Source organism: Pseudomonas sp. GM30 (assembly GCF_000282275.2).
Taxonomy (GTDB): domain Bacteria; phylum Pseudomonadota; class Gammaproteobacteria; order Pseudomonadales; family Pseudomonadaceae; genus Aquipseudomonas.
Genome location: NZ_AKJP02000022.1, coordinates 397783 through 455453, shown reverse-complemented (window position 1 = coordinate 455453; position 57671 = coordinate 397783). Strand labels below are relative to the sequence as shown.

The following is a 57671-nucleotide window of genomic DNA, read 5'->3' as shown; positions in this document are numbered from 1 at the left end:
CAAGCCTATCGGATTTGGATCGAACGAATGACTGACACCCGCAACGGCGAGGACAACGGCAAGCTGCTCTATTGCTCCTTCTGTGGCAAAAGCCAGCATGAAGTGCGCAAATTGATTGCCGGCCCCTCGGTCTTTATCTGCGACGAGTGCGTCGACCTGTGCAATGACATCATCCGCGAGGAGGTGCAGGAAGCACAGGCCGAAAGCAGCGCGCATAAATTGCCTTCGCCTAAAGAAATCAGCGGCATCCTTGACCAGTATGTAATCGGTCAGGAGCGTGCGAAAAAGGTTCTGGCCGTAGCGGTGTACAACCACTACAAGCGCCTGAATCAGCGTGACAAGAAGGCTGACGACGTCGAACTCGGCAAGAGCAACATCCTGCTGATCGGCCCGACAGGCTCCGGTAAAACCCTGCTGGCCGAAACACTGGCCCGCTTGCTGAACGTTCCGTTCACCATCGCCGACGCCACCACCCTCACCGAGGCTGGTTACGTGGGTGAAGATGTCGAGAACATCATTCAGAAGCTGCTGCAAAAGTGCGATTACGACGTGGAAAAGGCCCAGATGGGCATTGTCTACATCGACGAAATCGACAAGATTTCCCGCAAGTCCGACAACCCGTCGATCACCCGCGATGTTTCCGGTGAAGGCGTGCAGCAGGCCTTGCTCAAGTTGATCGAAGGCACGGTCGCTTCCGTTCCGCCGCAAGGTGGCCGCAAGCATCCGCAGCAGGAATTCCTGCAGGTCGACACCCGTAACATCCTGTTCATCTGCGGTGGTGCGTTCTCCGGTCTGGAAAAGGTTATTCAAAACCGTTCCACCAAGGGCGGCATCGGTTTCAACGCAGAAGTGCGCAGCAAGGAAGAAGGCAAGAAAGTCGGTGAATCCCTGCGTGAAGTCGAGCCTGACGATCTGGTCAAGTTCGGTCTGATCCCGGAATTCGTTGGTCGTCTGCCGGTCCTGGCGACGCTGGACGAGCTCGACGAGGCTGCGCTGATGCAGATCCTCACCGAGCCGAAAAATGCTCTGACCAAACAGTATGCCAAGCTGTTCGAGATGGAAGGCGTGGATCTGGAGTTCCGGACCGACGCACTGAAATCGGTCGCCAAGCGTGCCCTGGAACGTAAAACCGGTGCCCGTGGCCTGCGCTCGATTCTCGAAGGTGTGCTGCTCGACACGATGTACGAAATTCCCTCGCAGTCCGAGGTGAGCAAAGTCGTCATCGATGAAAGTGTGATCGAAGGCAAGTCCAAGCCACTGTATATCTACGAAAACAGTGAGCCGACGGCCAAGGCAGCGCCGGACGCGTAAGCGTCCACACTGCCGGAACAAAGAAGGGGCCTTCGGGCCTCTTTTTTTTATGTCGTTTTTTACATCCGCTTTGCGCTTGTTTTTTTTCAAGGCAGCCCCCATCTTGGCTTCAAGCTTAATTCCATCTGATTACGGCCATATGGCCGCCGTAGAGGCGAAATCATGAAGACAACCATCGAATTGCCTCTCCTGCCATTGCGTGATGTCGTGGTTTATCCGCACATGGTTATCCCGCTGTTCGTGGGGCGCGAGAAATCCATCGAAGCCCTCGAGGCAGCGATGACGGGCGACAAGCAGATCCTGCTGCTGGCCCAGAGAAACCCGGCTGACGATGATCCCGGTGAAGACGCTCTCTATCGCGTAGGTACGATTGCGACTGTGCTGCAGCTGCTGAAGCTGCCGGACGGCACCGTCAAGGTTCTGGTCGAAGGCGAGCAGCGTGGCGCTGTAGAGCGCTTCAGCGAAGTCGACGGGCACTGCCGCGCCGAGGTCTCGCTGATCGACGAAGTCGACGCCGCCGAGCGCGAATCCGAAGTGTTCGTGCGCAGCCTGCTGTCGCAGTTCGAACAATATGTGCAGTTGGGCAAGAAAGTCCCGGCTGAAGTCCTGTCGTCGCTCAACAGCATCGATGAGCCGGGTCGTCTGGTCGACACCATGGCCGCGCACATGGCGCTGAAGATCGAGCAGAAGCAGGAAATCCTCGAAATCATCGATCTGTCGGCCCGGGTCGAGCACGTGCTCGCCTTGCTGGATGCCGAAATCGATCTGCTGCAAGTCGAAAAACGCATTCGCGGCCGCGTCAAAAAGCAAATGGAGCGCAGCCAGCGCGAGTACTACCTGAATGAGCAGATGAAGGCCATTCAGAAAGAGCTGGGCGACGGTGACGAAGGTCACAACGAAATCGAAGAGCTGAAAAAGCGCATCGATGCTGCCGGCCTGCCGAAAGATGCCCTGGCCAAAGCGACCGCCGAGCTGAACAAGCTCAAGCAAATGTCGCCGATGTCCGCTGAAGCCACCGTGGTGCGTTCCTACATCGACTGGCTGGTGCAGGTGCCGTGGAAGGCACAAAGCAAGGTACGTCTCGACCTGGCGCGTGCTGAAGACATTCTCGATGCCGATCACTACGGCCTCGAAGAGGTCAAGGAACGTATCCTTGAATACCTCGCCGTGCAGAAGCGCGTGAAAAAGATTCGTGGCCCGGTGTTGTGCCTGGTCGGTCCTCCTGGCGTGGGTAAAACTTCGCTGGCGGAGTCGATTGCCCATGCGACCAACCGCAAATTCGTGCGTATGGCCCTCGGCGGCGTGCGTGATGAAGCGGAAATTCGTGGTCACCGTCGGACTTACATCGGTTCGATGCCAGGAAGATTGATTCAAAAGATGACAAAAGTGGGCGTACGCAACCCGCTGTTCCTGCTCGATGAAATCGACAAAATGGGCAGCGACATGCGTGGCGACCCGGCGTCGGCGTTGCTGGAAGTGCTCGATCCGGAGCAGAACCACAACTTCAATGATCACTATCTGGAAGTCGATTACGACCTGTCCGATGTGATGTTCCTGTGCACCTCGAACTCGATGAACATCCCGCCGGCACTGCTGGACCGGATGGAAGTCATTCGTCTGCCGGGCTACACCGAAGACGAAAAGATCAACATCGCCGTCAAGTACCTGTCGCCCAAGCAGATCGCCGCCAACGGTCTGAAGAAAGGCGAACTGGAATTCGACGAGGAAGCGATCCGCGACATCATCCGTTACTACACCCGCGAAGCCGGTGTGCGTGGCCTTGAACGGCAGATCGCCAAGGTCTGCCGCAAGGCCGTCAAAGAGCACGCGCTGGAAAAACGTTTCTCGGTGAAAGTGACAGCTGACCTGCTGGAGCACTTCCTCGGTGTGCGCAAATTCCGCTACGGTCTGGCAGAGCAACAGGATCAGATCGGTCAGGTGACTGGCCTGGCGTGGACGCAGGTGGGCGGCGAATTGCTGACCATCGAAGCCGCTGTGGTACCGGGTAAAGGTCAGTTGATCAAGACCGGTTCGCTGGGCGATGTAATGGTCGAATCGATCACTGCCGCGCTGACGGTTGTCCGCAGCCGTGCCAAGAGCCTGGGCATTCCTCTGGACTTCCACGAGAAGCGCGATACCCACATTCACATGCCGGAAGGGGCGACCCCGAAGGACGGTCCTAGCGCGGGTGTGGGCATGTGCACGGCTCTGGTGTCGGCCTTGACCGGGATCCCGGTGCGCGCCGATGTCGCCATGACGGGTGAAATCACTCTGCGGGGTCAGGTGCTGGCAATTGGCGGTCTGAAGGAAAAACTGCTCGCGGCTCATCGCGGCGGAATCAAGATTGTGATTATTCCGGAAGAAAACGTGCGCGATCTGAAGGAGATTCCTGACAATATCAAGCAGGATCTGCAGATTAAACCGGTTAAATGGATTGACGAGGTCCTGCAAATTGCGCTGCAATACGCGCCGGAGCCCTTGCCGGATGTGGCTCCGGAGATAGTTTCCAAGGACGAAAAACGTGAGTCTGATTCAAAGGAAAGAATTAGCACGCATTAATACGTTTTTGCCTGGGGGGCTTCCTTGACAGCTTTTTAGAGCCCTTGTTATAAAGCGGCTCTTAAGTGTCTGTAGGCCATTCAGCACTGTTTTTGCTTTCACCAAAAAACTTAGAATCATCTCAAAATAGATATAAGGGGACTTAGAGTGAACAAGTCGGAACTGATTGATGCTATCGCTGCATCCGCTGATATCCCGAAAGCTGCTGCTGGCCGTGCGCTGGACGCTGTAATCGAATCCGTCACTGGCGCTCTCAAGGCTGGCGACTCCGTTGTTCTGGTAGGTTTCGGCACGTTCTCCGTGACTGATCGTCCAGCTCGTATCGGTCGTAACCCACAGACTGGCAAGACGCTGGAAATCGCTGCTGCTAAAAAGCCAGGTTTCAAAGCCGGTAAAGCACTGAAAGAAGCTGTCAACTAAGCAAGTTTGTTTCAGGTTTTTACCCATCCGGGTCGGGGTCATGCCTGACTTGGCAGCGGAGCGGTAGAGCAGGTCGCTGGAACAGCCGCCTGTAACGCCGGGATCGAGGGTTCGAGCCCTGTCCGCTCCGCCAGTTACGAGAAGGCGCATCCTCGGATGCGCCTTTCTTCTATCCGGATTCTACCCACGCTCCACGGTTGCCTAATTTTGAAGTTCAACCGTTTCTGGGGGACGCATGCTGCAGAATATCAGGGACAATTCACAAGGCTGGATTGCCAAGACCATTATCGGGGTCATCGTTGCACTGATGGCTCTGACCGGTTTCGATGCCATTTTCAAGGCCACCACGCACACCAACGATGCGGCCAAGGTCAATGGTGAAGAAATCAGCCAGAACGAGCTGAGCCAGGCCGTTGACATGCAACGCCGTCAGCTGATGCAACAGCTGGGCAAGGACTTCGATGCTTCCTTGCTTGACGAAAAAATGCTCCGCGAATCGGCCCTCAAGGGTCTGATCGATCGCAAGCTGCTGCTGCAAGGCGCAGAACAATCGAAATTCGCTTTCTCCGAAGGTGCACTGGATCAGGTGATCCTGCAGACCCCTGAATTCCAGGTGGACGGCAAGTTCAGCTCCGAGCGTTTCGACCAGGTGATTCGTCAACTGGGCTACACCCGCATGCAATTCCGCCAGATGCTGGCTCAGGAAATGCTGATCGGTCAGTTGCGCGCCGGTGTTGCCGGTAGCGGCTTCGTCACCGACGCCGAAGTGCTGGCATTCGCCCGTCTGGAAAAACAGACCCGCGACTTCGCTTCGCTGAACGTCAAGGCCGACCCGGCCGCGGTCAAGCTGACCGACGATGAGGTCAAGGCTTACTACGACGAGCACGCCAAAGAGTTCATGACCCCTGAGCAGGTGGTTGTCGATTACGTCGAGCTGAAGAAGTCCTCGTTCTTCGACCAGGTTGCGGTCAAGGACGAAGATCTGCAGGCGGCGTATCAGAAAGAGATCGCCAACCTGTCGGAACAGCGCCGTGCCGCGCATATCCTGATCGAAGTCAACGACAAGACCACCGACGCTCAGGCCAAGGCGAAGATCGAAGAAGTCCAGGCGCGTCTGGCCAAGGGCGAGAAATTCGAAGTGCTGGCCAAGGAGTTCTCGCAGGATCCGGGTTCTGCCAACAATGGCGGTGACCTGGGTTTCGCCGGTCCTGGCGTCTATGACCCGGCCTTCGAGAAAGCCCTGTACTCGCTGAACAAGGACCAGGTGTCCGAGCCGGTGCGTACCGATTTCGGCTATCACCTGATCAAGCTGCTGGGTGTTGAAGCACCGGAAGTTCCGACCCTGGCCAGCCTGAAAGACAAGCTGACCCGCGAGCTGAAGACTCAACAGGTTGAGCAGCGTTTTGTCGAGGCGACCAAGCAACTGGAAGATTCGGCGTTCGAAGCGTCTGACCTGGCCCAGCCTGCAGCAGATCTGAAACTGACTGTGCACACCTCCAAGCCATTCGGCCGTGAAGGTGGCGAAGGCATCGCCGCCAACCGCGCGGTGGTGACGGCTGCGTTCAGCCAGGAAGTGCTGGAAGAAAACGCCAACAGCACCGGCATCGAGCTGGATCCGGAAACCGTGGTGGTGCTGCGCGCCAAGGAGCATCTGAAGCCTGAGCAATTGCCGCTGGAAGCCGTCAACACGGCGATTCGTGCGCAGTTGACCAAAGAGCATGCCAGCGCTGCGGCCAAGACCAAGGCTGACCAGTTGATCGCCAGTCTGCGCGATGGCAAGACTGCGCTGGACAAGGCGGTTGATGGCCAGAACTGGAAGGTTGTGACGGCGGCAACCCGCGCTCAGGAAGGGGTTGACCCGACTGTGCTGCAGGCGTTGTTCCGCATGCCTAAACCGGCGGCCAAGGGCAAGCCGACGTTCAGCAGCGTGACCTTGCAGGACGGCAGTCTGATGATTGTGCGTCTGGACGGTGTGAATGAAGCAGTAGCGCCGACTGATGAAGAGAAGGCGCAGTACCGTCGTTTCCTGGCTTCGCGTGAAGGCCAGCAGGATTTTGCGGCGTTCCGTAAACAGTTGGAGAGTCAGGCGGACATCAAGCGGTATTGATGGTTGACTGAGTGGTAACTGGAAAGCCCCGATCTTATGGTCGGGGTTTTTTTTGGGGCTTGGGTTTTGAGCTTGGCGGCCTTCGGGTCGACCATGCTCTTGTGGATTGGGTGAATATCCGTTGCTTCGGGTGCTGCGGCTGGCGGTTTCACCCTTACGGCGAGTCACTTTTGCAGACGCCCAAAAGTAACCAAAACGCTGGGCCCCGGCGTACGGCCCTCGCTTAGGCTCGGGTTCCTTCGTTACGGTATTCATCCGGGGGCATCGCCTACGGTTTGCTTCGCTGCACCTCCTCTCGATGTGTTCGACTTCGTCGAACGGTCGCTGCGCTCCCACCCCCGGATAAACCCCTCCACTCAGCCTGCCGAAGGGGCCGGCACGGCAAGATCAAGAGCTGCAGCCGAGCTAACGCTCATCCTGTGTAGGAGCTGCCGAAGGCTCGGGCCGCGTTCGGACGATCTTTTGATCTTGATCTTGATCTTGTGGGAGCTGGCCTGCCGGCGATGGCGGCCTGCGGGCCGACCTGTCTCTGACTGACTACCCGCAAATCAATTGTTGGAGCTGGCTTGCCAGCGAAGACGGCCGACCAGCCACCCGGCCCCGCAGAGACAAACATCCCATCCTCCCAATCACACAAACCCATAGCCCCGAGCCCTGAGCGCCGCATATAAAGTCAAAACCAGCAACCCCACAACAATCCACGGAAAGGCCCCAACTCCCGGATTCCCCAGCAGCAAACCACCCGCCAAGCCGCCCCCGGCAATCCCGACATTCCACAGGGTTACCAGCATCGACTGCGCCGTATCGGCAGCTTCTGCGGCGGTTTTCGCTGAGGCGGTTTGCAGCAGTGAGGGCATTGCGCCGAACGCCAGACCCCACACGGCGACAGCGGTGTACACCACGGCCGGCGATTCTCGCCACAGGCCCAGGGCGACGGCCGCAAGCATGAACAGCAGCGTGCTGATCAGCACCAGCTCGCGCAGCCAGCGGTCGATCAGGCTGCCGACGATCCACAGGCTCAGCACCGAGGCCAGGCCGAACACCAGCAGCACTCGGTCGATATCGCCGCCAAGTCCAGACGGTTGCAGGAACGGGGCGATGTAGGTGTACAGCAGATTGTGGGCGACCACGTAGGACAGGGTCACGAACAGCACCGATCGCACCCCGGGCAGGGTAAAGACCTGACGCAGGGGCAGGCGTTTTCCTACGTGTTCTCCGGCAAAGTCCGGTACTTGCCAGCGCACCCAGATCACCAGCAGCAGCGTCAGTGCGGTCATGACCGCGAAGCTCAGGCGCCAGCCCACCAAGGTGCCGAGTAGCGTGCCGGCCGGGATGCCCAGCGACAGGGCGAGCGGTGCGCCGAGCATGGCGACGGTGATCGCGCGGCCTTGCAGGTGTGGCGCGACCATGCGGCTGGCATAGCCTGCCAGCAACGCCCACAGCAGCCCGGCAAATACTCCGGCGAGCAAGCGTGCGATCAATGTCAGCCAGTACCACTCCGACAGGGCGGTGATGCTGTTGGCGATGGCGAAGCCGCCGATGGCTGACAGCAGCAATGGCCGGCGACGCCAGCTGCGGGTGACGATGGTCAGCGGGATGGCGGCGAGCATCGAGCCAATCGCGTACAGGGTGACCAGTTGCCCGATCAGTGCCTGGAAGACATTCAGCCCCGCGCTCATTTGTGGCAGCAGGCCGGCGGGCATGGCTTCGGTCAGCACCGTGATGAAGCCAGCGGTAGCCAGGGCCAGCAGGGCGCCGAGGGGTAATCGGTGGTGGGTTTCGACTGGCCGGGTGAGGGCCGAAGTCAGTTGTGCATCGTTCATGAGTCAGCGTCCATGTGCCGAAGTGAGTGAAGGCCATAGGCTAGGGCGCTGCGCATTGGGGAAAAATGGTTTACGGTTCCGAACATATCGGACACGGATGTCGTAAGTCGGAGAGGTGAAATGGACAGTCTGGGCAGTATTTCGGTGTTTGTTCAGGTCGCCGAGACTCGCAGTTTTACCGAGGCGGGGCGGCTGCAGGGCGTTTCGTCATCGGCGGTGGGCAAAAGCATTGCCCGGCTGGAGGCGCGACTCGGCGTGCGGCTGTTTCATCGCACCACCCGCAGCATCACCCTGACCAGCGAGGGTGCGCTGTTCCTCGCGCGCTGTCGCAAGATTCTTGCCGAGGTGGAAGCCGCCGAGTTCGAACTCTGCGATTCCGCCTCGCAGCCCCATGGCAAACTGCGCATCAGCCTGCCGCAAGTACATGGCCTGGTGATGCCGGTGATGAATGAGTTCATGGCGCGGTATCCGCAGATCGAGCTGGATCTGGACCTGACCGATCGCATGGTCGACGTGGTGGAGGAGGGCTTCGATGCGGTGATTCGTACCGGTCAACCACGAGATTCACGGCTGATGGCGCGGCCCTTGGGCGAGTTTCACATGGTGCTGGTGGCGAGCCCGTTGTATCTGCAGCAGCGCGGCGTACCGCAGATCCCCGCCGATCTGGCGAAGCACGCCTGCTTGCGGCACACCTTTCATGCCACCGGCAAGCTGGAGCCGTGGCCATTGATTGGCGAGGAGGGCGCGCCGGAGCCGAGCTTGCCGACGCGGCTCGTCACCACTTCCATCGAAGCCGTCCATCATGCGGCCCTGGCGGGGATGGGTATCGCCTGCCTGCCGGATTTCATGACCCACGAGGACGTAGCGCACGGGCGCTTGCAGCGTGTGCTGGATGCGCATATGAAACACACCGGTCAGTTCTGGGTGTTGTGGCCCTCCAGCCGCCATGCCACCGCCAAATTGCGCGTCTTCATCGATCACTTGTCGCTGCGACTTTTTCCGGCAAACAATGGTCAATAGGGTTGTAACGGCTTTAAGACACAATCCACGCGCCGCAGGGCCAAGTTCTGTTGCACAATACGCCCCGGACTGTTTTCCCTCAGGATGTTCAATGTTGATTTCAACTCCCATGCGTGTCGTTGGGTTGGCGCTGTTGTTGACCGCTGTTGCTGGCTGTTCGAAGGACAAGCCGATCTATGAGCATGAGAACTTCGATGATTCCGGCACGTTCTCGCGCAATTATCCGGTGGCTGACACCGCGAGTTGCGAGGCGGCCCGTCGTGCGTTGCTCAGCCAGGGCTACATCATCACCAGCAGTGACCCGAAACTCATCAGTGGCCACAAAAGCTTCCAGCAAACCGGTGAAACCCACATGGAGATCAGCTTCAATGTGGTGTGTACCGAAGACGGCAGCTCCAAGCACCATGCCACGGTGTTCGCCAACGCCTTGCAGGATCGCTATGCGCTGAAGAAGACCAACAACTCCGCCAGCCTCGGGGTCGGCGTATTGGGTTCGGTGTCGATGCCGATCGGCTCTTCCGACGATTCGATGGTCAAGGTCGCCAGCGAAACCGTGACCTCGCAGAAGTTCTACGAGCGTTTCTTCACCCTGGTTGAACTGTTTCTGCCAGCCGATGCGAAGAAAGCTGCGCACATCGAAGAAAAACCCAAGACCGATCTCGGGGTGCCGGAGCCCAAGCCTGCCGCTGTAGCGCCGGCAACTCCTGCGCCGGCGGTAGAGGCAACGCCTGCGCCGCCGCCAGCCGGGATTGTCGAGCCAGCTCAGACCACGACGCCGGCAGCCCCGGCAGCGACCCCGGCGCCGGCCCCGGTTGCGCCGACGTCAACGGGTTCCGAACCCGTGGTGCCGCCTGCGGAGTCTGCGCCGATCACCCCGGCACCAAGTGCTGAACCAGCACCGGCCAGCGAAACGATTACGCCGCCGGCCAACCCGAGCAATATCCCGCCACCGTCCGAGCCGATTCCGGCAATGCAGTAAGCCCGGTGCGAAACCCTGTGGGAGCAAATCTGCTCCCACAGGTGTTTCTGCGGCGCATGAAAGCTCGTTACATTCCCCTGACAAAAATCCCGCGATAAATTCCTGACCACCTGCTACGTTTTATTCATGAAGGCGCGATGTCACTTTTCCTTCATACGGGCACGCTAGGCTCGAGGCACTGGTCAGTTGATCGGGCTATTTTCAAACGGGCAGCAGGGGGACCACACGATGGATGACTATCAAGAAGAACTGCTCGAATACCAGGCGTATGAACTGGATCAGCCAGAGCCGGCCGAAGACGCCACCGAGCTTTAAGGCGTCAGGCGGTTTTGCGATGACTGCGGCGAAACTCGCCGGGGGTCTGGCCGCTCCAGCGCTTGAAGGCGCGTTGAAACGCCTCGGCTGAAGCAAAGCCCAGCAGGTAAGCGATCTCGCCGAACGCCAGTTCGGTGTCGCGGATGTAGGTCATCGCCAGATCACGGCGGGTGTCATTGAGGATCGCGCGAAACTGCGTGCCTTCCTCGGCCAGTTTGCGGCGCAAGGTCCAGGTCGGCAGCTTCAGGCGCGCCGCCACTTCTTCCAGGTCGGGTTCCCGGCCACCATTGAGCAACGGCCCCAATAGCTGAGTGATGCGTTCACGCAGGCTGCGGGTGCGGGTCAATTGCTCCAGTTCCCGTTCACACAATTGCAGCAGATGCCGCCAGGTACTCGGGCAGTGCTCGGGATTACGCTGTGCGAGGCTGTTCAGGTTCAGGCGCAATTGATTGCGCTCAGCGCCGAACTGGATCGGACAGTCGCCCAGCACGCTGTAGGCGTCGCGATAGTCCGGCGCGTCAAATTCGATTTCGATGCGTTCGGCCCGCAGTGGCTCGCGCCCGACGCTGGACAGCTGATGCAGCCAGCCGGCGATGATCGAATCGACCACAAAGCGGTTATAGGCGTTGTATGGGCTGATCGAATAAAAGCGCAGCCAAGCGCCATGGGCATCTTCGTGAAAGCTCGATTGGCCGCGATAGTTGGAGCCGTACAGCGGCTCGAAGCGGATCAGACAACGGGCGGCCTCACGCACGGTCGGCGCTTGTGCGGCGGTGACCCCGGCGAGCCCGGCCTGACTCAAGCGGCTGAGCTGGCCCATGCGCAGGCCCAGCGCCGGATCGCCGGTCAACTGAATCGCGCTGTGCCCCAGACGCATGTAGCGCGGGATCGACAGCCGCGCGCCGGCCTCGGCCAGTCGCGCGGCATCCAGACCATATTGTTCCAGCAGCGGTTGCGGATCGGCACCATGGCTGCGCACGGCATCAGCGAGGCTATGCACGAAACCTACCGACAGATCCCCCAGGCGCATCGGCAGCGGCTTCATGGCTTACAACCAGATGTTCAGCAAACGTGCGCCACGGGCTTCACCATCGGCGAATTGCTGGCCATTGCTGCTGAGAAAGCTTTGCCCCGAACCGGGCTTGTCCCAGAACTGGCCGCGCAGGAACACGCTCATGCCGGCGATCGCACGGCTGCTCGGCGGTTGCGCGGTCAGTGTCAGGCGATGCCAGGCCTGACCTTCACTGATTTCCCCAGGCTTGAGGCTGACCGACCCCGGTGTACTCGAACCCTTGTAGCCGGCCCACGGCTGATTCCAGGTGTCGTGACCGACGACGAAGGCCGGCACCGCCACCAGTTGCGCGCCTTGCTCGTCGAGTCGGCGATAGTTGTCCGGGTACCAGCTGTCGCTGCCGATCAGCACACCCAGACGCCCGGCCGGGGTCTCGACCACGTTGATCGCGTGCTCGTCTTCGCTTCCGATCACGTCACGTTGTTCGAAGATCGGGTGCATCTGCCGCTGGGGCTGGCCCAGCGGCACGCCATCACGACCGAATACCACGCTGCTGTTGAACAGCGCACCGCTGCCGGGCTTGAGCTGTCCATCACGAATACTCGGTTCGGGCAGCACGATGGAGCCGGCCACCAGGGTCACGTGAAATTCCTTGGCCAGACCACCGAATAACGCCTGGTAATCCTTGGCCATGGCTTTGGACTTCATGCGCAGGTGCGCGTCGTCGAGGCGATTTTCGCCCTTGGCAGTGAGCCAGGCGCGGGCAAACAGCAACGGATTGCTCGCCGCCAGCCAGTTCATCGCTTCGACGAGGGTCGGCGCCTGATACAGCTCGTCTTTCTCGCCGCTGATCATCAGCCAGGTGCCGACATGCTCGGGCAGTACCACCACGGTTTTTTCGTTCAGCAGCCCCTGATCCTGGGCCTGCTGCAGATAGGCCGCGAGTTTGCGGTGCAGGCGTTCCGGGCTTTGGTAGTCGGTGGGAAACAGTTCCGGCTGGATGCCCAGCAGATTGCCGCGGTCGGCGGGCGTGCCCTGATCGACCGCCAGTTTGATGCGCAAGTCCGACAGGTAATGCCCCGCCGGCCGGTCCGCCGCCCACATGGCGTAGGTGGTCAGGGCGGCAACGATGGCCATGGAGAAAAACAGGTACAGAAGTTTGCGCATGAAAACCAACAACAGCCGGGTACAGGGTGTGGCGACTAGGGTAGGGCGCATGCCGGCGCTTGCCAAGGGGCGCTGCGCATTTGGATCAATAAGTTGTCAGTTTCGGTCATTGAGTGACAGCAGTGCGACTCTTAGTCTGTCGAACATGACTGACGGGGGACGCAGAGCTCCCGCAATTTCCGTGATCGCTCGTTGTGGAGTTACCGATGACCGCCGCTCATTACCCGCACCTGTTGGCCCCGCTGGACTTGGGATTCACCACGTTGCGCAACCGCACCCTGATGGGCTCGATGCACACCGGCCTTGAAGAAAAACCGGGCGGCTTCGAACGTATGGCAGCGTACTTCGCCGAGCGCGCCCGTGGCGGTGTCGGCCTGATGGTCACCGGCGGCATTGGCCCGAACGACGAGGGCGGCGTGTACTCCGGCGCAGCCAAGCTGACTACCGAGGAAGAGGCGCTCAAGCACCGCATCGTCACCCGCGCGGTGCATGAGGCGGGCGGCAAGATCTGCATGCAGATCCTTCACGCCGGGCGGTATGCCTACAGCCCGAAACAGGTCGCGCCGAGTGCGATTCAGGCACCGATCAACCCGTTCAAGCCCAAGGAGCTGGACGAGGAAGGCATCGAGAAACAGATCAGCGATTTCGTCACCTGCTCGGTGCTGGCGCAGAGCGCCGAGTACGATGGCGTGGAGATCATGGGCTCGGAAGGCTATTTCATTAACCAGTTCCTCGCCGCGCACACCAACCACCGTACCGACCGCTGGGGCGGCAGCTACGAAAACCGCATGCGCCTGCCGGTGGAAATCGTCCGTCGAGTGCGTGAAGCGGTCGGCCCGAACTTCATCATCATTTTCCGTTTGTCGATGCTCGATTTGGTCGAGGGCGGCAGCAGTTGGGAAGAGATCGTGACCCTGGCCAAAGCCATCGAGCAGGCCGGCGCGACCATCATCAACACGGGCATCGGCTGGCACGAAGCGCGGATCCCGACCATCGCCACCAAGGTGCCGCGCGCGGCGTTCAGCAAGGTCACCGCCAAGCTGCGTGGTTCGGTGAACATTCCGCTGATCACCACCAACCGCATCAACACCCCGGAAATCGCCGAGCAGATCCTCGCCGAAGGCGATGCCGACATGGTCTCGATGGCGCGGCCGTTCCTCGCCGACCCGGACTTCGTCAACAAGGCCGCTGAAGGCCGTGCCGACGAAATCAACACCTGCATCGGTTGCAACCAGGCGTGCCTCGATCACACCTTCGGCGGCAAGCTCACCAGTTGCCTGGTCAACCCGCGTGCCTGCCATGAAACCGAGCTCAACTATTTGCCGGTGCAGCAGATCAAGAAAATCGCTGTGGTCGGTGCCGGACCTGCCGGTCTGTCCGCCGCGACCGTGGCCGCCGAGCGCGGTCATCAGGTGACCCTGTTCGATTCGGCCAGCGAAATCGGCGGCCAGTTCAACATTGCCAAGCGTGTGCCGGGCAAGGAAGAATTCTTCGAAACCCTGCGCTACTTCAAGCGCAAGTTGCAGACCACGAATGTCGAGGTGTGCCTGAACACTCGTGTCGATGTGGCGAAACTGGTTGAAGGCGGTTACGACGAAATCATCCTCGCCACCGGTATCGCGCCGCGTGTTCCGGCGATTCCGGGCGTGGACAACGCCAAGGTGCTGAGCTATCTGGACGTGATCCTCGAGCGCAAGCCGGTGGGCAAGCGCGTCGCGGTGATTGGCGCCGGCGGTATCGGTTTCGACGTCTCCGAGTTCCTTGTGCACCAAGGCGTGGCCACCAGTCTGGATCGCACGGCGTTCTGGAAGGAGTGGGGCATCGACACGAACCTGGAAGCACGTGGCGGTGTGGCCGGGATCAAAGCCGCGCCGCACGCGCCGGCTCGCGAAGTGTTCCTGTTGCAGCGCAAGAAAACCAAGGTCGGCGATGGTCTGGGCAAGACCACTGGCTGGATTCACCGCACCGGTCTGAAGAACAAGCAGGTGCAGATGCTCAACAGCGTCGAATACCTGAAAATCGACGATGAAGGCCTGCACATCCGCATCGGCGAGACCGGCGAGCCGCAAGTGCTGGCGGTGGACAACATCGTGATCTGCGCCGGACAGGATCCACTGCGCGAGCTGCAGGATGGTTTGATCGCGGCGGGGCAGAACGTGCACCTGATCGGTGGCGCCGATGTGGCGGCGGAGCTGGATGCCAAGCGCGCGATCAACCAGGGCTCGCGTCTCGCCGCTGAACTTTAAGCTACGCCGCTTAACCTGTGGGAGCGAGCTTGCTCGCGAAGGCGTGGTGTCAGTCGACATATGTATTGGCTGATACTCCGCTTTCGCGAGCAAGCTCGCTCCCACAGTGTTTGTGTTGTTCACTGATTCGGTGAGCACCATCAAGCCAATGCAGGAGTGAGCCGGCTCGCGATGGCTGCTTATGCGCGACTAGAATGTGGGCCTCTGCCCAGAATGATCAGTCGCCCATGCTTCTTCCTCCCCCCAACTGGCTACCCCAAGCCCCCCTCGAATGGCTGCAACTCGACTGGCTCACCATCGCCGGAATCGAGGTCGCCATCCTGCGTCTGGATCGGATCGACCCGCTGATCAGCGGCAACAAATGGTTCAAACTCATCGAGCATCTCAAGGCCGCCGACCGCGCCGGGGCGCAGGGCATCATCAGTCTTGGTGGTGCGCATTCCAATCATCTGCATGCACTGGCGGCGGCAGGCAAGCGTCTGGGTTTCGAAACGGTCGGGCTGTTGCGTGGCCATCCACAGCAAACGCCGACGGTTACCGATCTGCAGGCGTTCGGCATGCACCTGCACTGGCTCGGTTACGGCGGCTATCGGGCGCGACATGAGCCCGGGTTCTGGGAGCCTTGGCAGGCACAGTACCCGAATCTGCACGCAGTGCCGGAGGGCGGCGGCGGATTGGCCGGTGCGCTGGGCTGCAAGGTGCTAAAGCAACAGGTGAGTTCGCAACTGAGCACGCTGGGCTGGAGCGATTACCATGGCTGGTGGCTGGCGTGCGGCACCGGGACGACCCTGGCAGGGTTGGTGCTCGCCGAGGCGGGTGCGCATCCGGTGTATGGCGCGCTGGCGGTGCCGGAGGATCATGGCGTGGCGCCGCAGGTTGAGGCGATTATGCAAGAGGCCGGTGTCGCTGCTGCCGGCTACGAGCTGCTCGACGCCAGCCGCGGTGGCTTCGCCAAGGTTGATGAGCAGTTGCTTGAATTCATCGAGATTACTCAACGCAGGAGCGGCATACCGCTGGAGCCGTTGTATACCGGCAAGGCGTTGTTGGCGCTCAAGGAGCGGATCGAAGCGAGGGGATTCGAGTCAGGCACCCGGCTGATCTTTGTGCACACGGGCGGTTTGCAGGGGCGGCGAGGATTCATCTCCTGCAGTTGAGCTTCTGTGGCGAGGGAGCTTGCTCCCGCTCGGCGGCGCAGCCGTCGTTGATCCAGCAAATACGGTCTGCCTGACAGACCACATTTTCTGCATTCAGGTCTGCTGCGCAGCCCAGCGGGAGCAAGCTCCCTCGCCACAGGGGAATTGCACCGAGGTGTTGTTCAACCGCGCTTGGGCATCATCCGCAACAAGGTGTTATCGCCCACCACATAATGGTGATAAAGCCCCGCCAGCGCATGCAGGCCGATCAGCCAGTAGCCGGTATTGCCGATCAACACGTGCCAGTGCTCCACCTGCTTGGCGAAAGCCTTGTCTTCATGAACCAGCAGTGGCAGATCGAAACCGTAGAACATCACCTGATGCCCCTCGGCGCTGGTAATCAGCCAGCCAAGAATCGGCATGCTGATCATGAACAGGTACAACAGCCAGTGCATCACCCGCGCCAGCAGGGTTTGCCATTGCGGCGAGGCCGGGAAGATTTTCGGTGCCGGGCCGATGCTGCGCGCTACCAGGCGAAACCACACCAGCACGAACACGGTCAGGCCGAGCATGTAATGCACTTCGCGAATCAGCGTGCGGCCGCCACTGCCTTTGGGAAAGATCCCCCGAAGCTCCATGCTGGCGTACACCAGGATCAACAGAAGCAGCATCAGCCAGTGCAGCAGCACGGACACGGTGCTGTAGCGGGATTCGGAACTTGTCCACGGCATACGGTATTTCCTCACAGATCAGGGTCGCCACGTGCCGTTCTTGCGCGACGGCATGCTTTAACTGTAATCCGCTTTGGCGGATTTGCCTGAGGCTGATCGGAGTTTCACTGCGCTGAGTCAGGGCTTTAGCCAAAAAAAACGCCAGTGTCGCGAAGACCCTGGCGTTTTTTGTTGTGTTGACGAATAGACGCGATCAGCTCGATTGCGGCATCTCGCCGTTGGCCAGACGCTTGTTGATGTCGGCAATCACTTCCGGCAGGTCGCTGATGGTGTCGATCATGTAGTGCGGGCGCGAGTCGGCGAACAGCGCATGGATGCGTTTGCGTTCGCTGGCCAGCTCATCGCTGCCCAGCGCCCGGTAGCCGGCGTAGTCCAGGCCCAGCGCGTTGCCCGAGCAGATCAGCGCCACGGTCCACATCCCGGCGCGACGGCCTTCGAGAATGCCCGGCACGGTGTCGTCGATCTTCACGCAGGCCGCGACATCATCGATGCCCAACGCAATCACGTTGGCCAGGGCCTGAGCCGGCCATGGGCGACCGTTCGGCACTTCGTCGGTGGCGACCACGTGGTCGGCGACGTAGCCATTAGTGGCAGCGAGGGCCACGACCTTGTCCATCACTTGTTTCGGGTAGCCGGAGCAGGAACCGATCTTGATCCCTTGCTGACGCAGGTTGGCAATGGTTTCCAGCGCACCGGGAATCAGCGCCGAGTGCTCGGCGATCTTCTCGATCTGCAGCGGCATGAAGCGGTTGTAGATCGCGGTCACGTCGTCATCGGTCGGGGTGCGGCCGAAGGCTTTGCGATAACGCTCGGCGACCTGTGGCTGATCGCACAGCGTGCGGATGTGGTCCCACTTGCCCATGCCCATCGGGCCACGGGCTTCTTCGATGGACACCTGAACGTCGAATTCGGCGAAGGCTTCGACGAAAATCTGCGTCGGTGCGAACGAGCCGAAATCCACCACGGTGCCGGCCCAGTCGAGGATGGCGGCTTGCAGTTTGCTTGGGTTGGTGTAGTTCATGTTGGTCAGAATCCTGTATTGGAATGCGATTCAAACTGTAGGAGTGAGCCTGCTCGCGATAGCGGTGTGTCAGTCGCCATCGTCGGTGAATGCTGAAACGCAATCGCGAGCAGGCTCACTCCTACAAAGGGATTTTGGTGCGGCTTAGATCTCCAGGACTTCCATCTCGCGCAGCACTTCTCCCACGGCCGCCACGGCCTGGCGCATCTGGTCCGGGGTGACGTGGCCGATGCAGCCGACGCGGAAGGTTTCGACCTGGGTCAGTTTGCCGGGGTAGAGGATGTAACCCTTGGCCTTGACCCGTTCGTAGAAGTCCTTGAACTGGTAGCGTGGATCTTGCGGGGCATGGAAGGTGGCGATGATCGGCGCCTGGATCGCTGCCGGCAGGAAGCTGCGCAGGCCGAGTTTGCTCATCTCTTCCATCAGCGCCTGACAGTTGGCGGCGTAGCGCGCATGGCGAGCAGGCAGTCCACCTTCTTCGTTGTATTGCAGCAACGCTTCGTGCAGCGCCGCGACCACGTGGGTCGGCGGGGTGAAACGCCACTGGCCGGTCTTCTGCATGTAGCTGTGCTGGTCATGCAGATCCATCGCCAGCGAATGCGAGTTTCCTGCAGAAGCAGCCAGTGATTCCTTGCGAGCGAAAACAAAACCCATCCCCGGCACGCCTTCCAGACACTTGCCCGAAGCGGCGATCAGCGCATCGAATGGCACTTTTTGCGCGTCCACTGGCAGCGCACCGAACGAGCTCATGGCATCGATGATCAGGCGCTTGCCGTGTTGCTGCACGACGTCGGCGATTTCCGGCAACGGGTTGAGGATGCCGGTGCTGGTTTCGCAGTGGATCAGCGCGACATGGGTGATGTCGTGGTCGGCGCGCAGAAGACGGTCGACGTCAGCGGCGGTGGTCGGTTCGTCTTCAGCGGTTTCGAAGGTGCTGAACGAGCGGCCGAGCACTTCGCAGATCTTCGCCAGACGTTTGCCGTAGGCGCCGTTGATCAGCACCAGCACCTTGCCGTCACGCGGCACCAAAGTACCGATGGCCGCTTCGACGGCGAAGGTGCCGCTGCCCTGCAACGGTACGCAGTGATGCGTGGCGGCGCCGTTGAGGATCGCCAGCAATTGTTCGCAAAGGCTGGCGGTCAGTTGATTGAAGCGGTCATCCCATGACCCCCAGTCGACCATCATTGCCTGACGGGTGCGGGCCGAGGTGGTCAACGGGCCGGGAGTGAGCAGGATGGGTGCGGCAGTACTCATTCGTGTGTCCTCGCGAAAGCGCTGTGGGATGAAGCTACGGGGCATACGTTGCAATTCGGCGGTCTATCAATCAAATTGTTTGTTGTTATGCCAGCCATCAGTGAGGGTTATCCATGAATCTGTTCCAGCTGCGCGCCTTCGACGCCGTGGCCCGGGAAGGCAGCTTCACCCGCGCCGCCGCGCGCCTGTTCATCAGTCAGCCGGCGGTCACCGGACACATCAAGGCGCTGGAGGAGCACTACCAGATCACCTTGTTGCGTCGCACCGCACGCCGGGTGGAGCTGACCGAGGAGGGCACCAAACTGGCGGCGATCACCCGCGCCATGTTCGGTCTGGCCGAAGAAGCGCAGACCCTGCTCGAAGCCAACCGTCAGTTGCTGACCGGGCGTCTGGAGGTGGCGGCGGACGGCCCGCACATGGTCATGCCGATGCTCGCCAGCCTGCGTGCGCGCTATCCCGGAATCACGGTGAACCTGCGTCTGGGCAATGCGCAGGAAACCCTCGCCGCGCTGTTGTCCGAGCATGCCGACGTGGCGGTGCTGACCGAGGTCGAACCGCGCAAGGGCCTGCATCTGCAAGCGTTGAGCGAATCGCGGATCTGCGCGCTGGTACCGGCGGCGCATGCGTGGGCGCAGCGTGCCGGCGAAGTGAAGCTCAATGAGCTGGATCAGGTGATCATGGTGTTGCGCGAACCGAGTTCGATCACCCGGCGCACCTTTGATCAGGCGTGTGCGCAGGCGACGGTCAATCCGCGGGTTCTGCTGGAACTGGACAGCCGTGAGGCGGTGACCGAGGCGGTGGCAGCGGAATTGGGGGTGGGTGTGGTGTCGTCGGTAGAAGTCAGCCATGACCCGCGGGTGGTGGCGATTCCGATTGTCGGCGACGGGCTGGTCAATCGGCACATGATCGGCTGTATGGAGCGGCGGCGGGAATTGCGCCTGATTCAGGCGTTCTTCGGTCTGGCGCCAGTTTGACAATTCGCGTCGCCTCATTCGCGAGCAAGCTCGCTCCCACAGGTACTGTGGCGTGTACATAATGTGTGAACGACCGAGAACCCTGTGGGAGCGAGCTTGCTCGCGAAAGGGCCATACGGTTTACACAAGGCTTTCGCGCACCATCTCGAGAAACGTCGCCACCACCCGCCGCGAACTCTGTTCACGCAAGCACACCAGCGTCTCGGTCAACCGCCGCGTGCAATCGGTGATCGGCAACGCGCACACCCGTGAATCCGCGCCAAACTCCGCTGCCGATACCACCCCCACACCAATCCCCACCACCACCGCTTCACGCGCCGCTTCCCGGCCCTCGACCTGAATCGCGGGGCGAATACGAAACCCGGCCCGGGCCATTTCTTCTTCGAGGGTCTGACGGGTCACCGAGCCGTGTTCGCGCAGCACCAGCGGCGTGTCATCGAGATCAGCCAGACAGATCGACTCGCGCTCGGCCCACGGGTGATGGCGTGAGACGAACGCCACCATCGGGTCGTTGCGCAACGGCACGCACAGCAGGCGTTCATCAGTGACATCCCGCCCGAGCAGCGCCAGATCGGCCTGATAGTTGAACAGGCGAAACAGCGATTCATCGGTGTTGCCGGTCTCGATCTTCACGTTGATCCCCGGGTAGCGCTCGCAGAACCGCGCAATCTGCGGCAGCACGTGCACCGGGGCGTCCACAGCGAGGATCAAGCTGCCGGTCTGCAACGCCTGGGATTCCTGCAGCAGTTCCTGAGCTTCAGCCTCGATCACAAACAGCCGCTGGGTGATCGCCAGCAGGCGCTCGCCCAGATCGGTCAGGCGCACCGAACGCTTGTTGCGATGAAACAGCAACACACCGAAGCGTTCTTCGAGTTTGCGCACCTGGTCGGAAATCGCCGGTTGCGTGAGAAAAAGCCGTTCGGCGGCTTTGGTGAAGCTTCCATGCACGGCCACGGCGTGGAAGGCTTTGAGCTGGGCGTGGGACACCGACATGCAGCCTCCGGTAACAAGCTGAGCTTATGTGTGAAATACGATAAATCGATTTTATTTATTAAACAGTAATTGCTTTGATCCGCTCACGCCATCATTGACTGCCCGCTCGGGCCGCAAGGTTGGCGATGAGCCTGTGCGTGCAACAACAGGACTCATCTGACCGCTATCGCCATAGGGATGGGGCGCTGGCGCAGTGCTCAACAATAAAAAACACAGGCGTTTACTTAACGATTCTGCCGGCACACTCACATCCTGAGGTCAGAACCACAATGAACAAGCACATCGGCACCATTGCGCGTTGGCGCATGCAGATTTTCGCTGTCACCTGGCTCGCGTACGCCGCTTTCTACTTCACCCGCAAAGCGTTTTCGGTGGCCAAACTGGGCATCGCCGAAGACCCGACCTTCATGCTCGACAAGATGGCCATGGCCAACCTCGATGCGATCTATCTGGCGGCCTACGCCATCGGCCAATTCACTTGGGGCATGCTCGCCGACCGCTTCGGCCCACGGGTCGTGGTGCTCGGCGGCTTATTGATTTCCGCCGGCGCTGCGTTGGTGATGGGCAGCTTCGCCACGCTGCCGATCTTCGCCACGTGCATGCTGATCCAAGGGCTGGCGCAGTCCACCGGCTGGTCAGGATTGTGCAAGAACCTCGGCAGTTTCTTCCCCGCCGAACAGCGCGGGCGTGTGCTCGGTCTGTGGAGTTCCTGCTATGCGTTCGGTGGTCTGGTGGCCTCGCCGTTCGCCGGCTGGTGGGCGTACACGCTGATGGGCACCTGGCACGCGGCGTTCATTTCCAGCGCGGTGGTGGTTGCGGCTGTGGCGGTGTTGTTCTTCATCTTTCAGCGCAACAAACCGGAAGACGTCGGTTTGCCAGCGGTTGAACCGGAGCCGGAACTCAGTGCCGCAGAAACCGAAGCCAACAGCAAGCTCAGCGTCTGGGAGCCGTTGAAGGAAATCCTGCGCAACCGCACGGTGCTGGTGCTGGGCCTGGCGTATTTCATGTTGAAACCGGCGCGTTACGCGATTCTGTTGTGGGGGCCGGTGATCGTCTTTGAGCAGATGCCCAGTGTCGGCAAGGTCGGCGCGGCGATCATTCCCACTTCGTTCGAACTGGCCGGGTTGCTCGGGCCGATCATGATCGGTCTGGCCTCGGACAAACTGTTCGGTGCTCGGCGCATGCCGGCCTGCGTCCTCAGTCTGCTGGCACTGACCGTGACCCTGGCGCTGTTCATGGGCGCGTTGCACACCGGCAGCGTGATGCTGGTGGTGGCGCTGCTGTTTGTCATGGGCCTGACCCTGTACGGGCCGGACTCGATGATCAGCGGCGCGGCGGCCATCGATTTCGGCAAGGCCAAGGCCGGCGCCACGGCGGCGGGTTTCGTCAACGGCTGCGGCTCGGTGGGCGCGGTACTTGGCGGGCTGCTGCCGGGCTACTTCGACTCGGTGACGGTGTTCATCGTCTTTGCCGGCTGCGCGCTGTTCTCGGCGCTGGTGCTGATTCCGCACTGGAACAGCCGCCCGACCGGAGTGATGGAGCCGCGTGCGTCCATTCCCAATTGCCCGCTGACCATCAAACCCCTGCGTAACTGAAACCCTCGCCTCGCGGCCTGCTGCGGCGTTCGCGGCAGGCTGTGTCGTGGCCATCTGACTGGAGAATCCCATGCGACCGTTTTGGCTAGAGCAAGCCTTGCAGGCCGACCCATCCCCGACTTACCCGCCGCTGCAAGGCGAAGTGCGCACTGACGTGTGCATCGTCGGCGGCGGCTACACCGGGTTGTGGACAGCGATCATGCTCAAGCAGCAGAACCCGGAACTCGACGTGTTGCTGATCGAAGCCGACATCTGCGGTGCCGGTGCCAGTGGGCGCAACGGTGGTTGCGCGTTGTCGTGGTCTGCCAAGTATTTCACCCTTGAGCGGCTGTTCGGCGTCGAGGAAGCGGTGCGCCTGGTCAAGGAGTCCGAGCGCAGCATCCACGCCATCGGCGAGTTCTGCGAGCAGTTCGGCGTCGACGCCGATTACCGCCTCGACGGCACGCTGTACACCGCTACCAACAAGGCGCAGGTCGGTTCGACCGACGCAGTGATCGCGGCGCTGGATCGCAACGGCATCAACTCCTTCACCCAGCGCCCGGTGGCCGACGTGCAGCGCATGGCCGGTTCCGCCAAGCATCTGGAGGGCTGGTTCTCACCGGCGGCGGCCAGTGTGCAACCGGGCAAACTGGTGCGCGGCTTGCGTCGGGTGGCGTTGCAGCTTGGCGTGAAAATCCACGAAAACACGGCGATGACCGGCCTGGAGGAGGGCCGTCCGGCGCGCATTCACACGGCCAATGGCAGCGTGATCGCCGACCGCGTGGTGCTGGCGATGAACGCATGGATGGCCCGGGCGTTTCCGCAGTTCGAGCGCAGCGTGGCAATTGTTTCCAGCGACATGCTGATCACCGAACCGCGCCCGGATCTGTTGCAGGACATCGGTTTGACCAGCGGCGTCACGGTGCTCGATTCGCGGATTTTCGTGCACTACTACCACAACACCCCGGACGGGCGGATCATGCTCGGCAAGGGTGGCAACACGTTCGCGTTTGGTGGGCGGATGTTGCCGGTGTTCGATCAGCCATCGCCTTATGCGGATGTGCTCAAGCGCAGCCTTGGGGAGTTTTTTCCGGCGTTTGCCGGGGTCAAGGTGGATGCGACCTGGAATGGACCGTCGGATCGTTCGGTGACCGGGTTGCCGTTTTTTGGGCAGATGAGTGCCAGTGGCAATGTGTTTTATGGTTTTGGTTATTCCGGCAGTGGCGTGGGGCCTTGTCACATGGGCGGGCAGATTCTTGCCTCGTTGGTGCAGGGGCTCGATAACCCTTGGACCCGTTCGCCCTTGGTGAATGGGCCGTTGGGGTATTTTCCGCCGGAGCCGATTCGGTATCTGGGGTCGTTGATGGTGCGTAATGCGATTCGGCGCAAGGAGCGGGCTGAGGATCATGGGCGGCGGCCGCGGCATCTGGATGTGCGGTTGGCGAAGTTTGCGGCGGCGGCGGGGAAGGCTGACAAGGGGTGATTGGGGGCTGGCGAGAGCTGCGTTCTTTTGGGTTACTGAGTACATATCCGTTGCTGCGGTAACGGCTGCTTAGGGTTCCGCCCTTACGGCGGGTCACTTTTCCAGACGCCGAAAAGTAACCAAAAGGCTTGGCCCCGGCGTACGGCCCTCGCTTAGGCTCGGGTTCCTTCGTTACGGGGTTCATCCGGGGGCATCGCCTACGGTTGGCTTCGCTGCACCTCCTCTCGATGTGTTTGGCTGCGCCAAACGGTCGCTGCGCTCCCACCCCCGGATAAACCCCTCCACTCAGCCTGCCGAAGGGGCCGGCACGGCAAGATCAAGAGCTTTCGGCGAGCTGACACTCGGCCATTGAGTGGTGAAAAGCATGCGCTTGGCTTTAGCTCTTCTGTGGGAGTTGGCTCGACAGCCGGCCAATCTCATGCTGAATACACCCAATCCAATTGTGGGAGCTGGCTTGCCAGCGATGGTGGCCTGCGAGCCGACTAATCTCCAACTGCCCGCACCCAATCCACCTGTAGGAGTGAGCCTGCTCGCGATAGCGACCTCCGAGTCAACCAGTATTCGGCAGCTGTACTCAATTCCAATGTCTGCGTCGCTTACGGATCGGCCCCATGCAGCAGCCAATCGAGCAACAGGCTGCTGTCGCGCGGTGGTGGCGTTTCGTTCGGTGGTGCGGAACGCGGGTTGGCGAGGCAGAGGATCGGTCGATCCGGGTCGCTGTCGAGGAAGCTCACCCACACCTCACTGCCGGCGCGGGGCAGCTGGTGGGCGGCGAGCCGGCCGGTGCCGGTCAGCGCGATCGGCAGCCACAGGCACGCAGACTCGGCTGTCTGCGCAGGCCATAGGCTGACGCCGATGCGCCCGCGGTCATCCAGTGGCGCGGGCTGGCCGGGCGATCCCAGCACTCGTGCCAGGTGATAGCCGCCGATGTTCGGGCGCGGCTGCGCCAGGGGCGGGCGAAAATCGCTCGACCAGGGCAGGGCGCTGAAGTCGTTTCGATAGCGATGCACGTCGGTTGTCGGATCGAGGATCGAGGGGTGCTGGCCCTGATGGTGCAGCTCGGTGATCAGCCATTGCTCGTTGAAGGCATTGATCGGGTGTTCGCTGATCTGCAACAGATGCCCGCTGCGCAACGCGCTGCAGTCGCCGGATCCCCGGATCGTGCGCGACTGGCAGCGCTGACGCTGCAGATGGCGGCGGCTGCGTTGTTCGGAGTGACGCTGGTCGCTCGACAGGTTCAGCGGTGTGAGCGCGGGCACGGGGTGGTTGGCCGCGTCTGCGGTAATGACCGCCTGGCCCCGGTTGCGAATGCCGGGCGCGGCCATGACCGGTGTCGCGTCATGACGCTGTAATAGCGTGCTGATGCGTGGTGACGGCGTGTCGTCGGCAACGGCAAACGGCACTGGCAGCGGCTCCTGCGGCAGGCTCAGGTTGTCATCGGCAAACACCAGCACATGCCCGTTCGGGTGATGTTCGAAGTGATAGTGAATACCTTCCTCCTCACACAGCCGTTGCACGAAGGCCAGGTCACTCTCCTCGTATTGCAGGCAAAATTCTCGTGGCGGGTATTGGCCGACACTCATCTCGATCCGGTAACTGTCCGTTGGCAGTTGATGTTCTTCGAGCAGTTGCGCAAGGATCGCCGGCACGCTTGTTTGCACGAAGACCCGGCGCCGCGGCGACTGCTGCAGATTCAACAGCATCGGGACCAGAATCAGCCGGTAGCCGATGCGGTGGCTGGCGCGATGCTCGCAACTGACACTGTGGATCAGGCCGTGAATCCCGTGATCGGTACCCAGGCGCAGGAACGCGGGTTGGCGCAGCAGGCTGCCGGGGGGCAACGCTGGCGCCAGACCGATCACTTCTATCTCGAAGCGAAACGGCTGATTGAGTGCTTCCGTGCCGCTGAAACGCAAGACCGGCAGGCACAGCGGGCCGTCGGTCAGGGTCAGGGTGAACGGGCTATCCTTGTCATTGAGCATTCGTACGGGCTCTGTGGGCAATACGGACGGCAGAGGGTACGAAAACGCGAGCACGAATGGTCATGGCTGGTGGGCTTTTCAGAATCGCCCTACAAGTCGTGGTGAAGATGTCGATCCAACAATGATTTTTTTGGTCGATTGCCGACTTTAGGCCGTATAAACTTGGCGCCACGCGTCGGCCAATAGATGTCTCGGCGCCACAGATCAAGAGAGTGAGTAATGGGCGCACAGTGGAAGGTTAAACACAAAGAAGCGGCAGCCAACGCCAAGGGCAAGATCTTCGGCAAACTGGTGAAAGAAATCACCATCGCTGCCCGCAACGGTGCCGATACCGCCACCAACGCACACCTGCGTCTGGTGGTCGAACAGGCCAAGAAAGCCTCGATGCCCAAGGAAACCCTGGACCGCGCCATCAAGAAAGGCGCCGGCCTGCTGGGCGAAACCGTGCAATACCACCGTGTGACGTACGAAGGTTTCGCACCGCATCAGGTTCCGTTGATCGTCGAGTGCGTCACCGACAACATCAACCGCACCGTTGCGGAAATCCGCGTGGCGTTCCGCAAGGGGCAGTTGGGTGCTTCCGGTTCGGTGGCGTGGGACTTCAACCACGTCGGCATGATCGAAGCATCGCCGGACACCCCGGACGCCGATCCGGAAATGGCCGCGATCGAAGCCGGTGCCCAGGACTTCGAGCCGGGTGAAGAGGGCGCGACCCTGTTCCTGACCGATCCGACCGACCTCGACGCCGTGCAGAAAGCCCTGCCTGAGCAAGGCTTCACCGTGCTGTCGGCCAAACTCGGCTACCAGCCGAAGAACCCGGTCAGCGGCCTGAGCGACGAGCAGATGGCTGAAGTCGAAGCGTTCCTCGAAGGCCTCGACAACCACGACGACGTGCAGGACATGTTTGTCGGTCTGGCGGGCTGATTTGCTGCAAAGATAAACCGTGGCGAGGGAGTTTGCTCCCGCTCGGCTGCATAGCAGTCGTTGTTTTTGGGACGGCTTCGCCGTCCAGCGGGAGCAAGCTCCCTCGCCACAGGATTTGTGTCAGTTACAGCTTTTCCAGCACCTCAATCACTTCGCTGAACCCCGGCCGCGCCAGCACATCTGGCTGACAGCAATGCTGCTCCAGCGCTTGCAGCACCTCGCGTCGTTCATCGCTCAACCCCGAGTCGACGCGCGCCAGCAATTCCCCGAGCAGAACCCCGAACGCCCGCACTTCGATGCGTTGCAGTGCCCGGGTTTCCAGGTTGTAGGTGGTGGCATGGAACGACGCCGCGCCGAAATCCCCGAGCAAGCAATCGCCCTGATCGTTCAACAGAATGTTATGGCCGTAGAGGTCGCCGTGGGTGATGCCCTGTTGATGCAGGTGTTCGGCAGCCGAAGCGATGCCCTTGGCAATATTCAAGGCCACCTCGGTACTGAAACGGCAATCCTCTGCGTAGACATCCCGTGAGCAGCTCGCCAGGCTCGGCAACGCCGCCAGGTTGCGAAAGCTTGGGTCGATCAGTTGCATTACCAGTCCCTGTTGGTCATCAGGATGCCCGTGAATACGGCCCTCCACGCGGATCAGGTTCGGGTGCAGGCCGGCGGTGATGCAGGCGTTCATCTCGTGCAGCGGCGAGCCGTCGCTGGTCATTTCACCTTTATACAGTTTCACCGCGACCGGCACTTGCGAGCCGTCGGCGCGCTGCCACTGCGCCCGGGAAATCACCCCCGACGCGCCTTCGCCCAGGCGTTGTTCCAGACGCAGCTCCGACCAGTCGATCAGGGGCGTGGCTTCCAGCGCGGCGGCGTCGGCTTCGGTTTCCAGCGGATTACCGGCGTACGCCAGCCAGGTCAGGCTTGGCAGGGTCAGCAGCCACTGCGGCAGTTCACGCATCTGGTTGGCGGCGATGCGGATCAGCTCCAGGCGATGGCACTGGCTCATGGAGGCTGGCAGCGCTTGCAGGCGATTGCCGGCCAGCAGCAACTTTTGCAGGTACGGGCGCTCGCCCAGTTCGGTCGGCAGGGTTTCGATGCAGTTATCGGTCAGGATCAACCAGCGCAGCAGCGGCGGCAATGCAGCGCCCGGCACGTGGCTGATGCGGTTGGCCTTGAAGCCGATCATCGTCAGCGCCGCACATTTTCCGACGCACTCCGGCACCTCGGTGAAGCGGTTGTCCGAGCAGAACAGGATGCGCATCCGGGTCAGTCGATGCAGATCATCGGGCAGACTGCTCAGGGCGTTGCCGCTGAGGTTGAGCACCTCCAGCGTATCGGCCAGTTCGAAAATCTCCCGGGGAAACTCGGTCAGGCCGCAGGACAGATCCAGCCGGGTAATGCCCGACAACTCGCCGGCGCGCAATTGAGCAAGGGTGTGCATGGGGATGTTCACTATCAAGGGAAAGAAGCGCCGGGCGCTCGGAATGGGCGACATGATAACGGCAATGGCTGGATTTGCATTGACCCGACCCTCGATAACACCGGAAACCCTGTGGGAGCGAGCTTGCTCGCGAAGGCGTCCTGTCAGTCAGTGATTCGTCACTGACACTCCGCTTTCGCGAGCAAGCTCGCTCCCACAGTGGTGATCAATGGTGTTCAATAGGATCAGTGGATTTCCTGCAACTGCCCCAAACGACTGCGGGTGCGGGCCAGGTCGATGGCATTGCCGCCAAGCGCATCGCGCAGTGGCAAGCGGCTGAGCAGGATCAGGTGTTTGTCCTGGTCGTAGAGCACGTCGATCAGGTTGATGAAGCGCTGTTGCGCGGCGATCGGGCACTCTCCCAGTTCCGGCAGATCATCGATGATCCAGTGATCGAAACGTCTACACAGCTCCAGATAATCCATGACCGCCGTTGGTTGCTCACACACATCGTTGAAGGTGAAACCGACGGTGCGGCCTTCGCACAGCCGTGCCTGCAAGTGCCGGATGCCCACCGGCAAGGCAATCGCCGGCGCGTCCTGCGCGGGCAGGTTCAAGGTCTGGCGCTGGGTTGCGGTGGCTGGCCACACATAGTGGCCCTGGGTGAATAACTGATGCGCATGGTTGCTCGCCTGGCTGCGGTAATCGTGCGGGCCGCCGACCTCCATCACTTGCATGCGGGCGTTGATCAATTCGATCACCGGTTTGAAGCGCGCGTGATAGAGCGGGTTGGGCAGCAAGCCTTCCGGCGGATAGTTGGAGGTCACCAGCAACAGGATGCCGCGCTGGAACAAGGCCTTGAACAGACGGGTGATGAGCATCGCATCGCCGATGTCATGCACATGGAATTCGTCGAAGCACAGTACCCGGCAATCGTCTAACAGCTCGTCGAGGGTCACGCCGAGAGCGTCGTCCTGTTCGTGATGGTTGAACATGCCCTGATGCAACCGGGCAAAGAATTCATGGAAATGCACGCGCTGTTTCTGCGCGGTCGGCAGTGCCTGGAAAAAACCGTCGAGCAGCCAGCTCTTGCCACGTCCGACCGCACCATGCAGGTACAGGCTCGGCGGCGTTTGCGGCCTGGCGCCGAACAACAGGCTGGCCTGCTGCGCCATGCAATCGATCACCCGCTGCTGGCTGTGGCTGAGGGTGTAACCCTGGCCCTGGGCCTTGTGCCGGAAATAGTCGCGGATCGACTGGGCATTCGCGTCATGCCCGGCATGCGCTGGCCGACCCTTGGCGAACCAGCGGCGCAGCGCCGACCAGCGTAGGGTCAGTGGCGATCGTTTGGGCGCTCGAGAGGGCACAGTGCAGTCACTCCGTGTTCATCAGACCGGCGCCCGGAGGCGCGGCGCCGTAGTGTAACCAGAGGCTGCGCCCGGCTTCTATCGCGGCTGGTCGACTGTGGGCGATCACTGAACAGATTTGTGCGGAGCGTACAGCTATTTTCAGCGATGTAATTCGCCGTGTTGCCAATCTTTCGAAACATATCCCGGCAGATCCATGGATCCAATCGACTGGCGAATTCGTCGACCGTTGCTAACCTGAAACACAGTAACGTCATCCAGGATGTTCCCTCACAAGGAATGGGACAGTGATTGTACGTGTGGTGATGGGCCTGCTCGGGGTGCTGGGGGCCTCGGTGCATGCGGCGGATTTTCAGGTCGAAGTCCGCGTTGACGTGCAGCGTGGCTGCCAGTTGATCGGCCAGCAGCGCGAGGCAGGTATCGAACAACTGGGTGTGCTGGATTTCGGCAGTACTGCGCGTCTCGATGATCCGGCCGGATCACTGGGTGCGGCACTGACCAACCAACGTCTGCCGCGCCTGGAGTGCAACCCCGACACGCCGTATCAGCTGCGGGTCGACGGTGGCCTGCATGGCGGCGTTGGTGAGGTTCGCTACATGGCGGGGGCTGCGGGAAGCCAGCCGATTCCCTATCGGCTGTATCAGGACGCGGCGCGCCGGGTGCCGCTGGTGGTGGACGTGCCGGTCAGCGGCCGGGTGCCGGACACCGGCACGGTGGAGCTGCCGCTGTATGCACGAATCGAGCGTCTGACGCAGGTGCCGCAGGTCAGCCGCTATTCGGATCTGGTCAAGGTCACTGTGACCTGGTAAGTGCAGATTTTCAGGCAATTCGCTGGAGGCGGATTGCGCAGGGAAGGGGCGTTCAATGCTGAACGCAAGGTACGCAGGCATCCTGAAGGAGTAGGACGGACGCAATGACAGGCAAGCACTGGATGGTCATCGCCACGGGTACGTTGCTGTTGCTCGCTGACGACGCACAGGCGGCGATCAGTGGGCAGATCAATGCGCGGCTGATCCTGATCGCCGGGTGCGAAGTCACCAACAGCGCCACCCCGGCGATCCCGGTGAGCAATCTGGGCACCCTCGATTTCGGTCAGCAGGGGCCAACCTGGAACGCGCCGATCAAGGCCAGTCTCGACAGCGACAGCAGCGGCAAGCTGAATGTCGCCTGCAATCCTTCGGTCACTGGTTTCACCGTCACCATCGATGGCGGCAGCCACGGTGACGGCACCACCCGCCGCCTGAGCAACGGGCGTCAGACCCTGCCTTACCAACTCTTTCTGGATGCCTCCGGCAGCCAGCGCTACAGCATTGGTCAACAACACAATTTCGCTGTCACCAGCGGTGCGCAAATACCGATTCCGGTGTTTGGCACGGTGGTGGCGAATACCCGCGCGGTACCGGCAGGTGTCTATACCGACACGCTGACGGTGACGCTCGACTGGTAACCCCGTAGAGGACGGACACCATGCGTACGTTTGCATCAAGGATAGGTTTGTCGTTGCTCGGCCTGACGCTGGTTTCCAGTGCCCACGCCGCCACCACGGTCACCGGCCAGATCACCGCCAGCCTGACTCTGATCAGCAGCTGTCAGGTCAATGGCGCCGGCGGCTCCACGGGCCTGAACTTCGGTGCGCTGAACTTCGGTACCGCCAACAGTCTGTTCACCACCGCCAGCGGGCAAGTGCTCGGCGGTGGCGGCGGGGCGTTGTCGATACTCTGTTCCAGCGGCACGACCCCGGTGGTCAAAGTGCGCGCCGGTGCTCACGACGGGCAGTCGCCGGGCGGCGCTCGTGCGCTGTACGACGGTGTCGCCAACTACGTGCCGTACGATTTCTACACCGATGCCGGGCATTCACAGCTGCTGCCGATCGACGGCACGATCAACCTGGCGACCAGCACTGGCGTGGCGCAGACGGTGAATATCTACGGTCAGGCGGTGGGCAAGGCCGGGCTGCCGGCCGGGACTTACACCGACACCGTCGCTGTCGAACTGACGTTCTGATGCCATGCGCCGCCAGGGCTGTGCCGCGCTGCTCCTGCTCTGTGCGGGCAGTGTGCCGCTGCCGCTGGGGGCGGCGACCAGCCAGAGCTTCCAGGTCAGCGCGACCATCACGCCGGGGTGTCTGGTAGTTGGCGGGGTGTCGAATTACGGCGGGCTGAATTTCGGCTCGCGCTCGGCCCTCGCGACGGGAACGGTGCAAGTGGCATTGACCGGCGGCGTGCAGCTGCAATGCACCCCCGGTGTGACCTTGAACATGAGCGTCGATGGCGGCCAGTACAACAGCAGCGGTCGGCATATGCAGATCAACAGCGGCAGTGCGCGGGTGGCGTATGCGCTGTTTCGCGATGCGGCGTACAGCCAGAGCCTGGGCATCGGTCAGAGCGTGGCGGTGGCCTATAGCGATGCGAACAACATCAGCCTGCCGATTTACGGCCAGGTGCAATTGCCGGGCAATCAGCCTGGGGGGACGTACAGCGACGTGTTGCAGGTGCAGCTGTCGTGGTAAAGCGACATTTGAATGGCCGACAAGGAGCAGGTTCATGGGGGCAGTTACGTCTGGGCATTCGTTGTTGCAGGGCGCGTTGCTGGCGCTGGTCATGCTCGGGGCTGGCCATGCGCAGGCCGCCAGCTCGGTGCTGATCTGGCCGATTGATCCGGTGCTGGAGGCCGATCAACAGGCCAGTGCGCTGTGGCTGGAAAACCGTGGCACGGAAACCGCCAACCTGCAGATCCGTGTGTTCGGCTGGAGCCAGAGCGGTTTTGCAGAGCAATACCAGAATCAGCGCGACGTGATCGGCAGCCCGCCGGTAGCGAAGATCGAGCCAGGGCAAAAGCAACTGGTGCGTCTGACCCGGACCAAGGATGTGCCGCCGGGGCAGGAGCTGGCCTACCGGATCATCATCGACGAAATCCCTTCCGCCCAGCCGCCGGCTGCCGAGGGCGGCAAGACCGCCGCCGCGATCCGCTTCCAGATGCGCTATTCGGTGCCGTTGTTTGCTTACGGCGCGGGGCTGTGGAGCAAGGAAGACAGCAGCCGCCCGCGTGATCCCAAAGGTATCGGTGTGCCGCAACTGAGCTGGCGCACGGTGACGGTGGACGGCCGGCCGTATGTCGAGGTGCGCAATCAGGGCGCGGTGCATGCGCGGCTCACCGACGTGGCGATCAAACAGGGCGGACAAAACAAACCATTGGCCGAAGGCTTGCTGGGTTACGTGTTGCCGAGGGCGGTGATGCGCTGGCCGGCACCGGGGCCGTTGGCCAGTGAGTCGGCGTTGCAGGTGCGGGTCAATGGCGGGGCGCAGGTGCAGAGCATTGCGCCGGGACGCTGAACCAAGACCCTGTGTTGAGTGGATTACTGTGGCGAGGGAGCTTGCTCCCGCCGGGTTGCGAAGCAGCCCCAAGTCAGGCGAGCACGCAGTGTCAGGTAGCCCGCTTAAACAGATCTAACGACGGCTGCGCCGCCGAGCGGGAGCAAGCTCCCTCGCCACAATGATTACATCGTGTCGTCAAAATTCCAGAGAAAGATAACTGGCTTTGGCAAGAGTGGCATCAGGAGGATCAAGTCCATTGACGGACGTAAAGCGTGTATGAGCCCGGGATGGGCTCGTCGTATTCAGCGTCCGTTGTGGCTCATGACCGGCGCGTGGTGCCTGATGTTCGTGCAACCATCTGAGGCCGGCGAACTGCCGCCGCCGCCCAGCGGCATGGAGGCTGTGAGTGATGCACAGTTGTTTCTGGAACTGGTGGTCAATCAGATGAACACCGGGCGGGTGGTGGCGGTGCAGCAGCGTAACGGGCATCTGTTTCTGCCGGCCAGTGCACTGCGCGAAACCGGGATGAAATTGCCCGAGGGCAGCGCTGACGAAGTCGATCTCGACGGTTTGCCGGGACTGCACAGCGAATACGACAGTGTCGGCCAGCGCCTGCTGCTGGACGTGCCACCGCAGTGGTTGCCGGACCAGTTCATCGGCAACCGCGAGAACTATCCACGCACCCCGGCGCTGAGCAGTTTCGGCGCGTTGTTCAACTACGACTTGTACCTCAACGACACTGACGATGCCGGCACTTATCTGGCGGCTTGGAATGAGCTGCGGCTGTTCGACAGCTGGGGCACGTTGTCCAATACCGGGCAGTACCGGCGTACCTTGTCCGGGGATTCGGTCAGCACGCTCGACAACGGTTACCTGCGCTACGACACCACCTGGCGTTACTCCGATGACGAGCGAATGCTCACCTACGAAGGCGGGGACGTGATCAGCGGCGCCTTGCCCTGGAGCAATTCAGTGCGTCTGGGCGGCGTGCAATTTTCACGGGATTTTGCCGTGCGTCCGGATCTGGTGACTTATCCGTTGCCGCAGTTCGCCGGCGAGGCCGCGGTGCCGTCGTCGGTGGATCTGTTCATCAACGGCTACAAGTCGAGTAGCACCGACCTGCAACCGGGGCCGTATACCCTGACCAACATTCCCTTCATCAACGGCGCCGGGGAGGCCGTGGTGGTGACCACCGATGCGCTGGGACGGCAGGTCTCGACCACGGTGCCGTTCTATGTCACCAGCAGTCTGCTGCAAAAAGGCCTGAGTGATTTTTCGGTGGCGGCCGGTACGTTGCGCCGTGATTACGGCTTGAAGGACTTCAGCTATGGCCCTGGCGTGACTTCCGGCAGCCTGCGCTACGGTGTCAGCGACAGCTTCACCCTGGAAAGCCACGCCGAAGCGGCTGACTCGCTGACCCTCGGCGGCATCGGCGGCAATTGGCGTCTGGGCAATTTCGGCGTACTCAATAGCGCCATCAGTCAGAGCCGGTTCGAGGGCGACGGCGGCGAGCAGTTGAGTCTCGGTTATCAGTACAGCAGCCAACGCTACAGTTTTTCCTGGCAGCGCCTGCAACGCCGCGATCAGTACGCCGACCTGAGCGTGATCGACAGCCCTTACATCAGCCTCAGCCGGCGCAGCGAGCAGGCGACCCTGAGCGTCAACCTTGAACGCTGGGGCAGCCTCGGTGCCGGTTATTTCGATGTGCGCGCGGCGGACGATTCGCGCACGCGTCTGCTCAACCTGAGCTGGAGCAAACCGCTGTGGCGCAACAGCAGCTTCTATCTGTCGGCCAACCGCGAGATCGGCGACAGCAACTGGGCAGTGCAGGCGCAACTGGTGATCCCGTTCGATCTGCGCGGCAGCCTGGCGATCAGCAGTGAACGCAGCAAAACCGGGCAGAGTCAGCAGCGGGTCAATTACAGCCGCTCGGTGCCGACCGAGGGCGGGGTCGGTTTCAATCTGGGGTATGCCAAGGGTGACGGTCCCGACTATCGCCAGGCCGACGTGACCTGGCGTATGCAATCGGTGCAGTTGCAGGCCGGGGTCTACGGCACGTCCGAGGCCGAGACCCGTTGGGCCGATGCCAGTGGCTCGCTGGTGTGGATGGACCGCCAGGTGTTCGCCGCCAATCGCATCGACGACGCGTTTGTAGTGGTCAGCACCGAGGGTTTCGCTGATATTCCGGTGCGCTACGAAAACCAGCAGGTCGGGCAGACCGATAAAAACGGCCATTTGCTGGTGCCGTGGAGCAGCGCGTACTACCGCGGCAAATACGAAATCGATCCGCTGAATCTGCCGGCCAACGTGCGCAGCCCCAACGTCGAACAACGTATCGCCGTACGCCGTGGCAGCGGCTATTTGCTGGAGTTTCCACTGACCCGGGTGATCGCCGCGAGCATCGTGCTGGTGGATGCGCAGCAACGTGAACTGCCATTGGGCGCGGGCGTGCTGCACGAGCAGAGTGGTACACAGACGGTGGTCGGCTGGGACGGGCTGGTCTACCTGGAAAACCTGCAGGCGCAGAACTCGTTGTTGGTGACGCTGGCCGACGGCAAGACCTGCAAGACGCAATTCGCTGTGGACATGCAGCAAAGCCAGGTGCCGCTGATCGGCCCGTTGGTGTGTCAATGAACGCGGCGCGGATTTGCCTGTGTCTGGCGTTGCTGCTGCCGGGGATGGCGCAGGCCTTGTGTTCGGTGGTCAGCACCACGCCGGCGGCGTTCGGTTCGATCAGTTCGATTGCCGTGCGCACCACGACGCAGCCCAGTTCCACGCTCAATGCCGGGTTGAGTTGTACCGGTTCGCTGTTGTCATTGCTGACCAGCAACGACCATTTCTACGCCACCATCACCTCGACCCAGAGTGGTTTGCTCGGGCCGACCGGCGACGTCATCGGCTACACGATCTACGCCAACAACAGCACCAGCTACCCGGTGACTCGCGGCACCGCCTATGACTTCGCGCGCAACGGCATCATCGATGCCTTGGGACTGCTCAACGGCACCACCCCGAAAACCGTGCCGCTGTATCTGGGCACGACCATTGGCAGCAACGTTGCCGCCGGTGTCTATACGGAAACCCTGAGCATTTTCTGGAACTGGAATTACTGCTCCGGGATCGGTATCGGCAGTGTCTGTCTGGGGCGCGACATCAATAGCGGTACCGCGACGTTGACGGTGAATCTGACCGTGTCCAACGACTGCACGATTACCGCGCCGAACGTTGCCTTCGGCAGTGCGCCGGTGATCAGCGCTTTTACCCCGGTGACCGGGCAGACGATCAATTTGGCCTGTACCAAGGGCAGCGCCTACACCGTCGGTTTGAGCGACGGGCAGAACCCGGTCAGTGTTGGCGGTCGGCGGCGGATGATTTCCGGGAGTAATTATCTGGCCTACGACATCTTCAAAAGCGCCGGCACCACCCGGTGGGGCAGCGTTGGCAGCGCGCGCCGGTCGAGCACCGATGCCGAGGTCAACCCGGGAAATGGCCTGGGCACGGGGAGCCAGATCTTCAATTACAACGCGAAAATCTACACCGACCAGACCACGCCGCCGGCGGGCACTTACCTGGACAATGTCGTGCTCGACGTAGGGTTTTGACTCAACAAAGTCCCCTGTAGGAGCTGCGGCACGCTGCGATCTTCTGATTTTTAACATCGAGGTCAAAAGATCGCAGCGTGCCGCAGCTCCTACAGGGGGAAGTTTCAGAATTGCATTGATTGCTTCAGTTGTTTTGCTGCCGGCGAATCCGTCGGGCTGACCATTGCATAGTTGTACCCGCCACCGGACCAGTAATCCGCCTGCAGATCGCCGTCGCTGCGGCTGCCGCGTGGCAGGAAGGTGTTCTTCGGCCCCGGTGGACGCACATAGAAACTGACCTTGTGGCCGCTGCGGTCCTCGTACATGACCATCGCCGCCGGGCCTTCGTCGGTGCTGAGCAGGCGGCCACTGACCGGTTCGAAACCGGCGGATTTCAGATCCGGCAAGCGACTGGCCTGAGTGAAATAGCGGTCGAGCCAACGCTGCATATCGCCGTCAGTGTCGACCTTGTAGTCCGCCGGCAAAATCCCTTGCTGGGCGATCAAACGATAGGCCTGCAAGGCGTCGGTCATCGGCAGCATCGAAGACCGCACCAAGGTCATCTCCCGTGCCTGCCAGCCACTGAAGCCGCCGATGCCGACCGCGATCAGCAACACCGCGGCGCTGGCCAGGTGCCGCCGCGACTGACGCTTGAGGCGCTGGCGAATTAGTGCCGGATCGAGCACCGGATTGGCCGGTTGTTGCAAGGCGCCGCCCAGGGCTGCGCGCAACAACTGGGCGTCGTGCTGCCAGGCGCGCACCTGCGCGGCGGCTTCCGGGTGCGTGGCCAGCCAGGTGTCAACCAGACGCCGGTCGGCTTCGTTGAGTTGGTGATCGACGTACGCGTGCAGGTCGCGCTCGCTGGGGGGCATGCTGATCATTTGAGTATCCGCAAAGAAGGGCTGCTGATTTCGCCGTCGCTGAGTTGGCGCAAGGCCTGGCGGGCGCGGGACAGGCGCGACATCACGGTGCCGGTGGGGACGTCGAGGATGTCCGCGGCTTCCTTGTAGCTAAGGCCTTCGACCGAGACCATCAGCAGCAGTGCACGTTGCTCGGTGGGCAGGCGATCGAAGGCTTGCAGGGTCGATTGGGCGATCACGGTGCGCTCGACCGAGGGTTCGGCGTCGTCGCGACCGGTGAAGAATTCGAGCATCCGCGCATAACGACGGGAGCGTCGGTGGGCGTCGAGAAACTGCCGATAGAGGATCGCGAACAGCCACGCGCGCACGTCACCCTCGGCGCGTTTCGCACCCCAGCCGGACAGGGCTCGCTCGAGGCTGGCCTGCACCAGATCGTCGGCGCTGCTGCTGTTGCGGGTCAACGACACGGCAAAGCGGCGCAATCTGGGAATGATTTCTCTCAACTGTTCGTCGAATTCGCTCATGAATTTCTGCTAGTCACTACGCTGTGGACTAGGGAGACGTCCGCCGTTCGAGGTTATTCCACGTTCGGAAAAATAAATACCGGGCCATGGAATAAATCCCGCTGGGGTGCGTCTTGCTGATTCTTCCTACTTGTGGCCGATGGCCCTGGAGTTATTCATGGTTGATCGCACTTCACCGCCGGGCAGGCCGCCGCGTCCGCCCTTGAGTGCCGCGAGCACAGTGTTGCGCCTGACGGCGATTGCCGTGGTGGTTGCCGCTGTCGCTGGGGCGTTTGCCTACGTGCACGGTAACCTTGACCCACAACGTCTGACGCCCAAGGCGCTGGTCGATGTGCTGGAGAAAAACAACGGCGTGCACCCCGGGTTCCGGCGCAATCACGCCAAGGGCGTGTGCGTGATCGGGCATTTCGAGAGCAGTGGCGAGGCGCGAGCGTTTTCTTCCGCACAGGTGTTCAACGAGGCGCAGACGCCGGTGGTCGGGCGTTTCGCATTGCCGGCGGGCAATCCCTATGCCCCGGACAGCAGCGTGCCGATTCGCAGTCTGGCGCTGCGTTTTACCCAGGCCAACGGTCAGCAATGGCGCACCGGGATGAACAGCATGCCGGTGTTCCCGGTCGGCACTCCCGAGGCGTTCTATCAGTTGCAGCAGGCGCAGTCGCCGGATCCGGCCACAGGTAAACCGGATCCTTCGAAAGTCCCGGCGTTCTTCGCCGCGCACCCGGAAGCCGTGCCGTTTCTGACGTGGGTGAAAACCGCCAAACCGTCGGCCAGCTATGCCACCGAAACCTACAACAGCGTCAATGCGTTCTATCTGGTCAACGCCAGCGGGCAGAAGCAGGCGGTGCGCTGGAGTGTCACGCCACTGGCGCGCGATGCCGCCGGAGCCTCGGCGCCGGAGGGGGCGGATTTTCTCGAGAGGGATCTGGTGCAGCGCCTGGCCGAAGGGCCGTTGCGCTGGCAACTGAATATCACCCTGGCCAACCCCGGTGATCCAGTGAACGATGCGAGCAAAACCTGGCCCGAGGGTCGCAAGGTGATCAACGCCGGCACGCTGGTGCTGGAGAAGACTCAGCCGCAGCTCAGCGGCGAATGCCGCGACATCAACTACGATCCGCTGGTACTGCCGGCCGGTATCGAAGGTTCCGACGACCCGCTGCTCGCCGCGCGTTCCGCCGGTTACGCCGACTCCTATCTGCGGCGTACCAGTGAAGTCAGCCAATTGCCCGCCGCCCGTCAGGAGGCTCGCCCATGAGCACGCAACCGACTCATTTCGCGCTGTTGGCGCGGCTGCTGCACTGGCTGATGGCGCTGATGATCATCGCCATGTTGTTCATTGGCGCCGGCATGGTCACTTCGGTTTCACAGCGGCATGAATGGCTGATTCATCTGCACAAACCGCTGGGGATCGCGATTCTGCTGCTGGTGGTCGTGCGTCTGTTGGTGCGGTTTTCTACCCGACAGCCGCCGCTGCCCGCCGATCTGCCGGGCTGGCAGGTGATGGCGGCCAAGGCTTCGCATGTGTTGTTGTACGCCTTGATGCTGGTGTTGCCGCTGCTCGGTTGGGCGATGATCAGTGCCTCGGGCGAGCCGGTGATGCTCAGCAATACCTTGCAGTTGCCGTCGATCCTGCCGGCCGATGCGCAAGTGTTTGCCCTGTTGCGCGAGGCGCATGGCTATCTGGCATACCTGTTGTTCCTGACGGTGCTGTTGCACCTGGCAGCGGCGCTGTTCCACGGTTGGGTACGCCGCGACGAGGTGCTCGACAGCATGTTGCGCGGTCGCGATCGCGATTAACTCGTCTGTGTGGCGCATCGCTGGGGTGCGCCACTTTTCACGGTCAGCCACCAATAACCCAGCGCCACTGCATTGATAGCGGCGCCAAGCAGACACACGCCGGTCCAGCCGGCCCAGGCGTACATCGCCGTCGAGGTAATCGAACCCAATGCGCTGCCGATCGAATAGAACAGCATGTAGCCGGCGGTGAGGCGGCTTTGCGCTTCGGGGCGCACGCTGTAGATCATGCTCTGGCTGGTGACGTGTACGGCCTGCAAGCCCAGATCGAGGGTGATCACACCGAGCAACAGCGCCCACAACGAGGACTGGGTAAGGGCGATCGGCAGCCACGAGGCGAGCATCAGCAACAGCGACAGACCACTGACCCATTGGCCCAGGCCGCGATCAGCCAGATGTCCGGCGCGCGCGGCGGCAAGTGCACCGGCGGCACCTGCCAACCCGAACAGGCCGATTTCACTGTGTGACAGCGACAGTGGCGGGGCAGCCAGCGGCAGCACCATCGGCGTCCACAGGACCATGGCGCTGGCGAAGGTCAGCAGCGCGAGAATTGCCCGTTGTCGCAGCACCGGCTCTTGCCTGAACAGGCTGAACACCGAAGCGATCAGCGCGCCGTAACGGCTCGCCGGCTGCGCGGCTTCATTCTTGGGCAATACGCGTAACAGCAGCAGCGCCATCAGCAGCGTCAGCCCCGCCGACAGCAGATAGATCGCCCGCCAACCGGCCAGATCAGCCATGACCCCGGCAACGGTGCGCGCGAGCAGAATACCGACGACGATGCCGCTGGTGACCACGCCGACCACGCGCCCGCGTTGCGCCGGGATGGCCAGTGTCGCGGCATACGCCACCAGCACTTGCGTCACCACGGCGAGCAGGCCGGTCAGGGTCATGCCGAGCAGCAACCATACGCTGCTGGGCGCCAGCGCGATCATCAACAGCGCGGCGGCCGAGAGCAGGGTCTGGGTGACGATCAGCCGGCGTCGGTTGAGCAGGTCGCCGAGTGGCACCAGCAATACCAGACCGATGCCGTAGCCGATCTGCGTCAGGGTGATGACGATGCCGATGGTTGCCGGCGACATGGCGAAGGCCTCGGCCATGGCGTCCAGCAACGGCTGCGCGTAATACACATTGCCTACAGCCAGACCGCAGGCAATGGCGAACAGCAGCACCACGCTGCTTTTGAGGGGTTGAGTTTGCATGCCCTGATTCCTTTTTGGGTTTCAAATTAAAACCAGAATCACGGTAAGCAGTTTGGTTTTAATTTGCAACCTCATCGGTGGTGGCACTTGATTGTGCAAAAAAAAGATCGCAGCCAGAGCTGCGATCTTTGGATGGAGCGGGGGAGGGATCAGCGCAGGGTATCGACCATGTCGGCGATGGTGGTCAGCACATCCTTGCCCAACTGTTTCGAGCGCTTGCCCGACCAGCCCGTTTCCTTGTTCGGATGGTCGTCGTGATCCTTGAACGGCATTTCCAGAGTCAGCGACAGGCAGTTGTATTTCTGCCCGACCGCGTTGCAGGCCAGGGTCATGTTGGCCTGGCCCGGTTCGTCGCGGGTGTAGCCGTACTGGGTCTGGAAGTCTTTGGTGGTGTGCTTGAGGTGCGTGCGGAAATGCTCTTCAAGCTTCTCGATGCGCGGTGTGTAACCCGGGTTGCCTTCACAGCCGGCGGTGAACACGTGGGGGATTTCCTCGTCACCGTGTACGTCGAGGAACAGATCGACGCCGTACTTTTCCATCTGCTGTTGTACGAAAAGTACCTCTGGGCTGACGTCCTGACTGGCGCTCTGCCAGGCGCGGTTCAGGTCCTGGCCCATGGCGTTGGTTCGCAGATGGCCGTGGAAGGCGCCGTCCGGGTTCATGTTCGGCACCAGATACAGATCCGCGCTGGCCAGCAGTTTGTTCAATACCGGGTCGTCGTGGCGTTCCAGGCGTTCGATCACGCCCTCCATGAACCATTCGGCCATGTGTTCGCCCGGGTGCTGTTGCGCGATGATCCAGACTTTGCGCTGGCCTTCTGCGCCGCTGCCCTTGCGCAGCAGTTGAATGTCCCGACCCTCGACGCTCTTGCCGGTGGCCACCAGTTCGGTGCCGGCCTTGCTCAGCGCCTGCTCGATCAGCCAGTCGTGACGACCGCGGCTGTAGGGTTCGAAGTAGGCGAACCAGGCGTGAGTCTGCTCGGCTTCGAGGCAAAAGCGCAGGCTGTCGCCTTCAAAACTGGTGGGAATGCGGAACCAGTTGACGTGATCGTAGGAAGCGACGGCCTGATAGCCGGTCCAGGCTTTGTTGTAGGAGGATTGGCTGGCGTTGACCAGACGAAACCAGTGTTCCTGATGAATATGCAGGCCGCTGGCCTTGAAGTGGAACCACTGAAAATGCGCGCTACGGGTATCCGGGCGAATGGCCAGAACCGGGTTGAGCGGATTGGAGATGTCGATGACTTGGATGTTACCGCTGTCGAAGTTGGCGCTGATGTCGAACGAAGATTTGGCCACGGTCATATCGGTTCCTGAATATGATTTTTATGGCAGCTACTTTACACGCAAGACTGCGGTGAAACCGAGGGAAATTGCGGGTTGCGGTGGGGGGCGTCTTCCGTGACGCGCAAGCAGCTTAGAGACTGTGCGATTGATTCTCAAGTGCTAATTGTCATTAGTTTGCCCCAATCGGGCCGGGCTTTGCTTGCCAAGCGATATTCTTTTGATATTATCCGCGCCATCGAATTTGCAGCACCCAAAGACTTCATTAGCCTGAAGCCATAAGCCCGAAAAACGGGCAAAAAAAAGACCCGGCAAAAAGCCGGGTCAAAAACCGTGATTAGCCTGATGAGGAGATAGTCCAGAAGACCGACCTGAGGTCTCTGGTCCATCGACTGATCTCGCGACCAGCTGCTTGCAATAATAATCATTATCATTTGCAAGTCAAATGTTTTTATCTGCGCGATTGGAAAATTCTTTCCTGTCCGTCCGCTTCCCGTGTCAGTCAGAGCTGCTCGCCATCAATTGAATGGTCGACCATCGCTCGCGCCATATCCACCATATGCACCACCGAAAATGCCAGGTCGCGGCTCGCGCCCTGCAGGTTTTCGGCTGCCTTGAAGGCGGTGGCGGCTGCGCAGCGCAACAGATCCGACGCGTGCACGAGCGCTTCTTCGCCGCTGAGATGGCGTTTCACATCAAAAAAACGTTCATCTACCTCGGGTTCTGACACAGCTGGTTTCAAGTAATAGTCCAGTGCTCGCTGCGCTGCTGCATTGCCTTGAGGGGAGGTGAACGTGGTGTCCATTTGCAGATCGGGCAAGTCTTTGCTGCTGATATTCATGGTGAAGGGTCACTCCTTGTTCGATTGAAAGTCCGTGCTGCCAGCATAGTACGGTGCGTAGTTGTGACCAGAATTTAAATACTACAATATGTGTTTTGCCGGCCGAAGGCGGGGCAAGTAAGGTGCCGCACATGGATAAATGGATTGAGTTGGTCAAGGCCAAGATGAGTGAACTCAAAATCACTCAAACAGAGCTCGGAGAGCGCGTCGGCATGTCCCAGGGCGGGATCGGCCATTGGCTGAACAAACGTCGCGAGCCGGGTATTACGGAAATGAACCGCGTATTGCAGGCGCTGGGGATGGACTTCCTGGAAGTGGTGCTGGTGATTCGCGAGCCGCAGGAGACCGACGATGACGAGATGCCGCTGGCGCAGAAGTACAACCCGTATTTCCGCTATCCGGTCAGCGATTGGCACACGCCGTGCGAATCGCGTGAGAGTGCAACCGCCGCTTACGCCCCGTCACATGACAAGCAGCGCTTCGAACTGACGGATTATCATGCCCGTGGCGCAGCGTTCTGGCTGACCGTGACGGGAAATTCGATGACCGCACCTTCAGGCCAGAGCGTCGCCGAGGGCATGCTGATTCTGGTGGATCCGGAGGCGGAAGCGCTGCCGGGCAAACTGGTGATCGCCCAGTGGCAGGGCTGCGATGAAGCGATCTTTCGCAAGCTCGACGAAGAGGGCGGCCAGCGTTATCTGGTACCGCTCAATCCGACCTGGCCCAAAGCCCTGTTCACCGATGAGTGTCGAATCATCGGTGTGGTGGTTCAAGCCACGGCGCGTTTCTAGTCAGATCGATCCTCGCTTTGCGTAGGATCGATCTCCCATTCACACGGCTTCCAGTTCCACCAAAGCGCTGCCTTCGCCGACCATTTCACCTTCCTGGCAATACAGCGCTTTGATCACCCCCGCATGGGGCGCGCGAATGCTGTGCTCCATCTTCATCGCCTCCAGCACCACCAGTTGCGCACCGGCCTCGACCGATTGCCCGGCCTCCACCAACACCCGCACGATGCTGCCGTTCATGGGGGCAGTCAGACCGCCTTGATGGCTGTGGCTGGCGTCGACGGCGCTGATCGGGTCGAACATCTGAATACGCCGCAACTCGCCTTCCCATTGCAGGTACAGCGAATCGCCCTGACGAATGGCGCGCAAGGTGCGACGTACGCCATCGTGCTCGACGACCAGTGCTTCATCCGACAGTTTGGCGTTGCCGGTGCTGCCCAAGGTCAACGCCCGATCCTGACCTTCGCAGCTCAAGTGAAAGGTGACTTCCGCCGGCAATCCTGCGCGCAACCCGCTGTTCAACGCCCACGGCGAACCCAGGTCATCCGCCCGAACAGCGCCCGGCAAACTCTGCGCGAACGCCTGCGCTGCGGCCTGCCAGAACTCATCGCTCAACGCACGCGGCGTCGGTAACAACTGTTCCTGATAACGCGGAATAAACCCGGTATCCAGCTCGGCAGCGGCGAACGCCGGATGCGCGATGATCCGCCGTAGGAAGTTGATGTTGGTCTTCAAACCGCCAATCGCGAACTCATCGAGCATGCTCAACAGCCGCAGGCGCGCCTGCTCGCGATCTTCGCCCCAGGCGATCAGCTTGCCGAGCATCGGGTCGTAGAACGGCGAAATTTCATCGCCTTGCTCAACGCCGCTATCGACCCGACGCCCCGGTCCGGCGGCCGATTCGCGGTAAAGCTCCAGGCGTCCGGTGGCGGGCAGGAAATCATTCGACGGATCTTCGGCATACAGCCGCACTTCAATCGCATGGCCATTGAGCGGTACCTGATCCTGGGTGATCGGCAACGCTTCACCGCGTGCCACACGAATCTGCCACGCCACCAGATCGAGGCCGGTGATCGCTTCGGTGACCGGATGTTCGACCTGCAGACGCGTGTTCATCTCCATGAAGAAGAATTCGCCGCGCGCATCGAGCAGAAACTCCACGGTGCCGGCACCGACGTAACCGATCGCCTGCGCCGAACGCACGGCCGCTTCGCCCATGGCGCGGCGCAGTTCCGCGGTCAGGCCCGGCGCCGGGGCTTCTTCGACGACCTTCTGATGCCGGCGCTGGATCGAGCAATCACGCTCGTTGAGGTACAGACAGTTGCCGTGCTGGTCAGCGAACACCTGAATTTCCACGTGACGCGGTTTGAGCAGGTATTTCTCCACCAGCATCCGCGAATCGCCGAACGACGACTGCGCTTCACGTTGCGCCGAAGCCAGGGCTTCGGCCAGTTGGCTGACGTCCTCGACCACTTTCATGCCTTTGCCGCCGCCACCGGCCGTGGCCTTGAGCAGCACCGGATAGCCGATGCGTGCGCAGGCCTCGCGGAAGGTTTCGAGATCCTGCGCTTCACCGTGATAGCCCGGCACCAGCGGCACGCCCGCGGTTTCCATCAGCGCCTTGGCTGCAGATTTGCTTCCCATCGCGTCGATGGCCGAGGCGGGCGGGCCGAGGAAAATCAGCCCGGCCTGTTCAATGGCACGGGCGAAGCCGGCGTTCTCCGACAGAAAGCCGTAACCCGGGTGAATCGCCTGCGCGCCGCTGGCCCTGGCCGCGGCGATCAGCTTGTCGATTTGCAGATAACTCTCGGCGGCTTTGCTGCCGCCGAGATCAACGCGAATGTCCGCTTCGCGGCTGTGCCGCGCTTCGCGGTCGGTGGCGCTGTGCACGGCGACGGTGGTCAGACCCAAGGCCTTTGCGGTACGCATGACCCGGCAGGCGATTTCGCCACGGTTGGCCACCAGCAGGGTGGTGAGGACAGGTGCGCTCATCAACGCGGCTCCTTGGTGGTGGTTGCGGCTTGCCAGCTCGGCGCACGCTTTTGCAGAAAGGCGCGCAAGCCTTCCTGGCCTTCAGGGCTGACGCGGATCCGGGCGATGGCGTTTTCGGTGTAGCGGCGCAGCGCCGGGGTCAGCGCACCATTGCCGACTTCGCGCAGCAGATCCTTGCTGGCGCGCATCGCGGCGGGGCTGTTGAGCAGCAGGTTGTCGATCCATTGCTCGACGGCTTGATCAAGCTCGGCGGCCGGGTAGCTCTCGGACAACAAACCGATTTCCCGCGCACGCTGCCCACCGAAGCGCTCGGCAGTCAGCGCGTAGCGACGCGCGGCACGTTCGCCGATGGCTTGCACCACGAACGGACTGATCACCGCCGGCGCCAGGCCGATGCGCACTTCCGACAGACAGAACTGCGCATCATCGGCGCCAATCGCCATGTCGCAGCAACTGATCAGCCCCAGCGCGCCGCCGAACGCCGCGCCTTGCACCACGGCCACGGTCGGGATTTTCAGCTTGGCGAGGTTGTACATCAGCTCCGCCAGCTCGCGGGCGTCGTCCAGATTGGTGTGGTAATCGAGTTCGGCCGATTGCTGCATCCACGCCAGGTCAGCGCCGGCGCTGAAGTGCCTGCCACGCCCGCGCACCAGCAGGAAACGCAGGCTGGAATCGCTGGCAACCTTGTCCAGCGCCAGAATCAGTTCGCGGATCATTTCGGCGTTGAACGCGTTGTTCTTTTCTGCACGATTGAGCCACAGGGTGGCGAAACCCCTTGGATCGTTGTGCAGTTCGAGGGTGTTGAAGTCGCTCATATTCTTCCGTCTCCACGGTTCTTGTGGGAGCTGCCTGTGGGCCTGGATTACGATTGCTGCGCAATCGAACGGGAGCAAGCTCCCTCGCCACACAGGCTCGCTCCGACAAAAAGCATCACATCCGGAACACGCCGAAGCGGCTCGGTTCGATAGGCGCGTTCAACGACGCGGACAAGGCCAGGGCCAGCACATCGCGAGTCTGCGCCGGGTCGATGACGCCGTCGTCCCACAGGCGTGCGCTGGAGTAGTAGGGGTGACCCTGCTCTTCGTACTGGTCGAGGATCGGCTGCTTGATCTCGGCTTCCTGCTCGGCGCTGAAGGCCTGGCCGCTGCGTTCGGCCTGCTCGCGCTTGACCTGCACCAGCACACCCGCCGCCTGTTCGGCGCCCATCACGCCGATGCGCGCGTTCGGCCACATCCACAGGAAACGCGGATCGTAAGCGCGCCCGCACATGCCGTAGTTACCGGCGCCGAAGCTGCCACCGATGATCACGGTGAATTTCGGCACCTTGGCGCAGGCCACGGCGGTCACCAGTTTCGCGCCGTGCTTGGCGATGCCGCCGGCCTCGTATTTCTGGCCGACCATGAACCCGGTGATGTTCTGCAGGAACAGCAGCGGAATGCCGCGCTGGCAGGCCAGTTCGATGAAGTGCGCGCCTTTTTGCGCGGCTTCGGCGAAGAGGATGCCGTTGTTGGCGAGGATCGCGATCGGGTAGCCGTGCAGGTGGGCAAAGCCGCACACCAGCGTGGTGCCGAACAAGGCTTTGAATTCATCGAACACCGAACCGTCGACCAGCCGCGCAATCACTTCGCGCATGTCGAATGGCTGTTTGGCGTCGGCGGAAACCACACCGTACAATTCGTCGCTGGCGTACAGCGGTGCAATCGGCGTGCGCTGCTGCACTTCGCCGAGCTTGCGCCAGTTGAGGTTGGCGACGCTGCGGCGGGCGAGGGCGAGGGCGTGTTCGTCGCTCTCGGCGTAATGGTCGGCCACGCCGGAAATCTTGCAGTGCACATCGGCCCCGCCAAGGTCTTCAGCGCTGACCACTTCACCGGTCGCGGCTTTCACCAACGGTGGGCCGGCGAGGAAGATCGTTGCCTGATTGCGCACCATGATTGCTTCGTCCGCCATCGCCGGCACATAGGCGCCGCCCGCGGTGCACGAGCCCATGACCACGGCGATCTGCGGAATGCCCATGGCGCTCATGTTGGCCTGATTGAAGAAGATCCGGCCAAAGTGCTCGCGATCCGGGAACACCTCGTCCTGACGCGGCAGGTTGGCGCCACCCGAGTCCACCAGATAGATGCACGGCAGGCGGTTCTGCTGGGCGATGGTCTGTGCGCGCAGGTGTTTTTTCACGGTCAGCGGGTAGTACGAGCCGCCCTTCACCGTCGCGTCGTTGGCGACAATCATGCATTCGACGCCTTCGACTCGACCGATCCCGGCAATTACCCCGGCGGCTGGCACGTCTTCGCCATACACGGCGTGCGCGGCGAGTTGGCTGATTTCCAGAAACGGCGAGCCCGGATCGAGCAGGCGATTGATGCGTTCACGCGGCAGCAATTTACCGCGCGAGGTGTGCCGTTCCTGGGCTTTCGCGCCGCCACCCTGCGCCACTTGGGCGAGCAGGGTGTGCAGGGCGTCGACCTGTTCGAGCATCGCCGCGCTGTTGGCGGCGAACTCCGCTGAACGGGGATTGAGCTGGGTATGCAGGATAGCCATGTGCAGCTCCGTTTAGCGGGTTTCGTTGAACAGTTCGCGGCCGATCAGCATGCGCCGGATCTCACTGGTACCCGCGCCGATTTCATACAGCTTGGCGTCACGTAACAGACGCCCGGCCGGGAATTCGTTGATGTAGCCGTTGCCGCCAAGAATCTGGATCGCGTCGAGGGCCATTTGCGTGGCGCGCTCGGCGGTGTAGAGGATCACCCCGGCGGCGTCCTTGCGCGTGGTTTCGCCGCGTTCGCAGGCCTGGGCCACCGCGTACAGATAGGCGCGGCTGGCGTTGAGCTGGGTGTACATGTCGGCGACTTTGCCCTGGATCAGCTGGAATTCGCCGATGCTCTGGCCGAACTGCTTGCGGTCGTGGATGTACGGCACGATCAGGTCCATGCACGACTGCATGATCCCGGTCGGGCCGCCGGACAGTACGACGCGCTCGTAATCGAGGCCACTCATCAGCACTTTCACGCCGCCGTTGAGCACGCCGAGGATGTTTTCTTCCGGCACTTCGACGTCATCGAAGAACAGCTCGCAAGTGTTGGAACCGCGCATGCCGAGCTTGTCGAACTTGTTGCTGCGGCTGAAGCCTTTCCAGTCGCGCTCGACGATGAACGCGGTGATGCCGTGCGGGCCTTTTTCCAGATCAGTCTTGGCGTAGATCACGTAGGTGTTGGCGTCAGGGCCGTTGGTGATCCAGGTCTTGCTGCCGTTGAGCACGAAACGGTCGCCGCGTTTGTCGGCGCGCAATTTCATCGAAACCACGTCGGAGCCGGCGTTCGGTTCGCTCATGGCGAGGGCGCCGACGTGTTCGCCGCTGATCAGTTTTGGCAGGTATTTGGATTTCTGTTCGTGGTTACCGTTGCGGTTGATCTGGTTGACGCAGAGGTTGGAATGCGCGCCGTAGGACAGGGCCACCGATGCCGAGCCACGGCTGATTTCTTCCATCGCCACCACGTGCGCCAGGTAACCCAGGCCTGCACCACCGTACTCTTCCGGCACGGTGATGCCGAGCAGGCCCATGTCCCCGAATTTGCGCCACATGTCGGCCGGGAACAGGTTGTCGCGGTCGATCTGCGCGGCGCGTGGGGCGATCTGATCGGCGACGAAGGACTGAACCTGATCGCGCAGCATGTCGATGGTTTCACCGAGGGCGAAGTTCAGGGATGGATAGCTCATGGGTCACCTTTTGGCTTTTTTGTAGGTTGGGAGGGCGGTCGAACGGCTCTCACCTTTACGTTAACGTAAGCCTGCGATGGTTGGCTGTCAATCACCCTTTACGTTAACGTCAACTTGGGCGAGAGTAGGGGCAGTTCAGGATTGAAAACGGACAGGCTTTTGTGGAAGTGAGCTTTTGTGGTGAGGGGATTCATCCCCGATGGTGTGCGAAGCGCATTTTCAGTTTTCCTGCTGAACCGCATTCACAGGTTTGGGTCGGCTTCGCCAACCATCGGGGATGAATCCCCTCACCACAAGGCCACCCGCAAAAAAGTGAGCTCCGGTAAACCCACTAATAAAGACAATAGGGGTCATCATGGATCAACCCAGTGCAAACCCTCAGCGCAGCTATACCCGAGGCTCCCAGGACAAAGCCTTGCTGGCGATGACCATCGGGCAGAGGTTCGACCAGACGGTTGCGCAACACCCGCACGGCGAGGCCCTGGTCGTACGTCATCAGCAATTGCGTTACACCTGGCGACAACTGGCCGATAGCGTGGATCTGCACGCCAGAGCCTTGCTGGCGCTGGGTTTGCAGGCCGGTGATCGGCTCGGCATCTGGGCGCCGAACTGTGCGCAGTGGTGCATCACACAAATCGCCACGGCGAAAATCGGCGTGATCCTGGTCAACATCAACCCGGCCTACCGCAGCTCCGAGCTGGAATACGTGCTCAAACAGTCCGGTTGCCAGTGGCTGGTGTGCGCCGGCGCGTTCAAGTCCTCCAACTACCACGCCATGCTGCAAGGGCTGGTACCGCAACTCGCCGAGCAATCCATCGGCCAATTGTGCAGCGAACGTCTACCTGATTTGCGTGGGGTGATCAGCCTCGACGCCCAGCCGCCGTCGGGCTTCCTGCCGTGGTCGCAACTGGCCGATCTGGCGAGCAGTGTTTCGCCCGAACAGTTGCGTGAGCGCAGCGACAGCCTGCACTTCGATCAACCGGTGAACATCCAGTACACCTCCGGCACCACCGGTTTCCCCAAGGGCGCGACCCTCAGTCACTACAACATTCTCAACAACGGTTACATGGTCGGCGAAAGCATCGGCCTGACCCCGAGCGACCGCCTGGTGATCCCGGTGCCGCTGTATCACTGCTTCGGCATGGTCATGGGCAATCTCGGCTGCATCACCCACGCCAGCACCATGATCTACCCCAACGACGCGTTCGATCCGTTACTGACCCTGCAAACCGTCGCCGAAGAACAAGCCACCGGCCTGTACGGCGTGCCGACCATGTTCATCGCCATGCTCGATCAGCCGCTGCGAGGTGAATTCGATCTGTCGAGCCTGCGCACCGGGATCATGGCCGGGGCGACTTGCCCGATCGAAGTGATGCGCCGGGTCATCAGCGAGATGCACATGAGCGAAGTGCAGATCGCCTACGGTATGACCGAAACCAGCCCGGTGTCGCTGCAGACCGGGCCGAACGATGAGCTGGAACTGCGCGTGACCACCGTCGGCCGCACCCAGCCGCAACTGGAAAGCAAGATCATCGACGAGGCCGGCAACCCGGTGCCGCGCGGCACCATCGGTGAGCTGTGCACCCGCGGTTACAGCGTGATGCTCGGTTACTGGAGCAACCCGCAAGCCACCGCCGAAGCCATCGATGAAGCAGGCTGGATGCACACTGGCGACCTGGCGAGCATGAACGATGAGGGCTACGTGAACATTGCCGGGCGCAACAAGGACATGATCATTCGCGGTGGCGAGAACATTTACCCGCGTGAGCTGGAAGAGTTTTTCTTCACCCACCCGGCGGTGGCGGACGTGCAGGTGATCGGCATTCCGTGCTCGCGTTACGGTGAGGAGATTGTCGCCTGGATCAAATTTCACCCCGGCCACACTGCGTCCGAGCTGGAGCTGCAAACCTGGTGCAAGGAGCGCATCGCCCACTTCAAGATGCCGCGGCATTTCAAGTTCGTCGAAGAGTTTCCGATGACGGTGACGGGCAAGATTCAGAAATTCCGGATGCGTGAGATCAGTATCGAGGAACTGAAGACAGTCGAGCGGTGAACACAAACACTGTGGGAGCGAGCTTGCTCGCGAATATGGAGTGTCAGGCGACAAATTTGTATCTGATACACCGCATTCGCGAGCAAGCTCGCTCCCACAATGGAGATAGAGTTTTTCTCGGATCACAGAAAGCACAAAGGGGAGCCGAAGCTCCCCTTTAATTTTGTCGTCGCGTGCTCTTTTTTTATTATTGAGGGGCGGTCTGTTGTTGTTTTTGGCAACCGTGGCCCTTTACCGCTGTTTTTGGCGACCCCCATCCGGGGTCAAGAGCAAACGTATTTTTTTGAGCGCTGATCTGCTTTCTCGTTAAACGATCCAACCGATTCGGGAGCTACCTGAAGGTAGTTTTATTGTTCTCTGCCCGGTTGCGGGTCACTCCTGAGAGCACCCTGAAAAGCACACCTTCTCCAAAAAAATCTGTTAGCTGCGTCTCTGCCGTGTTGTTTTTGTTATGTCAGAGTCGGTACGTCTTATTTTTATTGGTTTGCTGCTTTTTATTCTTGTTATGCCATAGAGATAGCAGAAGCCGTGCCAACTTTTTAAAACCCTTGTAAATCAAGGGCTTGATATTTTTGAAGGATTTTTCCTTCAGGGCAAACCAGACAATTTGTTTCCGTGTTACTCGTCTACGCCCACGTTTCCGACGCAGCGGTAACACCTTCGCCCTCACTGGGCGTTACGGGCCTTGGCCACACGCGAACCGCTCGGGCGACCGAGCACCGCGCTGATCTGCTGACCCGCCGCAATCAAGGCGTCCAGGTCGATACCGGTCTCGATGCCCAGGCCGTTGAGCAGGTACACCACGTCTTCGGTGGCGACGTTACCGCTCGCGCCTTTGGCGTACGGGCAGCCGCCGAGGCCGGCGATAGAGCTGTCGAACACCGCAATGCCTTCCAGCAGGCTGGCGTAGATGTTGGCCATGGCCTGGCCGTAGGTGTCGTGGAAGTGCCCCGCAAGCTTTTCCCGTGGCACTTGCGCCGACACCACTTCGAACAACCGCCGGGTCGCGCCTGCGGTGCCGGTGCCGATGGTGTCGCCCAGCGAAACTTCATAGCAGCCCATCGCGTACAGCTCACGGGCGACCATCGCCACTTGCTCCGGCGCCACTTCGCCTTCATAAGGGCAACCGAGCACGCAGGACACGTAGCCACGCACGGTAACGCCGTGCTGTTTCGCGGCTTCCATGATCGGCGCGAAGCGCGCCAGGCTTTCGCTGATCGAGCAATTGATGTTGCGCTGCGAGAACGCCTCGGACGCGGCGGCGAACACCGCAACTTCTTTCACGCCGGCGGCCAGCGCATCTTCAAAACCGCGCAGGTTCGGCGCCAGTGCGCCATAGGTCACACCGGGCTTGCGCTGGATCTGCGCGAACACCTCGGCGGAACCGGCCATCTGCGGCACCCATTTCGGTGAGACGAAACTGCCGACTTCTATATAGCCAAGGCCGGCGGCGCTCAGGGCGTCGACCAGTCGCACCTTGTCAGCCACGCTGATGGGTTGGGCTTCGTTCTGCAGGCCATCGCGCGGGCCGACTTCGATCAGGCGTACTTGGGAGGGGAGGGACATGGCGGTTGACCTGTAATTATCTGAAGACTGCGGATGCCCCCCTGTGGGAGCGAGCTTGCTCGCGAAAGCGGTGGATCGGTCAGCGAAAGATTTGAGTCGGACCGTATTCGCGAGCAAGCTCGCTCCCACAGGGGATAGGTTTTTTCCGTTAAATGGCCTGCTGACCCTTGAGCGTCTGCTCCAACGCCTGCACGCAGCGTTCTTCAGCGGTGTCGAGTTCCAGCTTCATCTGTTCGATGTCGAGCAGCTGCTGCTCGAGCTGTTCGCGGCGTTCGTTGATTTTCGCCAGCATGCTGTTGAGCTGTTTGGTGTTGCCACTGGACGGGTCATAGAGCTCGATCAGCTCACGGCACTCGGCCAGGGAGAAACCGATGCGCTTGCCGCGCAGGATCAGCTTCAGGCTGACCTTGTCGCGCGGTGAATAGATGCGTTCCTGGCCACGGCGCTCGGGGCTGAGCAGGCCTTGTTCTTCATAAAAGCGGATCGCCCGGGTGGTGATGTCCAGCTCGCGGGCGAGGTCGGAAATGCTGTAGGTCTGGCTGCTCATGAAAGCGCTCGGAAAAAGGTCTTGGCGCTAAGCTAATGGTGAGTTGACGTTTACGTCAAGCAGGAAGGATCGTTGCTGTCAGTGCCGGCCTCTTCGCGAGCAAGCTCGCTCCCACATGGACTTGTGCGCGCCACTGATCCTGTGGGAGCGAGCTTGCTCGCGAAGAACGATAACGCGGTAGCCAGCCTTACACCTTGTCGAGCTTCTTCTCCTGCGCCGCCACCTGCTGGCACAACTCGATGATCTGCTCGCGCATCCAGCGGTTGGCCGGGTCCTGATCGGTGCTTTCATGCCAATACAGGTGAGTCTCCAGCGGCGGCACGTCGCTGACCGGCAGGTTGAACGCATGCAAGTCATTACGCCGGGCAAACCGCTCGGGTACCGTCATCACCATGTCGGTCTGCTGCATGACCTGCGACGCCATCAGATAATGCTGCGAGCGCAGGGCGATCTTGCGCTGAATGCCCATTTTGCCCAGCGCCAGATCGACATACCCCAGACCGCTGCGGCGGCTGGAGATATGGATATGCGTGAGCGACAGGTAATCGTCGAGGCTGAGTTTTTCCTTGCCCGCCAGCGGGTGGCCCTTGCGCATCGCACAGACGTAACGGTCTTCCATCAGCTTGACGTGACGCACCTGCGGGTCGGTGTTGAGCGGCGCATCGACGGCGAAATCCAGGCGTCCGGCGGCCAGTTCCTTGGTGGTCTCGCGGCGTTTGGACAGAAAGCTTTCGATGATCACCGTCGGCGCCAGACGCCGCAAACGCTGGAACAGCGGCGGCAGGATAACCGCCTCAGTCAGGTCGGTCATGCTGATGCGGTAAGTCTTCACTGCCTGCGCCGGGTTGAAAATCCGGCTCTCCTGCACCGACACCCGCAGCAGTGACAGCGCGTTGCGTACCGGGCCGATGATGTTCTGCGCCATCGGTGTCGGCACCATGCCCTGGGCGGTGCGCACGAACAGCGGATCGTTGAAGGTCTCGCGCAACCGCGCCAACGCGTTGGACACCGCCGGCTGGGTGATCCCGACAATCTGCCCGGCGCGGGTCAGGTTGGCTTCGGTGTAGATCGCGTCGAAGACGATGAAAAGGTTGAGGTCGACCTTACTCAGATTCATAACGCGGCTTCTCTTGTTCTGTGGGCTGACAATCAGCGGATCATATATCGGTGATGAATGTTTATACACGCCGAGAATAGGCTAGGTAAATTATCCGCGCTGTTCTAGCATCGATTGCATGATCTGAACAACCTCTGCCTAAAGAAGGTAATTGCTCATGGATTTCGCTTATTCGCCCAAGGTGCAAGAACTGCGTGAGCGCGTGACCGCGTTCATGGACGCTTACGTTTACCCGGCCGAAGCCGTGTTCGAACGGCAGGTTGCCGAGGGTGATCGCTGGCAGCCGACCGCGATCATGGAAGAGCTCAAGGCCAAGGCCAAGGCTGAAGGTCTGTGGAATCTGTTCCTGCCGGAATCGGAACTCGGTGCCGGCCTGACCAACCTCGAATACGCGCCATTGGCGGAAATCATGGGCCGTTCGCTGTTGGGGCCGGAGCCGTTCAACTGCTCGGCGCCGGACACCGGCAACATGGAAGTGCTGGTGCGTTACGCCAACGAAGAACAGAAACAGCGCTGGCTCGAACCGCTGCTGCGCGGCGAGATCCGCTCGGCGTTCGCCATGACTGAACCGGACGTGGCCTCGTCCGACGCCACCAACATGGCCGCCCGCGCCGTGCGTGATGGCGACGAGTGGGTGATCAACGGCAAGAAGTGGTGGACTTCCGGCGCCTGCGATCCGCGCTGCAAGATCCTGATCTTCATGGGCCTGAGCAATCCCGACGCGCCGCGCCATGCGCAGCACTCGATGATCCTCGTGCCGGTCGACACCCCCGGCGTGAAGATCGTCCGTCCGCTGCCGGTGTTCGGTTACGACGACGCGCCGCACGGTCACGCCGAAGTGCTGTTCGACAACGTGCGAGTACCGTACGAAAACGTCCTGCTCGGTGAAGGACGCGGCTTCGAAATCGCTCAAGGTCGCCTTGGCCCAGGCCGGATTCACCACTGCATGCGTTCGATCGGCATGGCCGAGCGAGCACTGGAACTGATGTGCAAACGCTCCGTGAGCCGTACCGCGTTCGGCAAACCGCTGGCACGTCTGGGCGGTAACGTCGACAAGATCGCTGACTCGCGGATGGAAATCGACATGGCACGCCTGCTGACCCTGAAAGCGGCGTACATGATGGACACCGTGGGTAACAAGGTTGCCAAGAGCGAGATCGCGCAGATCAAGGTCGTCGCACCGAACGTCGCGTTGCGGGTGATCGACCGGGCGATCCAGATCCATGGCGGGGCAGGGGTGTCGAACGACTTCCCGCTGGCCTACATGTACGCCATGCAACGCACCCTGCGCCTGGCCGACGGCCCGGACGAAGTGCACCGCGCGGCGATCGGCAAGTTCGAGATCGGCAAGTATGTGCCGAAGGAAATGCTGCGCAGCGGTCATTAAGACCGCGTCGCCGCCTTCGCGAGCAAGCCCGGCTCCCACAGGGATCTGCAGTGAACACAAATTTTGTGAACACCAGTGCACCCTGTGGGAGCGGGCTTGCCCGCGAAGGCGTCAGGTCAGTCACCACATCTGCTTCGGATTCAATACACCCAAACCTCAACCCGCCGATTCTTGATCCTGCCTTCATCCGCACTGTTTGCCGCCACCGGCATCAACGCGCCAAACCCGCGCACTTCGCGCATCACCACGCCGTTCTTCACCAGTTCGCGACGCACCGCCATCGCCCGCAGCTTCGACAGCAGATCGGCGCGGGCCGGATCGTCTTTCTCGTCACCAAACCCCACCAGCGTCACCGCGCGCTCGGTCTTGTCGTGGCGCTGTATATAGTCGAGCACCCGCGCCAGATCCTGCCGCGCCTTGTTGTCGAGGCTGGCGCTGCCTTCCTCGAAACGGAAATTCACAGTCAGACGCTGGGCATGCCGGCTGAGGGATTGATAACCCTCGGGCATCAGCGCATTCGGAGTGACGGTCATGGCGTGCACGGTCTGGCTGATGAAACCGTTGGCCGCGACAATCTTCTGGCCCTGTGGGCTTTGCGCAAACGCCACCAATGCCGATGCCCACGGATTCTGGTTGCCGGGCGGCAGATAAAAGAACAGGCGTCGTGACAGCGGATAGTCCTCAGTGGCAATCAGACTGTTAAGCGGCAACATCGATTGCGAGGCGCCATCGGCAATCGCCACGGCTTTGGCCTGGCGCACATACGGCAGACCGATGAAACCGATACCCTGCGGATCACTGCTCACCGCATCGGACAATTGCTCACTGGATTCGAAACGTTTCGCACTGGCACTCAGATTTTTCCCACGCCGCCCCAGCACCAATTCCTTGAACGTGTCGTACGTGCCGGACTGATCATCCCGCGCATATAAATGAATCGCACCACCGCGACCGCCGAGGTCTTCCCAGGTTTTCACCTCACCGCTGAAGATCCGCGCCAGTTGCTCGGTGTCCAGTTGCTGCAGTGGGTTGTCGGGGTGAAGGATGATCGCCAGACCGTCGATGGCAATCACCTGCTCGGCGGCGGCGCTTTTCAGATCGCCGAGCGCTTGCAGGCTGAGCAGTTCGCTGTCCTTGATCGGGCGGGAGGAGGCGGCGAGGTCGGCACTGGCGCTTTTCAGCGCGGTGAAACCGGTGCTGGAACCGTGAGCGGCAACTTCAATCACCACCCGTTTGCCTTGGGCAGTCTGGCCGACGACGTGTTGTTCGTTGGCGGTGTCGGGGTTTTCGCGGTGGATCTTCAGC

47 protein-coding genes (1 of these 47 running past the window's edge) are annotated in these 57671 nt (G+C 61.2%); 24 read left to right on the top strand and 23 right to left on the bottom strand.

Annotation, left to right across the window (positions count from 1 at the left end; genetic code table 11):
* The first annotated feature begins 27 nt into the window (after window positions 1-27).
* From clpX to PMI25_RS15380, 4 genes are all read left to right on the top strand, one after another.
* On the top strand, window positions 28-1311 hold the full coding sequence (gene clpX / locus PMI25_RS15395; RefSeq protein ID WP_003223632.1) for an ATP-dependent Clp protease ATP-binding subunit ClpX: 1284 nt from the start codon (window positions 28-30) through the stop codon (window positions 1309-1311).
* Window positions 1312-1473: 162 nt separating this feature from the next.
* Window positions 1474-3870 carry an endopeptidase La gene (gene lon / locus PMI25_RS15390; protein ID WP_003223634.1) on the top strand — a complete coding sequence of 799 codons (2397 nt, stop codon included), beginning with the start codon at window positions 1474-1476 and terminating at the stop codon, window positions 3868-3870.
* Between the two features lie 147 nt (window positions 3871-4017).
* Window positions 4018-4290 carry an HU family DNA-binding protein gene (locus PMI25_RS15385; RefSeq protein ID WP_002552737.1) on the top strand — a complete coding sequence of 91 codons (273 nt, stop codon included), beginning with the start codon at window positions 4018-4020 and terminating at the stop codon, window positions 4288-4290.
* 235 nt (window positions 4291-4525) lie between these two features.
* Window positions 4526-6397, top strand: coding sequence for a SurA N-terminal domain-containing protein (locus PMI25_RS15380; RefSeq protein ID WP_007965360.1), 1872 nt, complete (start codon window positions 4526-4528; stop codon window positions 6395-6397).
* A gap of 629 nt (window positions 6398-7026) precedes the next feature.
* Here PMI25_RS15380 and PMI25_RS15375 read toward each other — a convergent pair.
* Window positions 7027-8220, bottom strand: coding sequence for an MFS transporter (locus tag PMI25_RS15375; protein ID WP_007961187.1), 1194 nt, complete (start codon window positions 8218-8220; stop codon window positions 7027-7029).
* A gap of 120 nt (window positions 8221-8340) precedes the next feature.
* Here PMI25_RS15375 and PMI25_RS15370 point away from each other — a divergent pair, with 120 nt between their 5' ends.
* Window positions 8341-9240 (top strand): LysR family transcriptional regulator, encoded by a 900-nt coding sequence (locus PMI25_RS15370; RefSeq protein WP_007961184.1) that lies wholly within the window; start codon window positions 8341-8343, stop codon window positions 9238-9240.
* A gap of 91 nt (window positions 9241-9331) precedes the next feature.
* Complete coding sequence (locus PMI25_RS15365) at window positions 9332-10219, top strand: DUF2242 domain-containing protein (RefSeq protein ID WP_007961182.1); 888 nt, start codon at window positions 9332-9334, stop codon at window positions 10217-10219.
* Window positions 10220-10538: 319 nt separating this feature from the next.
* On the opposite strand, the gene PMI25_RS15360 is transcribed toward PMI25_RS15365, so the two are convergent.
* Entirely contained in the window at window positions 10539-11579 is a 1041-nt protein-coding gene (locus tag PMI25_RS15360; protein ID WP_007961180.1) for an AraC family transcriptional regulator, read from the bottom strand.
* 3 nt (window positions 11580-11582) lie between these two features.
* Window positions 11583-12713 (bottom strand): nitrilase-related carbon-nitrogen hydrolase, encoded by a 1131-nt coding sequence (locus PMI25_RS15355; protein ID WP_007961179.1) that lies wholly within the window; start codon window positions 12711-12713, stop codon window positions 11583-11585.
* Window positions 12714-12919: 206 nt separating this feature from the next.
* Here PMI25_RS15355 and PMI25_RS15350 point away from each other — a divergent pair, with 206 nt between their 5' ends.
* Window positions 12920-14959 carry an NADPH-dependent 2,4-dienoyl-CoA reductase gene (locus PMI25_RS15350; protein WP_007961178.1) on the top strand — a complete coding sequence of 680 codons (2040 nt, stop codon included), beginning with the start codon at window positions 12920-12922 and terminating at the stop codon, window positions 14957-14959.
* Between the two features lie 227 nt (window positions 14960-15186).
* Window positions 15187-16113 carry a 1-aminocyclopropane-1-carboxylate deaminase/D-cysteine desulfhydrase gene (locus PMI25_RS15345; protein ID WP_007961177.1) on the top strand — a complete coding sequence of 309 codons (927 nt, stop codon included), beginning with the start codon at window positions 15187-15189 and terminating at the stop codon, window positions 16111-16113.
* A 161-nt stretch (window positions 16114-16274) separates the two neighbouring features.
* Here the strand turns inward: PMI25_RS15345 and PMI25_RS15340 are convergent, their stop codons facing one another.
* The 3 genes from PMI25_RS15340 to PMI25_RS15330 form a co-directional block, all read right to left on the bottom strand.
* Window positions 16275-16823, bottom strand: a complete 549-nt coding sequence (locus tag PMI25_RS15340) for a cytochrome b (protein ID WP_007961175.1) — start codon at window positions 16821-16823, stop codon at window positions 16275-16277.
* A 193-nt stretch (window positions 16824-17016) separates the two neighbouring features.
* A complete protein-coding gene (gene phnX / locus PMI25_RS15335; protein WP_007961173.1) occupies window positions 17017-17844 on the bottom strand; it encodes a phosphonoacetaldehyde hydrolase in 828 nt (275 codons plus the stop codon).
* A gap of 144 nt (window positions 17845-17988) precedes the next feature.
* Window positions 17989-19098: a 2-aminoethylphosphonate--pyruvate transaminase gene (locus PMI25_RS15330; protein ID WP_007961171.1), complete on the bottom strand. Its 1110-nt coding sequence runs from the start codon at window positions 19096-19098 to the stop codon at window positions 17989-17991.
* A 113-nt stretch (window positions 19099-19211) separates the two neighbouring features.
* Here PMI25_RS15330 and PMI25_RS15325 point away from each other — a divergent pair, with 113 nt between their 5' ends.
* Window positions 19212-20072, top strand: a complete 861-nt coding sequence (locus PMI25_RS15325; RefSeq protein WP_007961161.1) for a LysR substrate-binding domain-containing protein — start codon at window positions 19212-19214, stop codon at window positions 20070-20072.
* A 120-nt stretch (window positions 20073-20192) separates the two neighbouring features.
* Here PMI25_RS15325 and PMI25_RS15320 read toward each other — a convergent pair whose 3' ends face one another.
* Entirely contained in the window at window positions 20193-21065 is an 873-nt protein-coding gene (locus tag PMI25_RS15320) for a LysR family transcriptional regulator (RefSeq protein WP_007961160.1), read from the bottom strand.
* 269 nt (window positions 21066-21334) lie between these two features.
* Here PMI25_RS15320 and PMI25_RS15315 point away from each other — a divergent pair, with 269 nt between their 5' ends.
* Window positions 21335-22660 (top strand): MFS transporter, encoded by a 1326-nt coding sequence (locus PMI25_RS15315; protein ID WP_007961159.1) that lies wholly within the window; start codon window positions 21335-21337, stop codon window positions 22658-22660.
* Window positions 22661-22730: 70 nt separating this feature from the next.
* Window positions 22731-24122 carry an FAD-dependent oxidoreductase gene (locus PMI25_RS15310; RefSeq protein WP_007961158.1) on the top strand — a complete coding sequence of 464 codons (1392 nt, stop codon included), beginning with the start codon at window positions 22731-22733 and terminating at the stop codon, window positions 24120-24122.
* A 596-nt stretch (window positions 24123-24718) separates the two neighbouring features.
* Here PMI25_RS15310 and PMI25_RS15305 read toward each other — a convergent pair.
* Window positions 24719-26104 carry a type VI secretion system Vgr family protein gene (locus tag PMI25_RS15305; protein ID WP_007961156.1) on the bottom strand — a complete coding sequence of 462 codons (1386 nt, stop codon included), beginning with the start codon at window positions 26102-26104 and terminating at the stop codon, window positions 24719-24721.
* Window positions 26105-26323: 219 nt separating this feature from the next.
* On the opposite strand from PMI25_RS15305, the gene PMI25_RS15300 reads away from it, so the two are divergent.
* Window positions 26324-27028 carry a YebC/PmpR family DNA-binding transcriptional regulator gene (locus PMI25_RS15300; RefSeq protein ID WP_007961154.1) on the top strand — a complete coding sequence of 235 codons (705 nt, stop codon included), beginning with the start codon at window positions 26324-26326 and terminating at the stop codon, window positions 27026-27028.
* Between the two features lie 124 nt (window positions 27029-27152).
* Here PMI25_RS15300 and PMI25_RS15295 read toward each other — a convergent pair whose 3' ends face one another.
* Both PMI25_RS15295 and zapE read right to left on the bottom strand, forming a co-directional pair.
* Window positions 27153-28466: a leucine-rich repeat-containing protein kinase family protein gene (locus PMI25_RS15295; protein ID WP_045122073.1), complete on the bottom strand. Its 1314-nt coding sequence runs from the start codon at window positions 28464-28466 to the stop codon at window positions 27153-27155.
* 224 nt (window positions 28467-28690) lie between these two features.
* Window positions 28691-29812 carry a cell division protein ZapE gene (gene zapE / locus PMI25_RS15290; RefSeq protein WP_007961150.1) on the bottom strand — a complete coding sequence of 374 codons (1122 nt, stop codon included), beginning with the start codon at window positions 29810-29812 and terminating at the stop codon, window positions 28691-28693.
* A gap of 287 nt (window positions 29813-30099) precedes the next feature.
* Here zapE and PMI25_RS15285 point away from each other — a divergent pair, with 287 nt between their 5' ends.
* From PMI25_RS15285 to PMI25_RS15255, 7 genes are all read left to right on the top strand, one after another.
* The gene (locus tag PMI25_RS15285) at window positions 30100-30621 is read left to right on the top strand and encodes a Csu type fimbrial protein (RefSeq protein ID WP_007961148.1); all 522 of its coding nucleotides are present in this window, start codon (window positions 30100-30102) and stop codon (window positions 30619-30621) included.
* Between the two features lie 104 nt (window positions 30622-30725).
* The gene (locus PMI25_RS15280) at window positions 30726-31259 is read left to right on the top strand and encodes a Csu type fimbrial protein (protein ID WP_007961146.1); all 534 of its coding nucleotides are present in this window, start codon (window positions 30726-30728) and stop codon (window positions 31257-31259) included.
* Between the two features lie 20 nt (window positions 31260-31279).
* Window positions 31280-31816, top strand: coding sequence for a Csu type fimbrial protein (locus PMI25_RS15275; RefSeq protein ID WP_007961145.1), 537 nt, complete (start codon window positions 31280-31282; stop codon window positions 31814-31816).
* A 4-nt stretch (window positions 31817-31820) separates the two neighbouring features.
* Window positions 31821-32321, top strand: a complete 501-nt coding sequence (locus PMI25_RS15270; protein WP_007961143.1) for a Csu type fimbrial protein — start codon at window positions 31821-31823, stop codon at window positions 32319-32321.
* A gap of 34 nt (window positions 32322-32355) precedes the next feature.
* Entirely contained in the window at window positions 32356-33144 is a 789-nt protein-coding gene (locus PMI25_RS15265; protein WP_007961141.1) for a fimbrial biogenesis chaperone, read from the top strand.
* A 258-nt stretch (window positions 33145-33402) separates the two neighbouring features.
* Window positions 33403-35760 (top strand): fimbria/pilus outer membrane usher protein, encoded by a 2358-nt coding sequence (locus tag PMI25_RS15260; RefSeq protein ID WP_007961139.1) that lies wholly within the window; start codon window positions 33403-33405, stop codon window positions 35758-35760.
* Complete coding sequence (locus PMI25_RS15255) at window positions 35757-36728, top strand: Csu type fimbrial protein (protein WP_007961137.1); 972 nt, start codon at window positions 35757-35759, stop codon at window positions 36726-36728. The genes PMI25_RS15260 and PMI25_RS15255 overlap by 4 nt, the downstream gene beginning before the upstream one ends.
* Before the next feature lie 104 nt (window positions 36729-36832).
* Here PMI25_RS15255 and PMI25_RS15250 read toward each other — a convergent pair whose 3' ends face one another.
* Entirely contained in the window at window positions 36833-37588 is a 756-nt protein-coding gene (locus PMI25_RS15250) for an anti-sigma factor family protein (RefSeq protein ID WP_007961136.1), read from the bottom strand.
* The gene (locus PMI25_RS15245; protein ID WP_007961133.1) at window positions 37585-38091 is read right to left on the bottom strand and encodes an RNA polymerase sigma factor; all 507 of its coding nucleotides are present in this window, start codon (window positions 38089-38091) and stop codon (window positions 37585-37587) included. Before PMI25_RS15245 ends, PMI25_RS15250 begins: the two co-directional genes overlap by 4 nt.
* Window positions 38092-38248: 157 nt before the next feature.
* Between PMI25_RS15245 and PMI25_RS15240 the strand changes: the two genes are divergently transcribed.
* Together PMI25_RS15240 and PMI25_RS15235 are read left to right on the top strand one after the other, a co-directional pair.
* Window positions 38249-39343 carry a catalase family peroxidase gene (locus PMI25_RS15240; protein WP_007961131.1) on the top strand — a complete coding sequence of 365 codons (1095 nt, stop codon included), beginning with the start codon at window positions 38249-38251 and terminating at the stop codon, window positions 39341-39343.
* Complete coding sequence (locus PMI25_RS15235; RefSeq protein WP_007961129.1) at window positions 39340-39885, top strand: cytochrome b; 546 nt, start codon at window positions 39340-39342, stop codon at window positions 39883-39885. Before PMI25_RS15240 ends, PMI25_RS15235 begins: the two co-directional genes overlap by 4 nt.
* Here PMI25_RS15235 and PMI25_RS15230 read toward each other — a convergent pair.
* From PMI25_RS15230 to PMI25_RS15215, 3 genes are all read right to left on the bottom strand, one after another.
* Window positions 39882-41081, bottom strand: a complete 1200-nt coding sequence (locus PMI25_RS15230) for an MFS transporter (RefSeq protein WP_007961127.1) — start codon at window positions 41079-41081, stop codon at window positions 39882-39884. The genes PMI25_RS15235 and PMI25_RS15230 overlap by 4 nt on opposite strands.
* Before the next feature lie 149 nt (window positions 41082-41230).
* Entirely contained in the window at window positions 41231-42382 is a 1152-nt protein-coding gene (locus PMI25_RS15225; RefSeq protein ID WP_007961125.1) for a M14 family metallopeptidase, read from the bottom strand.
* A gap of 481 nt (window positions 42383-42863) precedes the next feature.
* Window positions 42864-43202, bottom strand: a complete 339-nt coding sequence (locus PMI25_RS15215) for a DUF6124 family protein (protein WP_003223691.1) — start codon at window positions 43200-43202, stop codon at window positions 42864-42866.
* A gap of 131 nt (window positions 43203-43333) precedes the next feature.
* On the opposite strand from PMI25_RS15215, the gene PMI25_RS15210 reads away from it, so the two are divergent.
* Window positions 43334-43993, top strand: a complete 660-nt coding sequence (locus tag PMI25_RS15210) for a LexA family protein (protein ID WP_007961123.1) — start codon at window positions 43334-43336, stop codon at window positions 43991-43993.
* Between the two features lie 39 nt (window positions 43994-44032).
* On the opposite strand, the gene PMI25_RS15205 is transcribed toward PMI25_RS15210, so the two are convergent.
* The 4 genes from PMI25_RS15205 to PMI25_RS15190 form a co-directional block, all read right to left on the bottom strand.
* On the bottom strand, window positions 44033-45982 hold the full coding sequence (locus PMI25_RS15205; protein ID WP_007961120.1) for an acetyl/propionyl/methylcrotonyl-CoA carboxylase subunit alpha: 1950 nt from the start codon (window positions 45980-45982) through the stop codon (window positions 44033-44035).
* Window positions 45982-46797 (bottom strand): gamma-carboxygeranoyl-CoA hydratase, encoded by an 816-nt coding sequence (locus PMI25_RS15200; protein ID WP_007961118.1) that lies wholly within the window; start codon window positions 46795-46797, stop codon window positions 45982-45984. The genes PMI25_RS15205 and PMI25_RS15200 overlap by 1 nt, the downstream gene beginning before the upstream one ends.
* Before the next feature lie 115 nt (window positions 46798-46912).
* Window positions 46913-48520 (bottom strand): carboxyl transferase domain-containing protein, encoded by a 1608-nt coding sequence (locus PMI25_RS15195; RefSeq protein ID WP_007961117.1) that lies wholly within the window; start codon window positions 48518-48520, stop codon window positions 46913-46915.
* A gap of 12 nt (window positions 48521-48532) precedes the next feature.
* Complete coding sequence (locus tag PMI25_RS15190) at window positions 48533-49696, bottom strand: isovaleryl-CoA dehydrogenase (protein ID WP_007961115.1); 1164 nt, start codon at window positions 49694-49696, stop codon at window positions 48533-48535.
* A gap of 355 nt (window positions 49697-50051) precedes the next feature.
* Between PMI25_RS15190 and PMI25_RS15185 the strand changes: the two genes are divergently transcribed.
* Window positions 50052-51749 carry an AMP-binding protein gene (locus PMI25_RS15185; protein ID WP_007961113.1) on the top strand — a complete coding sequence of 566 codons (1698 nt, stop codon included), beginning with the start codon at window positions 50052-50054 and terminating at the stop codon, window positions 51747-51749.
* Window positions 51750-52415: 666 nt separating this feature from the next.
* On the opposite strand, the gene PMI25_RS15180 is transcribed toward PMI25_RS15185, so the two are convergent.
* From PMI25_RS15180 to PMI25_RS15170, 3 genes are all read right to left on the bottom strand, one after another.
* The gene (locus PMI25_RS15180) at window positions 52416-53315 is read right to left on the bottom strand and encodes a hydroxymethylglutaryl-CoA lyase (RefSeq protein WP_007961111.1); all 900 of its coding nucleotides are present in this window, start codon (window positions 53313-53315) and stop codon (window positions 52416-52418) included.
* A 148-nt stretch (window positions 53316-53463) separates the two neighbouring features.
* Window positions 53464-53862 (bottom strand): MerR family transcriptional regulator, encoded by a 399-nt coding sequence (locus tag PMI25_RS15175; RefSeq protein ID WP_007961109.1) that lies wholly within the window; start codon window positions 53860-53862, stop codon window positions 53464-53466.
* A gap of 187 nt (window positions 53863-54049) precedes the next feature.
* The gene (locus PMI25_RS15170; RefSeq protein ID WP_007961107.1) at window positions 54050-54979 is read right to left on the bottom strand and encodes a LysR family transcriptional regulator; all 930 of its coding nucleotides are present in this window, start codon (window positions 54977-54979) and stop codon (window positions 54050-54052) included.
* 157 nt (window positions 54980-55136) lie between these two features.
* On the opposite strand from PMI25_RS15170, the gene PMI25_RS15165 reads away from it, so the two are divergent.
* Window positions 55137-56366: an acyl-CoA dehydrogenase gene (locus PMI25_RS15165; protein WP_007961105.1), complete on the top strand. Its 1230-nt coding sequence runs from the start codon at window positions 55137-55139 to the stop codon at window positions 56364-56366.
* A gap of 140 nt (window positions 56367-56506) precedes the next feature.
* Here PMI25_RS15165 and PMI25_RS15160 read toward each other — a convergent pair whose 3' ends face one another.
* Window positions 56507-57671, bottom strand: the 3' portion of a protein-coding gene (locus tag PMI25_RS15160; protein WP_007961104.1) for a substrate-binding domain-containing protein. It continues 170 nt past the right edge of the window; only the last 1165 of its 1335 coding nucleotides appear in the window; the start codon falls outside the window, past its right edge; it ends in the stop codon at window positions 56507-56509.

What these genes read in the sequence shown, in the direction of transcription:
- PMI25_RS15300 (WP_007961154.1), top strand. Translation starts at nt 26,324, where the DNA reads ATGGGCGCACAGTGGAAGGTTAAACACAAAGAAGCGGCAGCCAACGCC.
- PMI25_RS15195 (WP_007961117.1), bottom strand. Translation starts at nt 48,520, where the DNA reads ATGGCTATCCTGCATACCCAGCTCAATCCCCGTTCAGCGGAGTTCGCC.
- PMI25_RS15360 (WP_007961180.1), bottom strand. Translation starts at nt 11,579, where the DNA reads ATGAAGCCGCTGCCGATGCGCCTGGGGGATCTGTCGGTAGGTTTCGTG.
- PMI25_RS15315 (WP_007961159.1), top strand. Translation starts at nt 21,335, where the DNA reads ATGAACAAGCACATCGGCACCATTGCGCGTTGGCGCATGCAGATTTTC.
- PMI25_RS15180 (WP_007961111.1), bottom strand. Translation starts at nt 53,315, where the DNA reads ATGTCCCTCCCCTCCCAAGTACGCCTGATCGAAGTCGGCCCGCGCGAT.
- PMI25_RS15215 (WP_003223691.1), bottom strand. Translation starts at nt 43,202, where the DNA reads ATGAATATCAGCAGCAAAGACTTGCCCGATCTGCAAATGGACACCACG.
- PMI25_RS15225 (WP_007961125.1), bottom strand. Translation starts at nt 42,382, where the DNA reads ATGACCGTGGCCAAATCTTCGTTCGACATCAGCGCCAACTTCGACAGC.
- PMI25_RS15280 (WP_007961146.1), top strand. Translation starts at nt 30,726, where the DNA reads ATGACAGGCAAGCACTGGATGGTCATCGCCACGGGTACGTTGCTGTTG.
- PMI25_RS15380 (WP_007965360.1), top strand. Translation starts at nt 4,526, where the DNA reads ATGCTGCAGAATATCAGGGACAATTCACAAGGCTGGATTGCCAAGACC.
- PMI25_RS15230 (WP_007961127.1), bottom strand. Translation starts at nt 41,081, where the DNA reads ATGCAAACTCAACCCCTCAAAAGCAGCGTGGTGCTGCTGTTCGCCATT.
- PMI25_RS15345 (WP_007961177.1), top strand. Translation starts at nt 15,187, where the DNA reads ATGCTTCTTCCTCCCCCCAACTGGCTACCCCAAGCCCCCCTCGAATGG.
- lon (WP_003223634.1), top strand. Translation starts at nt 1,474, where the DNA reads ATGAAGACAACCATCGAATTGCCTCTCCTGCCATTGCGTGATGTCGTG.
- PMI25_RS15170 (WP_007961107.1), bottom strand. Translation starts at nt 54,979, where the DNA reads ATGAATCTGAGTAAGGTCGACCTCAACCTTTTCATCGTCTTCGACGCG.
- PMI25_RS15330 (WP_007961171.1), bottom strand. Translation starts at nt 19,098, where the DNA reads ATGAGTACTGCCGCACCCATCCTGCTCACTCCCGGCCCGTTGACCACC.
- PMI25_RS15270 (WP_007961143.1), top strand. Translation starts at nt 31,821, where the DNA reads ATGCGCCGCCAGGGCTGTGCCGCGCTGCTCCTGCTCTGTGCGGGCAGT.
- phnX (WP_007961173.1), bottom strand. Translation starts at nt 17,844, where the DNA reads ATGAACTACACCAACCCAAGCAAACTGCAAGCCGCCATCCTCGACTGG.
- PMI25_RS15355 (WP_007961179.1), bottom strand. Translation starts at nt 12,713, where the DNA reads ATGCGCAAACTTCTGTACCTGTTTTTCTCCATGGCCATCGTTGCCGCC.
- PMI25_RS15185 (WP_007961113.1), top strand. Translation starts at nt 50,052, where the DNA reads ATGGATCAACCCAGTGCAAACCCTCAGCGCAGCTATACCCGAGGCTCC.
- PMI25_RS15255 (WP_007961137.1), top strand. Translation starts at nt 35,757, where the DNA reads ATGAACGCGGCGCGGATTTGCCTGTGTCTGGCGTTGCTGCTGCCGGGG.
- PMI25_RS15175 (WP_007961109.1), bottom strand. Translation starts at nt 53,862, where the DNA reads ATGAGCAGCCAGACCTACAGCATTTCCGACCTCGCCCGCGAGCTGGAC.
- PMI25_RS15340 (WP_007961175.1), bottom strand. Translation starts at nt 16,823, where the DNA reads ATGCCGTGGACAAGTTCCGAATCCCGCTACAGCACCGTGTCCGTGCTG.
- PMI25_RS15375 (WP_007961187.1), bottom strand. Translation starts at nt 8,220, where the DNA reads ATGAACGATGCACAACTGACTTCGGCCCTCACCCGGCCAGTCGAAACC.
- PMI25_RS15205 (WP_007961120.1), bottom strand. Translation starts at nt 45,982, where the DNA reads ATGAGCGCACCTGTCCTCACCACCCTGCTGGTGGCCAACCGTGGCGAA.
- PMI25_RS15325 (WP_007961161.1), top strand. Translation starts at nt 19,212, where the DNA reads ATGAATCTGTTCCAGCTGCGCGCCTTCGACGCCGTGGCCCGGGAAGGC.
- PMI25_RS15240 (WP_007961131.1), top strand. Translation starts at nt 38,249, where the DNA reads ATGGTTGATCGCACTTCACCGCCGGGCAGGCCGCCGCGTCCGCCCTTG.
- PMI25_RS15260 (WP_007961139.1), top strand. Translation starts at nt 33,403, where the DNA reads ATGAGCCCGGGATGGGCTCGTCGTATTCAGCGTCCGTTGTGGCTCATG.
- PMI25_RS15295 (WP_045122073.1), bottom strand. Translation starts at nt 28,466, where the DNA reads ATGCACACCCTTGCTCAATTGCGCGCCGGCGAGTTGTCGGGCATTACC.
- PMI25_RS15190 (WP_007961115.1), bottom strand. Translation starts at nt 49,696, where the DNA reads ATGAGCTATCCATCCCTGAACTTCGCCCTCGGTGAAACCATCGACATG.
- PMI25_RS15210 (WP_007961123.1), top strand. Translation starts at nt 43,334, where the DNA reads ATGGATAAATGGATTGAGTTGGTCAAGGCCAAGATGAGTGAACTCAAA.
- PMI25_RS15265 (WP_007961141.1), top strand. Translation starts at nt 32,356, where the DNA reads ATGGGGGCAGTTACGTCTGGGCATTCGTTGTTGCAGGGCGCGTTGCTG.
- PMI25_RS15305 (WP_007961156.1), bottom strand. Translation starts at nt 26,104, where the DNA reads ATGCTCAATGACAAGGATAGCCCGTTCACCCTGACCCTGACCGACGGC.
- PMI25_RS15350 (WP_007961178.1), top strand. Translation starts at nt 12,920, where the DNA reads ATGACCGCCGCTCATTACCCGCACCTGTTGGCCCCGCTGGACTTGGGA.
- PMI25_RS15365 (WP_007961182.1), top strand. Translation starts at nt 9,332, where the DNA reads ATGTTGATTTCAACTCCCATGCGTGTCGTTGGGTTGGCGCTGTTGTTG.
- clpX (WP_003223632.1), top strand. Translation starts at nt 28, where the DNA reads ATGACTGACACCCGCAACGGCGAGGACAACGGCAAGCTGCTCTATTGC.
- PMI25_RS15200 (WP_007961118.1), bottom strand. Translation starts at nt 46,797, where the DNA reads ATGAGCGACTTCAACACCCTCGAACTGCACAACGATCCAAGGGGTTTC.
- PMI25_RS15235 (WP_007961129.1), top strand. Translation starts at nt 39,340, where the DNA reads ATGAGCACGCAACCGACTCATTTCGCGCTGTTGGCGCGGCTGCTGCAC.
- PMI25_RS15250 (WP_007961136.1), bottom strand. Translation starts at nt 37,588, where the DNA reads ATGATCAGCATGCCCCCCAGCGAGCGCGACCTGCACGCGTACGTCGAT.
- PMI25_RS15275 (WP_007961145.1), top strand. Translation starts at nt 31,280, where the DNA reads ATGCGTACGTTTGCATCAAGGATAGGTTTGTCGTTGCTCGGCCTGACG.
- PMI25_RS15370 (WP_007961184.1), top strand. Translation starts at nt 8,341, where the DNA reads ATGGACAGTCTGGGCAGTATTTCGGTGTTTGTTCAGGTCGCCGAGACT.
- PMI25_RS15245 (WP_007961133.1), bottom strand. Translation starts at nt 38,091, where the DNA reads ATGAGCGAATTCGACGAACAGTTGAGAGAAATCATTCCCAGATTGCGC.
- PMI25_RS15310 (WP_007961158.1), top strand. Translation starts at nt 22,731, where the DNA reads ATGCGACCGTTTTGGCTAGAGCAAGCCTTGCAGGCCGACCCATCCCCG.
- PMI25_RS15320 (WP_007961160.1), bottom strand. Translation starts at nt 21,065, where the DNA reads ATGTCGGTGTCCCACGCCCAGCTCAAAGCCTTCCACGCCGTGGCCGTG.
- PMI25_RS15165 (WP_007961105.1), top strand. Translation starts at nt 55,137, where the DNA reads ATGGATTTCGCTTATTCGCCCAAGGTGCAAGAACTGCGTGAGCGCGTG.